Origin of the sequence: Bradyrhizobium sp. CCBAU 51765 (assembly GCF_015291725.1) — a bacterium.
GTDB lineage: Bacteria > Pseudomonadota > Alphaproteobacteria > Rhizobiales > Xanthobacteraceae > Bradyrhizobium > Bradyrhizobium liaoningense.
Map to the genome: position 1 here is coordinate 6,830,764 of NZ_CP030038.1, position 57,671 is coordinate 6,888,434.

General features: G+C 57.8%; 42 protein-coding genes (2 of these 42 only partly in view). 17 read left to right on the plus strand and 25 right to left on the minus strand.

Annotation, left to right across the window (positions count from 1 at the left end; all coding sequences use genetic code 11):
• On the plus strand, positions 1-168 hold the 3' portion of the coding sequence (locus XH96_RS32085; protein ID WP_092219336.1) for a peptide ligase PGM1-related protein. The gene continues 1,149 nt to the left of window position 1, outside the view; only the last 168 of its 1,317 coding nucleotides appear in the window; its start codon lies off the left edge, out of view; the stop codon is at positions 166-168.
• A gap of 753 nt (positions 169-921) precedes the next feature.
• Here XH96_RS32085 and XH96_RS32090 read toward each other — a convergent pair.
• From XH96_RS32090 to XH96_RS39360, 15 genes are all read right to left on the minus strand, one after another.
• On the minus strand, positions 922-1,599 hold the full coding sequence (locus tag XH96_RS32090) for a 2OG-Fe(II) oxygenase (RefSeq protein ID WP_194389503.1): 678 nt from the start codon (positions 1,597-1,599) through the stop codon (positions 922-924).
• Between the two features lie 6 nt (positions 1,600-1,605).
• The gene (locus tag XH96_RS32095) at positions 1,606-2,811 is read right to left on the minus strand and encodes a GFA family protein (protein WP_194389504.1); all 1,206 of its coding nucleotides are present in this window, start codon (positions 2,809-2,811) and stop codon (positions 1,606-1,608) included.
• A gap of 1,070 nt (positions 2,812-3,881) precedes the next feature.
• Positions 3,882-4,724 carry an electron transfer flavoprotein subunit beta/FixA family protein gene (locus tag XH96_RS32100; protein ID WP_092217786.1) on the minus strand — a complete coding sequence of 281 codons (843 nt, stop codon included), beginning with the start codon at positions 4,722-4,724 and terminating at the stop codon, positions 3,882-3,884.
• 563 nt (positions 4,725-5,287) lie between these two features.
• Positions 5,288-7,042 (minus strand): nif-specific transcriptional activator NifA, encoded by a 1,755-nt coding sequence (nifA, locus tag XH96_RS32105; RefSeq protein ID WP_246789822.1) that lies wholly within the window; start codon positions 7,040-7,042, stop codon positions 5,288-5,290.
• Positions 7,043-7,295: 253 nt separating this feature from the next.
• Positions 7,296-8,132 carry an SDR family NAD(P)-dependent oxidoreductase gene (locus XH96_RS32110; RefSeq protein ID WP_027562745.1) on the minus strand — a complete coding sequence of 279 codons (837 nt, stop codon included), beginning with the start codon at positions 8,130-8,132 and terminating at the stop codon, positions 7,296-7,298.
• Positions 8,133-8,865: 733 nt separating this feature from the next.
• Entirely contained in the window at positions 8,866-9,972 is a 1,107-nt protein-coding gene (locus XH96_RS32115) for a nodulation protein NodZ (protein ID WP_305853278.1), read from the minus strand.
• 172 nt (positions 9,973-10,144) lie between these two features.
• On the minus strand, positions 10,145-12,172 hold the full coding sequence (locus XH96_RS32120; RefSeq protein ID WP_194389508.1) for a carbamoyltransferase: 2,028 nt from the start codon (positions 12,170-12,172) through the stop codon (positions 10,145-10,147).
• Positions 12,173-12,491: 319 nt separating this feature from the next.
• Positions 12,492-13,280 carry an ABC transporter permease gene (locus tag XH96_RS32125; protein ID WP_092217717.1) on the minus strand — a complete coding sequence of 263 codons (789 nt, stop codon included), beginning with the start codon at positions 13,278-13,280 and terminating at the stop codon, positions 12,492-12,494.
• A 3-nt stretch (positions 13,281-13,283) separates the two neighbouring features.
• Positions 13,284-14,198: a nodulation factor ABC transporter ATP-binding protein NodI gene (nodI, locus tag XH96_RS32130; protein WP_167380988.1), complete on the minus strand. Its 915-nt coding sequence runs from the start codon at positions 14,196-14,198 to the stop codon at positions 13,284-13,286.
• Positions 14,199-14,206: 8 nt separating this feature from the next.
• Positions 14,207-15,916, minus strand: coding sequence for a nodulation protein NodU (gene nodU, locus XH96_RS32135; protein WP_194389509.1), 1,710 nt, complete (start codon positions 15,914-15,916; stop codon positions 14,207-14,209).
• Positions 15,917-15,929: 13 nt separating this feature from the next.
• A complete protein-coding gene (nodS, locus tag XH96_RS32140; protein WP_092217720.1) occupies positions 15,930-16,559 on the minus strand; it encodes a nodulation methyltransferase NodS in 630 nt (209 codons plus the stop codon).
• A gap of 11 nt (positions 16,560-16,570) precedes the next feature.
• Complete coding sequence (nodC, locus tag XH96_RS32145; protein WP_143130696.1) at positions 16,571-17,947, minus strand: chitooligosaccharide synthase NodC; 1,377 nt, start codon at positions 17,945-17,947, stop codon at positions 16,571-16,573.
• A 15-nt stretch (positions 17,948-17,962) separates the two neighbouring features.
• Positions 17,963-18,622, minus strand: coding sequence for a chitooligosaccharide deacetylase NodB (gene nodB, locus XH96_RS32150; protein WP_092217721.1), 660 nt, complete (start codon positions 18,620-18,622; stop codon positions 17,963-17,965).
• Positions 18,619-19,251 (minus strand): NodA family N-acyltransferase, encoded by a 633-nt coding sequence (locus XH96_RS32155; RefSeq protein ID WP_194389510.1) that lies wholly within the window; start codon positions 19,249-19,251, stop codon positions 18,619-18,621. The genes nodB and XH96_RS32155 overlap by 4 nt, the downstream gene beginning before the upstream one ends.
• Positions 19,252-19,292: 41 nt before the next feature.
• On the minus strand, positions 19,293-19,634 hold the full coding sequence (locus tag XH96_RS39360; protein WP_246789823.1) for a hypothetical protein: 342 nt from the start codon (positions 19,632-19,634) through the stop codon (positions 19,293-19,295).
• A 451-nt stretch (positions 19,635-20,085) separates the two neighbouring features.
• Between XH96_RS39360 and nodD1 the strand changes: the two genes are divergently transcribed.
• The 9 genes from nodD1 to XH96_RS32205 all read left to right on the plus strand — a co-directional run bounded on the left by nodD1 (position 20,086) and on the right by XH96_RS32205 (position 32,014).
• Positions 20,086-21,030 carry a transcriptional regulator NodD1 gene (gene nodD1, locus XH96_RS32165; protein ID WP_194389512.1) on the plus strand — a complete coding sequence of 315 codons (945 nt, stop codon included), beginning with the start codon at positions 20,086-20,088 and terminating at the stop codon, positions 21,028-21,030.
• Positions 21,031-21,655: 625 nt separating this feature from the next.
• Entirely contained in the window at positions 21,656-22,648 is a 993-nt protein-coding gene (locus XH96_RS32170) for a LysR family transcriptional regulator (protein ID WP_194389513.1), read from the plus strand.
• A 362-nt stretch (positions 22,649-23,010) separates the two neighbouring features.
• Positions 23,011-23,427 (plus strand): hypothetical protein, encoded by a 417-nt coding sequence (locus tag XH96_RS39365; protein ID WP_371739902.1) that lies wholly within the window; start codon positions 23,011-23,013, stop codon positions 23,425-23,427.
• 120 nt (positions 23,428-23,547) lie between these two features.
• Positions 23,548-24,261, plus strand: coding sequence for a MerR family transcriptional regulator (locus tag XH96_RS32180; RefSeq protein ID WP_194394345.1), 714 nt, complete (start codon positions 23,548-23,550; stop codon positions 24,259-24,261).
• 303 nt (positions 24,262-24,564) lie between these two features.
• Positions 24,565-25,674, plus strand: coding sequence for a branched-chain amino acid ABC transporter substrate-binding protein (locus tag XH96_RS32185; RefSeq protein WP_194389514.1), 1,110 nt, complete (start codon positions 24,565-24,567; stop codon positions 25,672-25,674).
• A 473-nt stretch (positions 25,675-26,147) separates the two neighbouring features.
• Entirely contained in the window at positions 26,148-27,179 is a 1,032-nt protein-coding gene (locus tag XH96_RS32190; RefSeq protein ID WP_194389515.1) for an LLM class flavin-dependent oxidoreductase, read from the plus strand.
• A 1,945-nt stretch (positions 27,180-29,124) separates the two neighbouring features.
• Positions 29,125-29,502: a NolY gene (locus XH96_RS32195; protein ID WP_092217728.1), complete on the plus strand. Its 378-nt coding sequence runs from the start codon at positions 29,125-29,127 to the stop codon at positions 29,500-29,502.
• 686 nt (positions 29,503-30,188) lie between these two features.
• Complete coding sequence (locus XH96_RS32200; protein WP_027562761.1) at positions 30,189-30,416, plus strand: hypothetical protein; 228 nt, start codon at positions 30,189-30,191, stop codon at positions 30,414-30,416.
• Between the two features lie 872 nt (positions 30,417-31,288).
• Entirely contained in the window at positions 31,289-32,014 is a 726-nt protein-coding gene (locus XH96_RS32205; RefSeq protein WP_194389516.1) for an outer membrane protein, read from the plus strand.
• A 342-nt stretch (positions 32,015-32,356) separates the two neighbouring features.
• Here the strand turns inward: XH96_RS32205 and XH96_RS32210 are convergent, their stop codons facing one another.
• Positions 32,357-33,088 carry a LuxR family transcriptional regulator gene (locus tag XH96_RS32210; RefSeq protein WP_194394346.1) on the minus strand — a complete coding sequence of 244 codons (732 nt, stop codon included), beginning with the start codon at positions 33,086-33,088 and terminating at the stop codon, positions 32,357-32,359.
• A gap of 1,346 nt (positions 33,089-34,434) precedes the next feature.
• Here XH96_RS32210 and XH96_RS32215 point away from each other — a divergent pair.
• Both XH96_RS32215 and hemN read left to right on the plus strand, forming a co-directional pair.
• Complete coding sequence (locus tag XH96_RS32215) at positions 34,435-35,151, plus strand: sulfite exporter TauE/SafE family protein (RefSeq protein ID WP_194389517.1); 717 nt, start codon at positions 34,435-34,437, stop codon at positions 35,149-35,151.
• 1,298 nt (positions 35,152-36,449) lie between these two features.
• On the plus strand, positions 36,450-37,787 hold the full coding sequence (gene hemN, locus XH96_RS32220) for an oxygen-independent coproporphyrinogen III oxidase (RefSeq protein ID WP_194389518.1): 1,338 nt from the start codon (positions 36,450-36,452) through the stop codon (positions 37,785-37,787).
• Between the two features lie 388 nt (positions 37,788-38,175).
• Here hemN and XH96_RS32225 read toward each other — a convergent pair whose 3' ends face one another.
• Entirely contained in the window at positions 38,176-38,682 is a 507-nt protein-coding gene (locus XH96_RS32225; protein ID WP_194389519.1) for a hypothetical protein, read from the minus strand.
• 652 nt (positions 38,683-39,334) lie between these two features.
• Positions 39,335-39,508 carry a hypothetical protein gene (locus XH96_RS32230; RefSeq protein WP_167380986.1) on the minus strand — a complete coding sequence of 58 codons (174 nt, stop codon included), beginning with the start codon at positions 39,506-39,508 and terminating at the stop codon, positions 39,335-39,337.
• Positions 39,509-39,994: 486 nt separating this feature from the next.
• Here XH96_RS32230 and XH96_RS32235 point away from each other — a divergent pair, with 486 nt between their 5' ends.
• Positions 39,995-41,398 carry a carbohydrate porin gene (locus XH96_RS32235; protein ID WP_244553847.1) on the plus strand — a complete coding sequence of 468 codons (1,404 nt, stop codon included), beginning with the start codon at positions 39,995-39,997 and terminating at the stop codon, positions 41,396-41,398.
• Positions 41,399-41,736: 338 nt separating this feature from the next.
• Positions 41,737-43,518 (plus strand): hypothetical protein, encoded by a 1,782-nt coding sequence (locus tag XH96_RS32240; RefSeq protein ID WP_194389520.1) that lies wholly within the window; start codon positions 41,737-41,739, stop codon positions 43,516-43,518.
• 594 nt (positions 43,519-44,112) lie between these two features.
• Here the strand turns inward: XH96_RS32240 and XH96_RS39370 are convergent.
• Complete coding sequence (locus XH96_RS39370) at positions 44,113-44,667, minus strand: hypothetical protein (RefSeq protein WP_305853279.1); 555 nt, start codon at positions 44,665-44,667, stop codon at positions 44,113-44,115.
• 645 nt (positions 44,668-45,312) lie between these two features.
• Here XH96_RS39370 and XH96_RS32250 point away from each other — a divergent pair.
• A complete protein-coding gene (locus XH96_RS32250) occupies positions 45,313-45,654 on the plus strand; it encodes a hypothetical protein (RefSeq protein WP_143130699.1) in 342 nt (113 codons plus the stop codon).
• A gap of 284 nt (positions 45,655-45,938) precedes the next feature.
• Here the strand turns inward: XH96_RS32250 and XH96_RS32255 are convergent, their stop codons facing one another.
• Entirely contained in the window at positions 45,939-47,558 is a 1,620-nt protein-coding gene (locus tag XH96_RS32255) for a methyl-accepting chemotaxis protein (protein WP_194389521.1), read from the minus strand.
• 143 nt (positions 47,559-47,701) lie between these two features.
• Complete coding sequence (locus tag XH96_RS32260; protein ID WP_143130700.1) at positions 47,702-48,037, minus strand: hypothetical protein; 336 nt, start codon at positions 48,035-48,037, stop codon at positions 47,702-47,704.
• A 2,048-nt stretch (positions 48,038-50,085) separates the two neighbouring features.
• Here XH96_RS32260 and XH96_RS32265 point away from each other — a divergent pair.
• Both XH96_RS32265 and XH96_RS32270 read left to right on the plus strand, forming a co-directional pair.
• The gene (locus XH96_RS32265) at positions 50,086-50,703 is read left to right on the plus strand and encodes a J domain-containing protein (protein WP_194389522.1); all 618 of its coding nucleotides are present in this window, start codon (positions 50,086-50,088) and stop codon (positions 50,701-50,703) included.
• A gap of 368 nt (positions 50,704-51,071) precedes the next feature.
• Positions 51,072-51,227 carry a hypothetical protein gene (locus XH96_RS32270; RefSeq protein WP_194389523.1) on the plus strand — a complete coding sequence of 52 codons (156 nt, stop codon included), beginning with the start codon at positions 51,072-51,074 and terminating at the stop codon, positions 51,225-51,227.
• A gap of 247 nt (positions 51,228-51,474) precedes the next feature.
• On the opposite strand, the gene XH96_RS32275 is transcribed toward XH96_RS32270, so the two are convergent.
• The 4 genes from XH96_RS32275 to XH96_RS32290 all read right to left on the minus strand — a co-directional run.
• On the minus strand, positions 51,475-52,509 hold the full coding sequence (locus XH96_RS32275; protein WP_246789825.1) for a pectinesterase family protein: 1,035 nt from the start codon (positions 52,507-52,509) through the stop codon (positions 51,475-51,477).
• A gap of 254 nt (positions 52,510-52,763) precedes the next feature.
• Positions 52,764-54,056 carry a glycoside hydrolase family 28 protein gene (locus XH96_RS32280; protein WP_194389525.1) on the minus strand — a complete coding sequence of 431 codons (1,293 nt, stop codon included), beginning with the start codon at positions 54,054-54,056 and terminating at the stop codon, positions 52,764-52,766.
• A gap of 1,442 nt (positions 54,057-55,498) precedes the next feature.
• Positions 55,499-55,798 carry a hypothetical protein gene (locus XH96_RS32285; RefSeq protein ID WP_194389526.1) on the minus strand — a complete coding sequence of 100 codons (300 nt, stop codon included), beginning with the start codon at positions 55,796-55,798 and terminating at the stop codon, positions 55,499-55,501.
• 743 nt (positions 55,799-56,541) lie between these two features.
• Positions 56,542-57,671, minus strand: partial view of a Wadjet anti-phage system protein JetD domain-containing protein gene (locus XH96_RS32290; protein ID WP_092217742.1) — the 3' portion only. It continues 40 nt past the right edge of the window; only the last 1,130 of its 1,170 coding nucleotides appear in the window; its start codon lies beyond the right edge, outside the window — the gene reads right to left on this strand; its stop codon occupies positions 56,542-56,544.

The window sequence follows — 57,671 nt, forward strand, 5'->3', positions numbered from 1 at the left end:
GCGCATGATCGTTTGGTCAAGGAAGGATTTCTGTTCGACCGCACACGCAAGGAGGGTGTGATCCCGCTTGCTGCCGACCCAGAGGCTGGCACTGTGGAGTGCCTTGTGATTGCGCGCGATAGGGCAGCGGCCCGCGATCTGCAGTATCACCTACTGCGAATGGTTTGATTGAGATCCCAGCGACCATATCTTCAACCGCTCATGAACTGAACTTGTCCCTGCTTTCGATCGCGCGAGATTCCTGACGATGGGATGTTTGCCTCGTCTAGCTCGAGCTCTGTCAGCCCCAATCGGGACCACCCTTAAGTCGCTACTGAAGTGCCGATCGGCGATGAGGTGCTCGAGGTGCAGCCGCTCATGGACTGGCCGCTCGCCCTGCGCTAATCGTCCAATCAGCGCTGGCGTCGCGTCTGCCACCTGGGTACCCTATCCAGGCCGTTCTGCTGCCGGGCCAGCGGGCCGGTTGCAGGCGGAAGCCGAGACGTGCTGCGAGCTGTTCTGCAAATGGTACTGTTGGCAGACTGGGCGGAGTCATAGTGACAGGCAACCGGGGCGGTAGGCACGCGCCTCAACCAACAGAAGCGACCAGTGGGCGCCGCCACCAGTAACGCCCGCATCGTTCACAGCACGAACAGGAAATTGGCGGTATCGTTACCATCCTGATCATTGACGACCTGCTGGAGGCTTGTACGCGGTCGCGGTGGCTCGGGATCAAGCGCGGCAGCTGGGCTTGCGCAGGTTGAACGAATCGCGTCCGGGCGGCGAGATCCGGTTCGCTCCAAACCAACTCGTCTTCCACATGCTCATCGCCCCGGCAGCTTTTGCCAGAACCAGTCTGAGCACAAGATGCCAAGCTACTACCCTCTCCTGAGAGCTCACCCCTTACCAAATTCATTCGAAAGCGATCTCAGCCACCCCACCTCATGTGCCAGCCGTAGAACTTTCGATGATCCGGCGGTTCGCGCCGCTGCGTTTTGAACAGAAGTAGACCAGCGATCGGCGCTCGCCGGACAGCACAGGCTTCACCTCATGCCGGAGCTTACATGTGGTAACAAGCACAGCGCCAAATGGCGGTCGGAATACCTGGTGTTCGTACCCGCTTAGATATACCACGAACTCCCCGCCCTCGAAGTCCCTCGCCAGCTGCACGATGACCGCGTACTCGAAATCCGGATCGCTCGCAGAATCCAGATGAATGCCAACAAACGAACCAGGAGGCATCCGATGCATTTGGCATCTGCGAATCACGTGATCCGACGTGGCCCCCAAGATCTTTCTTACCGCGAAGCTGCGGTCTTTCCTTTCAAGTAGTTCCATGATCTGCCGTGGAGCTGCACCGCTCACGTCGCTAGGAGGGCGGCCGGGCGGGTCTATCCTCACGCGCTTGACGAAAACATTGTGCGAGTCGCCGGCATCTCCCTGCCTCACTTCTTCTTCGGAAATTTCAGCCTGCAGCTGATCGATTTTGGACAAGTCATCTTGGGTGAACAATATCTGGGGGCCGATCACGACCGTCCCCTTTACCAGCAGTTCTATGCGGTATTTTGTCAAAGCTTCTTCTGAAAGAAGACGAGATTTATGATTCATTGCGCGTGCCATTCGAGTTCACTCCAGGGTTTTATGTTCGACGCAGGACTGAAGGTCCTGGTGCATCGAGCGGAAGGCTTGGTCCCAATGCTCGCCATCGAACTCGCTCACCGTTATGCGTTCGATGGTCCCTTTATCGAGGCATCGAATATTTACGCTGAATCCGTCGGGGTTTGAGCGCGGCCTATAGAATGGCTTTACGCCACAAACCCGGCAAAACGTGTGCCGAGCGATGTTCTTATTGAACTGATACGTCGTGAGGAATTCTTCGCCACACTTAATGCGAAGCTTGTTGCCGGGTACGAGCAAGTGCAGAAATCCAGACATTTCGCAGATTGAACAGTTGCATCGAACTGCAGAGAGCTCTCGCGGTGCTTTGACGTAGAACTTGACAGAACCACAATGACAACGGCCATGGTGCCCTACCTCCGAGTGATCATCTCCCTTCAGTGAGTCAATTCGGCGCAGATCGCAGCACCACTGTAGGCTGAGCCGATAGGCTCGATCGAACTCATCTAAAAAGCGGTTATTCCTATCAGCCGGGATAAGTTCGCCAATCAGCCGGCCTGTCATTTCTCCGTGGTACTTCTCCGCAGGATCTTCTCCGCCGACGTGGCTGCGGAAGTACTCAAGATCTTCAGGCCGCGCCTTAAACGTTTTGACCAGAGTGGTCCATAGCGACTCGATCATGTCCGCAGCATGTAGCTCAAAAGCGACCATGAAGGCGCAACGCACTAAGGGATCTTTCGATGACAATCCGGCATAGAGAGAATGCAGGTACCGCTTGGTCGTGGCGCTGTAGTTGGGCCGTATTGCTCTGCCGAGTAGTTGCAACGCATCCTTTCTAAGAAGGTTGGAGTGGAAGTTCTCAGTCACCAGAATGTCGGGTAGCGCCGCCTTGCCTCCCTGGAGAATTTGGCCATAACCGCCCGTCTCATCCCAACAGATGAAATTTCCAACCACGCTGGTCAGTTCAATGTCCCTCGCAATATCTCGATTGTGATTCATTGCATCGAAAATGAGATCCCGTTGCGACCCCGCCTGTAGGTACGGGAACGCCTGTGACATCGCCAGATAGTCGGGCAGCAGGCGAGCGACCTGGTCCTCGGACATCTCCGCAGCGAACGGGTGCGGGCCGAACAGGGCTCGTGCTTGCTCAGTCAAATACTTGCAGCATATCTGCGGAGACTGATCGGGTGTCAATCGAGACGCTTGAGATGTCATGTGACTCCTGGTGATGAGGAGAGAACGGTCTTTGACGGAGCACCGCGCCAGCTATGGGCCACCGCGAGTTCGTTGGTTTCGATGGGCTTGTCTCGCGTTCACCATCTAGGCAACATTTTTGGTTGCGCCTTCGCGGTAGCAGACAGCGCCATTCAGTGCTGCTCACCCGCATCGAACGGAGCACGTAGATCAACTGAGCGGCGGCGATCAAGACGGATTCCGGTCCACGAAACGTTCGATGCCGCGAATTTCCGGGCCGGCGATCATACGCTTTCAGCGTCATGGTGAGATATTACGCCGCGCAGGCCCTCGCTGTTGCTGCTCCTGCCAGTCGATCGAACCGCTGTGAGATTCGTACAGCTTTGCAAGGATTATCCGCATCTACCTGGCTCGCTGCTGGCTGCCACGAGATTCTCAAAGAGACCGACGCTATGTTTCACGTTCGCGAGTACCACCACGATGTCTTCTTGCACGCTTACAGCAATCACCGTGCCAAATCGTGCACTCGCTGCAAAGATTTTGAGTACATTGACAAAATCGCGGCCGACTCCTCGTCGCAAGTGTATTGAACCTGACAGCGCTTGCACCGCTGTCGGACACCAGACGGCGAAGAGCCACCCGCCACTCACAACGGGCCAATGAGTATAGGGATACTGAATCGCGGAGATTGGTTCAAAGTGCCACAAAAGTCGGCTTCGCGCCTTGAACAGCGCGACAAGCGCTTTGGAGAGCGGGCGCTGGCATGGTGATCCCGTTCGCTGACGTAATCCATCTTCGCTCGCGACAACTACGCGCTAAGCAGTTGCCTCAACGCCATCGAACACGACCATATAGTGGGATCTGGACGCATTCGCAGCCCTTTGTCGATGCGCCTGACAATCGCGGCCAACTCCGGGCATTGATCGAGGCCATAACGCGGTCTAGGGAACATGCGGTCCCCGATGCCCTTGGAAATCGAGGAACGCCATGGACCATAACGCGCAGGTCGCGAGCTGAAATACCTAGCTAGATCTTGCGCGCCCACGCGAGTGCCTCTGGTGTTGGTACATCTTTGACCGTTTCGCTCCAGATCAAGCGGCACGGGCAAGTGCAGCAAGATCGGCTTCGAGCTTCGGCTGACGCTTGAAAATCGCGTCTATCAACGCCTGCGCCGGTTGCTCGCCGGCCTCGACCAGCGCTGCCTTCTCAGCCCGCGCAGAGGGAGCGAACACTCGCTTGACGACAGTCGGCGATCCCTTGAGGCCGCATTTGGAGACGTCCTCGATACCGGCATCGTTTGCGCTCCATTTCACGATTTTGGCGCGCGCCGCGCGCAAGGCATCCGCCATCGCGCCTCGCCGAATCTGATTCGTTGCCTCCAGCATGGTGATGAGACAGGGCAGCCTCGTGTGCAGCACCTGGACACCACCTTCGGCGCGTCGTTCTGCTTCAATTGTATGGGCGGCGAGATCTAAGGATCTGACTTTCGCAACGTAGGTTAGCTGCAATACGCCCAGCCGCTTTGCGATGCCGGGCCCAACCTGCGCCGTATCGCCGTCGATTGTCTGCTTCCCCGTGAAGATGAGGTTTGTCGGGCCATATTCCTTACCAATTTTTCGGATGGCAGTTGCAAGTGCATACGTCGTGGCCAGGGTGTCGGAGCCCGCAAAGCAGCGATCGGTGAGCAGGACGGCGCGATCGGCCCCGTAAGTCAGCGCCTTTCGCAAAGAGTCTTCCGCCGATGGCGGTCCCATTGTAAGCACCGTAATTTCGCCGCCGAACCGATCGCGCAGCTCCAGCGCGGCCTCGAGGGCGAAGAGGTCATATGGGTTAATGATGGTCGGCACTCCCTGACGCATGATTGTATTGGTCACGGGGTGCACGCGGATCTGCGCCGAGTCCGGAACCTGTTTGATGCAGACGACGTTGTGCACGGTGTTGCTCCCAAAAGCTGCGACAGCTGCGGAGAGCACAGCAAGTGTCGTACCATCGCCCGCCCTTTCGGATCGGCTTGCCATCACAGAGGCTTAGTCCCGGTAATGCGCGCCTCTAGGCCGCTCCCCGACGAACGAATCCTAACACTGTCAGAACTGCGACAGCGCTTTTCAGCAGGCCGCGCCAGCTGAGTGATGCTAGGACGGCTTGCGACAGATTACCCCGCCAATCACCGGCGACCGGCTGACCGGGTGACGTTCAATGAGCATTGGCGCTCACTAGTCCGGAGCTTGATCGACGGATAGGCATGACGCTCGTTACATGATCCGCAACCGACTGTTCGCGATTGCATGGCCCGCAATGACGCTAAGTATGTCATAGTGAGCAAGTCCCTTTGTCATCGAACCAGGTGAGCCCGCCCTTCGACAGCAGTCCCGCAAGCGCGCGCGATGCTCGGGGCCAAGTTGCCCCCGTGGGCAGACCCATTTCCTTCAGAGAATGCCTATCGGAGATCGTTCTCGTGTAGCTATTTGGCAGTAGCAGCTCCGACCGATGTCGTCGTTCAGAACCGCTTTATCTCTATTCCATATTTCCTCAGCGCGTAGCCAATTTGACGCGGCGTTAGCCCGAGCAGGCGCGCTGCTTTTGCCTGCACCCATCCAGATCTTTCCATGGCCGCAATGACCCGTTCGCGATCGGCCATCTTGGCGCCACTAACGAGAACTGTGCCGGGAGGCCCCAGTGAGGCCAGTTCGCCGCCGACAGACTGGACCGGCTGGGTCGCTTCAGCTAGCGGAATGGTGGATTTTGCAGGCACCGACGGCGTGGGTGCGGGCTGGTCCAGTCTCTCGTCGGAGGTGCCTTTCCACAGCATCGCAGAAAGACACTGGCCGTGGCAGCATGCAAAGTCACTTCTCACAATCGATGATCCGGCGCACAGCGTCGCTGTCCGCTCGATGCAATTTTCGAGTTCGCGGACATTTCCCGGAAAGCCGCAGTTCATCAGTACATCGATCCCGCTCGCCTCCAAAGTCAGAGTACGACCGTTCTCGTTATTAAAATTTCTGAGGAACTCCCTGGCGAGAAGCGGAATATCACTGCGTCTTTCGCGCAAGGGTGGCAACAGCAAGGGAACTACACTAATGCGATAGTAAAGGTCCGCGCGGAACTCGCTCCTTGCGACAGCCTCTTCAAGGTTCTTGTTGGTCGCAGCTATCACTCGAACATCGACCTTAACAGTCTGGTTGCTGCCGACGCGCTCGAACTCCTGCTCTTGGAGAACGCGCAGCAACTTCGCCTGGAACGGAGCTGAGATCTCGCCAATCTCGTCAAGAAACAGCGTTCCTTTGTCAGCAAGTTCGAAGCGTCCCTTGCGCGAGCTGAACGCACCCGTAAAGGCGCCTTTCTCATGTCCAAACAATTCTGATTCCAGGACGGTCTCAGGAAGCGCCGCGCAATTCAGCTTAACAAACGGGCGCCTGGCGCGGGACGATGATTCGTGAATGGCCTTGGCTACGAGTTCTTTTCCGGTACCGGATTCGCCACGCAGCAGAACCGTGCTATTAGATCTGGCTACAATCGCGATCTTCTCCAGCAGCCCGCGCAGGGCCGGACTATCGCCAATGATTCCATGGGCGTGTAGCTTCTTGCGCTCCCGAGGGGGTTGCCTGAGGTCGAGTACTTGCTTTTGTAGCCGGTCTTTCTCCGCCATCAATCGTTCGCGATCGCAGGCGAACAAGCGATGTAACTTCACTGTTTGTCCCACCAGGTTGGCGATCATGGCGAGCAGTCGCGCATCGTACTCGATCCCGAGACTCGACCTATCGTCCCGGATACGATCAACCGTCAGCGTACCCACGACCTTCGGCTCAATGCGAATCGGAACCCCGATGAACGAAACTGGCGTATCATCAGAGGCGCCGAGCACTTCCCGGTCGGCAGCGCTGAATACCGGCTCGGCGGCCACGTTCTCGACGACAACAGGCCTGTCCGTCGCGATGATCTGGTCGATTACTTTCCGCGGCAGCCGCATCCGGTAACGTTCGTCGCTGCCTTCGCTCCAGCCCGCCCCCACTGTAATGTCCGGCATGCCGTCGTCATCGAACAGTGAAACGATGCCGTGGCGCATCTGCACAAACGACTGCAGAAGATCAAGAACGTTGGCTAACGTGACCTCGAGCCGACAAGGAGCGGTGAGTATTTTCGATATCTCGAAGATGCCGGTCAGCGCGCTCTCACGCAACGGCTCGCTCGAGAGCTTACGTTCGGGCTCCGGTTGCGGTGCGGGTCGTTCGCATGAGGAAGGTATATCCAGCATGAGGCGGCCTCCGTTCTCTCGATCATCCTCCCTGGTACTTTGTCCGGGTTGGCGAGCTTCGTTTTGCATGTCACTCTCGATCTGACGCCAAGTGTTCACGAGATGACATAGAACCGTAACACCTTTTCATGGCACGACGGTAAACTTACGGTGTGCTTTCATTCCATTTTGCAGATTGCGCACGCGTCGTCAGCGGAGAACATAACTACCGCTGCTGCAGCTCAAGTCAGCGGTGTCCCCAAGGCCGGCTGATTCACAGATGCTGCCCACCATTGACCGGCACCTCGGCCCCCGCGACATAGCTCGCCGCATCCGAGCACAGGAAGAAGATGACCTTGGCCACTTCGTCCGGGGTTCCCACTCTGCGAAGCGGGATACTTGGCACGAGACGCGCTTCTGTGTCGGGCGATAACATGTCCGTCCTGATCTCGCCGGGCGCGATCGCATTCACGCGAATTCCATGCGGTGCATAATCGTGGGCCATTTCGCGTGTCAGGCTCGCGAGCGCAGCTTTCGACGTCGCATAGGCACTGCCCGCAAACGGGTGCACCTGCGAGCCCGCAATCGAAGTCACATTCACGATCGATCCTGACGCGGCTCTTAGCTCGTCAAACAGCCCCTGCGCCAGCAGGATCGGGGCCACCAGGTTGAGATGGAACACCCTCATCCAGGTCTCGATCGACGTCGTCAACGACGTCATCCGATCGCCAGCGGGCGTTTTCGGCGAGACGCCGGCATTGTTCACCAGTGCGTGCAAAGGTGCACCGGCCAAGCGCTTTTTGACCTCAGTGATCGCGCGCGGCAGCATTCGATGATTGCTGAGGTCGATCTGCACGTGATCTTCGTTCCCTGCCTCCCAGGGGCATCGCTGGCCGTCGAACGGCTGACGCGCGCAAGAAATGATGCGCCAGCCCGCCTCAGAGAACAGCTTGGCAGTGGCGTGACCAATTCCGCGCGATGCTCCGGTGAGCAACATCACTTTCTGTTCTCTGCCATGAACACGGGCTTTATCGGTCTGAAAAGGGCAAGCTAAATTTGTGTCGGGCACCTGGCCTTCGATCAGATCGTTCTTTGGCAGATCGAGATCCACGCCCGCCTCCTCTCCTGCTGCGTGCGGCATGCGTAGCAGGATTTGGGCCACTGCGATGCATGTAAATCCGCTTCCGTTTTGCGTCCTAGTGTCGCGCACGCGAAATGCTCGGTTCGTTCAAGACATAGTGCGTGTGCTTTGCGACAGCGATGGTGCATCAGCTACGTAAACTAGCGAGCACACTCGCCGTCGTAAAGACAAGGCTGCGAGCAGCGCCCCAAACTCGAAAGCTGACGTTACCAGAGTCGTACGTTAGATTCGTCGGCAACTGATGCCGACTTCATCGTGGCCTACTCGGACGTATCCAGCACTGGCACATCGCCGGGCGGATTGATTCCGGACCGCGACCTGGCGTACTGAATGTTTCTTCAAAATAGTGGATTTCGAGAGCGCCCGTTCACACCAGCGAGTAGCGGCCGCCAAGACGGAGCTCACCGGATGAACGGAGAGCCCTTCGATATATTCATCCGCGATCGACGACCGATTAGCGTCGACTTGCGCCCCCGAAGCGAGGACGTGTTACACCTGTTTACCGTGGCGGCAGCCACGCTAAGGTCATTGTTGTCGACGTCGAGCTTCAGCGGAAGACATTCGGCCCCCGCGTCGCTCTGTTCTCCGGTGGAAGTTCGCGACAGAGCATCACTTCGGCCAGACAATTCCCGCCCCGAAAAGATCTGCCAATACTGCTGGATGCAAAAAGCGGCAATCAGATCAATCACGCGGGCAACGGCTCTCATGAAACCACGAGCGCTTCTGAGGATTCTTCAATCAGGATCAATCGGCTCGGATCGTTCAAATCGAATTCTATAACGCGTGGGGCAAAGAGACGCGCATAGCGCGTAAAGGCGCTCGTCGGGGGAAAACGAATCACAGTGTCGCAGCGCGCAAGGAGGTACATATCGATGAGGGCGGAAAAGCCGCCCTCGGCTCCGAGCGTGGCGTTGTGCAATGGGCCGGCCTGAGGGGCCTGGAACTGTTTTGGAATCGTGAAAACATCAGGAAATATAGTCGAAACCTTCTCAAGGACGATCGCGCTGTCCGTGCACAGGAAAGCCTTCACGGGTTTTGCGTGGGGTAACTCCCTAGCCTTATCAATGGCATTACAGACCTGTCGCAAGGCGCGCTCAGGGTCAGCCCAGTAGGGAGCATGCCCCATAATGTCCTCGCCGTTGCCATGCCGGACATGAACGCCGATTACGCTGTACGATTCAAAGTGCTCGCGGTAGATTGCATTAATCCGAGACTGAATTTCAGGTCGTGGCTTGATGCTCCGGAAGATTTCTCGTTCGGCCTCCTGATCGCAGCGCCACATCAGGCAGGCGTCACACACAACCGTGTTAGCGTCACTATCTTTCCGACTTTGGAACAGTTGATCGAGTTCGTCGCGTTCTCGGAAAATCTGTTCGTCCGGACGGTAGATGCAATCGATGGATGGCTTGTTCCACCATGCCGGGAAGAATGGTCCCGGAAACGAATAATGATTGATCTCGTCGTCGCAAATCACCCGCACGCCAGCAATGCCTTGAACCGGTTCGAAGAAGACTGGAAAGGCGTTCGTGGATGGCTCATCGAGATAACAAGATCCCCGCCAATCAATGGCTAGCGTCCGTCCTGTCTGCTTTGCAAAACGCCAAGCTGCCGCCAGTGACCACAGGCAGTCGCCGAACCCCGTGCGTCGCCGGGAAACTACGAACCTACCATTCTTCGAACCGCTCTGCATTGCCTCTTCCCGGGCTCCTGGTTGGACAAGAGACGTCATTGCGGACGTCTCACGTATCATCTTGTCCGACGTCACGGTCTGAAACCGCGGTGCCGGCGAGCTGCGTCGGTAGAACTTCATAGCAGTGCTATCCGTGACGGGCCGCGTCCTCGCAACACCTTCCGTTTTTTCTTGATCGGTGTTGCGTCGACGTGCCCGATTTCAGTCGGATGCCCGATGACCCCCGTGCGTCAGGTGGTCTGGCCTCCTCACATGCTGCAGGCATAGGCATGGCCATGCTCATGAGTTCCGGCTATGTTTCGCTTTGCACTTTATTGCAGCCGCAAGCCGCGCGCGGCGGATGAAGCCGAACGCCACGCAGCTCCCACACGAGCCGCAGCTCCCTCACGAGATCTTCACGCTTGGCCTGGTCCTGCATGGTTGCGTCGAGAAGCCAGCCGAGCGACGCCTCGCCCTCGATCCGCATCAAGATCTCGAAAAGCTCATGTGAGATACGCATACCATCGCGGGCGGAATGTCCTGTGCGGATCTCGCAGACCGTTTCCTGACGATCTGGCGCTGTGTGGGAGCGAACACGATGAAGGGATGCATACGGCGGCAATGAAACGCCCAGTGCACTCCAATCCTGCAGTGATGCTGGCCGCTTTCTGACGAGGAACGGCCCAACAACAAGTCCGTCCAGGTCAGTCGTTAAGAACGTGGTGATCGCATCTGCCACGGACTCCACGATCGGCTCGGCATTGTTGTTAAATGAGGTATTCAGAAGAACTGGGATTCCCGTTCGCCTCTTGAACGCATTAATTACATCCCAGTAGGTGGGGTTTGCCTTGCGCGATACTGTCTGCAGCCGAGCGGTCCCATCAACGTGTGTGATCGCACCGAGCACGGTACGCTTGGTTTCACGCACACGAACCACGAAGTTCATGAAGGGGAGCTGCCGCGTGCCGTCCGGGAGCTCAAAGAACTCGCTCGCATCCTCCTCCAGTACAGATGGCGCAAAGGGGCGATAGCCCTCGCGCTTCTTGACCATCGCGTTGATGCGGTCCTTGTTTTCCGCAGGCCGCGGGTCCGCAAGAATGCTGCGGTTACCAAGCGCACGTGGGCCGAACTCAGAGCGGCCCTGAACCCAGCCGATTACATCGCCATTCGCCATCCAGTCTGCCGCACTGGATGCTATGTCTTCACTTCGTTGAATGTCGAGGTGGCCTGACCATGCGTTGAGCTCATGCTCAAGGGCTTGCTCGTTGCCGAGATCGGGCCCCCAATAAACGTCCGGCAGTCGCTCCCGCGGCGCCGGCCTGCCCAGCTCGTTTGACAGCATCAACGCAGCGCCGAGCGCGCAACCGGCGTCGTGCGCCGCGGGTTGAACAAAGATGTCGTCAAATAGCCCGGAATAAAGCAGCTTACCATTCAGCGTGCAATTATGGGCTACCCCCCCAGCCAAGCACAAGCGTGTAATGCCCGTCGCTTCACGATGGTGCCGTAGGATGTGAAACACGATCCGCTCCAACGCCTCCTGCAGCGAAGCGCTGACATCTCGATGCTGTTGGGTGAATGGCATTCCTTTTCGCCGAACCTCGATGTTGCGGACCAGGGCTGGACCGATCCGGTCCCTGTGAACGCGATACCCACCGTTCTCCAACAACTCGTAGAACTGCGCGAAGAGCTCGCGATAGGGAGCGGGATCACCATACGGGGCAAGCCCCATCACTTTGTACTCGTCGAACAACCCGTAGCCGAGATATCGGATCGTCTCGAGATAGAACAGCCCGAGGGAGTTATATTCCGGGAAGCCTGCAAGTTGCGCAATTTCGGTGCCAGACCCCACCGCCAATAAGCCGGAGAGAAAATCGCCACCGCCGTCGACGGCAAAAACGAGACTTTGCTCGAAGCCGGACATGGCAAACGCGCTCACGGCATGCGCTTCGTGGTGATTCACGAAGGAAAGCCGCGACGGATCGATCTCAGCGCCGAACTCCCGTGCTAGCAGCTGGCGCAGCAACAGTCTGGCGTCCAACGGAACGGGCTGAGAAACAGAAAGGCGCTCGAGCATGGTGTTGCAGTAGGCTTCAGTCGCGTAGAACGCGATACGGTCAATCTCGCCGAGCTCAACTCCTGCGGTAGAAAGGCAGTATCGGATCGAATTGCTCGGGAACTTGTTAGAGTGCTTGACGCGGTTGAGGCGCTCCTCTTCGACAGCAGCGATCACGCGGCCATCCTGCACAAGAACCGCAGCGCCATCGTGAAGAAATGTATTCGGCAGCTCCGGCGTGCTTTCATAGATTCTGTCAAGTCCGCCACTCACTCCCAGGCACAACATCCCGTTCTCCATATGATCCTGCCGGGACCGCTTACTGCGTCCCACCTATCTAATCTGGACAGTCACGCTCCGTCGGGTGCGCGGGCCAGACAGCACAACACAATTTTGCAAAGTCCGTCTCGGCGCCTAGCGAAAGGCGCCCAGAAAGTAACGGTGCTGGCGTCCGCACCGATCCACCGAACAGGCGGCCGTAGACCTTGCTCGATCGCGGCCTCTTAAGGCCATGCAGCTGCTGTGACAGACCAGGTCATCCCGAGCTACCGCAGAAAGATCGTGACAGTGCATCGATGTGTCTTTCTCCATTTTCGCTGAACTCACGTCAACGCAGCAGGCGGCGCCGAAATAGTGCTGTCGACGCGAAAAAGGGCAGGACCGCGTAAACGCAGAGCGCACCTACGTGCAGGGCAGCGCTGTCAGCGCCGCGCTCAAGCATCGCTGGGCGAATAAGGTCGACCGAATGTGCGAGAGGCAACAAGCCGGCGAAATGCTGAAATGAGCCGGGCAGTTGGCTCGTCGGAAAGACCGCGCCACACAAAAACACCATAGGAGTGAGGACAAGTGTCTGGTAAAACACGAAGTAATCGTAACTTGGCGCAAGAGATATGACGACCATCGCCAGGCTGGCGAAGACAAGGCCAGTAAGGGCGATTGCTGGCATCGCATACAGAATGGATGGCCATGACGCATAACCCAGCGTGGCAGCGACGATCCAAATCGCTGTTCCGGCCAGAACGGACTTACTGGCCGCCCACACCAGTTCACCCAGAACGATGTCGCCAAGCGTGAGCTGAGTGGAGAGGATTGCTTCCCAGGTGCGCTTGGCGTCCATGCGTGCGAAGGCTGCATACATGGCTTCAAAGGTCGCGGACGTCATGGCGCTGGTCGCGACCATGCCTGCCGCCAGGAACGCGATGTACGACGTCCCCTCAACGCGTCCCACGATCAGTCCAAGGCCAAAGCCGAGGCCAAACAGATTGGTTATAGGATCTGCGAGGTTGCCGAGAATCGATGCAAGTGCGACTTTCTTCCATGCTAGGAAGTTCCGACGCCATACCGCAATCCAATTGTACGCGTTAGCGGGCATCACCGCCGCATAACTTTCACCCATCGCTCACTTCTCCATCTCGCGCCCGGTCAGCCGCAAAAACACGTCCTCGAGATTCGGGGGACGCTGCAGAATACGAAGGCCCGCTCGCCCGCGCAGTTTCACGCGTACCTGGTCCGGATATGGCGCATAACAAAAGAGCGTCTCTCCACTCACTTCAAGGTGCCGTGCATGCGGCCTGATCAGCTCGCAGAGCTGATGTGGATCACCGCCATAGATTTCGACCACGTTGCAGCCAATATGCTCATCTATGAGGCCGTCCGGCTTGCCTTCGGCGATCTTGCGTCCACCCTCGAGGACACACAGCCGATCGCACAGGCGTTCGGCCTCTTCCATGAAGTGAGTTGTCAAGAGAATCGTCTTGCCCCGCGCAAGCAGAACTCGCAGACGTTCCCAAATCAGGTGGCGGGCGTGCGGATCCAAACCAGTCGTCGGCTCGTCCATCACGAGCAGATGCGGGTCATTGATTAGCGCACGCGCCAGCGTCAGCCGCCGTTTCATGCCACCGGACAACTCGGACACGCGCACGTCCGCCTTGCTTTCGAGGCGCGCAAACTCGAGCAGCGATGGCGCGACCGCCTCGATCTTGCGAGCGCTCATGCCGAAATAGCGACCAAACACGAGCAGGTTCTCTCGAACGGTGAACTCGAGTTCAAGGTTATCGAACTGCGGCACCACGCCGATGCGCACGCGCGCCACACGAGCGCGGGAAGGCACAGGCTCATCGAGGACCGTAATCTTGCCTGCGTCCGGCGAAATCATGCCGAGGAGCATACGCGCAATCGTGCTCTTGCCAGCTCCATTTGGACCAAGCAGGCCGAAGCATTCTCCGCGCGCAACCGAGAACGATAGTTCATTGACGATGACCTTGTCGCCAAATGACTTTTTCACGCCGGCAAGCTCGATTGCTACGGTGGACATGGTCACTCTTAGGCTGACAGAAGTCGCTCGGCCGACAATGGCTTCCTTACCACCGTTTTGGTCCAGAGCTGGCCGTCGCACCACACATGCTCGACACGCTCCCATTGGCAGGCCGCGGCAGCATCCGGGAAGAATCCCCGCCCGTGGAGGTTGGCGCTCGTGTTGCAGAGCAGCGGTAACCCCGTGAGTTGCTCAAATTCGACGAGAAGCGCGGCGATTTTGTGCGGAGAGTTGCGGGAGATGGTCTGCAGCCGAGCGGAGCCGTCAAGATGGACCACAGCGGGGACCTTGTCGCGCCATTCCGCTCGCGTCTGGTGATCGAACAGCATGTAAGGATCTGGCGTACCTGGGCTGAAAATTTCTGGCGCACGGTCCTCCAGACAGATCGGCGCCACCGGCCGGAAGTGCTCGCGACGCTTAATGTCGTTGAGATGATCCTTCATTGCCGGGGAGGTCGGCGCTGCAAGAATGCTTCTGCCGCCCAACGCCCGCGGCCCAAGCTCGGCGCGCCCCGAAAGGAAGATGACCGGCTTGTTGTCGGCCAGAATCACCGCAAGTTCACGCAGACTGCATGGCGCCGCCTCCCAATCCGGCGGAAGCTCGCTGTCCTGCAGGGCCGGACCACTGTAGACTGACCATTCCAATGGCCCGAACCCATTTTGCGCCGCCATCGCGCCGCAAGCAGCGCCGATTGCCGAGCCGCTGTCATTCGGAAACGGCGGCACCCAAACATCATCGAACAATCCCGCCGCACGAAGCGCGCTGTTCCACTTGATATTGAGACCGCAACCTCCGGCGATACATAGATTTCGCGCTCCTGGAAGCGACGAGTATCGCAGCAAAACGACCGCCATTTCCTTGACAAGAAGACGTTCCACGAACACATGAAACGACGCGAGGACGTCCTCCGCTCGCTTGGCCGTCAGGCGCAATGCGCTTGCCTCGAAGAAGTCGTGCACAGCTGCAAGCGACGATTCTGCATTGTTGATGTCTGCGCGGTAGCGACGAGCCTGCTCCGTGTCAGCGGCGAAGCGCTTTTCATAGAGCTCCTGAAACACTGCCACAATGCTTTCGTCGACAGAACCAAGCGCGATGTAAGCCATCAGCTTGCCGGCGATGCCTAAATCCCAACTGGAGCGGTTCGGCTGCCTGTACGGGCCGAAGTGAAGGCCCGCGGCAGCATAGGCATGGCCGATCATCGGAAACAGGGATGCGATGAACCGTGCCCCCCGGGATTCCACATAGTAAAGACGCGGAAAGATGCAGCCATCCCATACCAGACAGAACGCGGGTTTTCCCGCGCTGGCAAAGGGACTGGTGCTATATGCTGACGCGACGTGGCCCGTAACGTGCGGGTAGCTCTTATATGGAAACACCTTGCCTCCGAGGATCAGGCCAAAGCCGTCGACGGAATCAAGAAGGCCCTCAGCATGGCGCTCGACATACGGCGCCCCTTTCAGCGCGATCGGCACAGCGCCACTTAGGACCTGGAACTGCGACTCAATCTCCCCATCCCAGCCGTCGATGACGAACTGATCGATATCCCGCGGATCCAGGCCATGCTCCGCCAAGGCGAGCACGACTGCATCGAGATTCTCGACGGATTGATAGCGTGGACTGTTGCCGCGCTTCTCTTGCTCGGTGCAAAAGACAAGCCGCCCGTCCTCGACGACAGCAATTGCCCCGTCATGTGTTAACTTGATGCCGCAGATGCGCATACGATCCCCTGGTCTAGTGGCCGACGTTTGATTGTTCTGACGAATGACCCGGCTTCCGGAACCGCACGATCAAGCAGTCTTCGTTGACCGACTCGGTGTGGCAATGCAGACGCTCGACCTCCGATAGGCTCTCGTTGAAGAGAGCGATCACCGTTTCGGCACCAGCAGCATGGCCCCATCGTTGACATGTGGCATCACGTGCGGACCCGAAAATCAGAGCTCCATTTGGCGCAAGCATACTCACTAGGTTGCGGATAGCCGCATGCATCTCAACAATGTCCTTGAGGTAGTAAAGAACTTCGGCCACGACAATCAAATCGAACCGCTCGGTGGTCGAGAACCGCTGGATGTCGGAGGTCACCCACGTGATATGCGACCACTTCCTGGTCCGTCGTCGCGCTCGCTCGATGGCCTGCGGCATGACATCGACCACAGTGAGCCGTTCGCATAGTGGCGCCAGCATGCCGGTGAATGCACCGGCTGCACATCCCACTTCGAGGGCACACGCAACGCCTCCATTGCAACGCGACATCCGGAGCATTTGCGCGTATCGCTCCTGCTCGAAGGAACTGCTGTCGAGGCGCCATGGATCGTCGGCAGACAACTCCCGCTCTAATAGCTGATGGTTTGCGTCCGGCATCATGAGCCTATCACCTACTTGCAAGCGGTCGAACGATCACAACCGCAAACGCTCTTCGTTGCCGTCAGGCTCGATTCAGGGCTCGAAAGCCCCGCCTTATGAATTATTCCCGACATTCCCCATTTACTTGCAGCACTCGGTCCAGCGTTCGGGTGCAGGATGACAGACTGCTTTTCCCCTTCGGCCGGCACATTGGCGACCTTGCGCGATAGCCAATCGCTGTTGCTCAAGGTACAAAGCGCATAGGCCTTCAAAGGAAGTAAGAGAAAGATATTGATCGGTGTGTGGAGTGCGAAGCCGAGAAACCGCAGTTCGCGAGCACGAAGGGCTGCCACACTGCAGCGGACCATTGTCATTGCTGCAAGCGTCAACCCCGTCCACCAGGGTACTGAGCCGGCGATTAGGAGCTGTGCGAGCGCAGCCAGTGATGACAGGGCGAGAAGCAACGGGCCGACATTTTGCCCGACAACGTCTAGCGTCAGATAGCCATCGAGTTCTGGCAGCAGGCGTAATGCAAGGAACGTGTCCCGGAAGGTACTGCGCGCCCAGCGGAGTTGCTGGCGTAGATATGGCCCAAGGCTGTCCGGGACGACTGTTGCTGCGATCGCGTCCGAGACGTATTCCGTTCGAAATCCCGCCTTGAGCATGAGGATCGTTAGATGGCGATCCTCGCCGAAATCGCTCGGCTTCCCACGAAAGAATTGGGCTTCGTATTGATCGAGAAGCAAGGCGAGCGCGGAGCGACGATACATGGCACATGGGCCGCAGCAGCACATGACGGCACCGAAACGCGCCTGCGCCGCGCGCTCCTCGTTGCATGCCAACCAGTATTCCATATCGATCAACCTGGTCAGCCAGGTTTGGCTGCGGTTGCTCGCTATCAACTGACCCATGGCCGCACCGACTTCCGGGTCGTGCATCTTCAATACAAGCTTCGTGACAACGTCAGCGGCAAGTATCGTATCCGAGTCGACATTGAGGACCAAGTCACCGGATGAGCTGCGTATTGCGGCGATCTGCGCCTTGCGCTTTCCAACGTTGTTTGCCAGCAAGATGACGCTGAACCTCGGATCGTTCGCATAGATTTTGTGTACAGGCGCGACAACGTCGCGATTTGCCGATCCGTCGTCGACCACATACACCTGTAACTTTCCGGTGTAGTCTTGACTCGCAAGCGACTCCAGACATTGGGCGAGCGTGATTGGATCCTCGTTGAAGCACGGTACGATGACGTCTACACTGGGAAGGACCGGCTCCGATCGTCCCGGGGTGTCCTGCAGCGATGGGTTCGTCGCCGGTCGGGCATAAAGCGCTTGCGCGCTCTTGTAGATCGTCGAGAGCAGCGCATAAGACGAAACAGCGACAGCGCTTGTTGTAGCGAGCAGGTCCATAGGGTGTCAGTTTTTTCAATGAAGTTGAGGGAGTGGACGGATTACAAACCCGCGCCGTTGTAGCGCCGGGATCAGATGTGACAGCGCGATGGCGGTCTGATCGCGCAGCGTGGCATCAGTGCACGGTCGCTCCTCATCAGGAGGATATCCGTCGTGCAGGAGCACAATTGCACCCGGGCGAACGCTCGCCAGTACTGAATTCACAATTCTAGCAACCCCGGGGCGGGACCAATCTCTCGGATCGACCGACCAGTGCACAGCTGTGAGACCAACGCTCGCTGACACATCGAGCACCTCTTGTGTCCACATGCCGTAAGGTGCTCGCATGTGCCTGGGTGAGGCCTGCGGGCACGCCGAACGGATCGCCTCGCTCGCCGCCAAAACTTCATCGCGTATCTTCGCTGGTCCGCATCTGGATAGATCCGGATGCGTCATCGTGTGGTTCGCGACCTCGTGCCCTTCCGCGATCATTCGTCGAATGAGCTCAGGTTGTTCGGCCGCGTACGTGCCGATCACGAAGAACGTCGCCGGAGTCCGATGTTGCGCCAGCACATCGAGCACCTCTGGCGTGCAAAATGGATTTGGCCCATCATCAAAGGTCAAATACACAGGGCGACTTCCACTCACGTCAGCGTAGTCACAACGGACAGCAGATAGGGGGAAAAGCTCTTTCATAACTCGGGCCCGTTCCGATCGATGATCGTCCCGGCCGGCCACTCGCTTATCGAGCGTCCAACCGGAAAAACCACCACGATCACGTCTTCGATGCGGATCGGCGACAAATTGGGATAGACATCCGGATGCGTGGAGCGGACGCGAATGCCAGATATGAGGGTGGCGAGCCCCTGCCTTTCGACCAGCCGGGTCATATGTTTCTCAAGCGCAGGCCGAACCGTGCCAAAGCCGAATGGAATCCCAAGCTGCTGCAGCATGGGATACATCACGCGCATTGCCTGGCTAATTCCCAGGCCTTCAAGATCCGGGCGCACCGCATATAACCCCAGTTCGCCCACGAGAAGATCGACCCCTCCAACATTAATAAAACGGCGTAGTAGCCCGACGTGAGCAGCTATCCCGTGCGCGTCGTAACCGATTACGCGGACCTCAGGTCTTGCACCGGCCCAACTTCGGTTGCCCTCAAATGGCTGCGCATTGAACGCACCGGTCGGCCCGTAACTTTTGCGGAAGAACTCGGCGAGCTCGGCATGATCAGAGAGCCGCAGTTCGCTTTCCCAGCGGAGGCTCCACTGCACTTGAGCGCGCGCAGTAGGGGCTCCCGCAGTCCGGGATGCGGCAATGTTCATGGCGGGCTTCCTTGCGCCAGTGGAATTATGAGCGGAGATGGTCACGCGAATTCGCTAGTCGCCGAACCGCTGATCAATACTGAAATGCGCTGCCATGCCCCTCGGAGCGCGGCACTCCTCGCCTGCACCGCGCCAGGCGCCTTCGCTCGCGACGAAGCGATCTCATGGCTCGCGCTCGTCATCCGGCCAATGCCCTGCGCCAGATAGGCCGGAAGATGCCGGTGAGGCAATTGGACTAGCCAGATCCTGTCTGCACCACGCAGCATTTCGGCCTCGTCTAACATCTCTGTCGACGTTTTGGCGTCTGCGGGCAGGCCTTCGATGCGCGGCGCCTCATCGATGGCGCAGCCGAGTGGCATCAGATCACACTGGTTCTTATACATCTTCGACACGCCCTTAATGCGGTGGACAGGCGAGCCATTTGGAGAGCTGCCTGAATGACTGGGCATCCGCAATCTGCGCCTGCCGCTATTTCCCGACACTAGAACGCGGCTGAACGCGCTCTCAAGTGTACGCGGGTAAACCTGCAATATGGAAACGGATGAAACACGCATACCAAGGTTTACGGAGATCTGCCTGGCGTCTCGATCGAGCGACTTTCGCATCGAGACGAAGCGACGCGGCTCGCACGGGGCGCCCATGGCCGCCCCCGAAGCGGATGCGCCGGCTGCTCGCACGTCCAGGAGCTTTTCTCTGAGCCAGCGTGAGCGAGCCGCAGCCATCGTGGTATGCCTGATTACTTTTGCAAACTGATGTTTGCTATCCAACGTCCAGCAATTTGGTAAAATCGATTGTTCCGATGGAACACATCCACACGATGGATAGACTTACAACATGCGGTTCAAGGGACTTGATCTAAACCTTCTCGTTGCGCTCGATGCTCTGATGACGGAGCGCAACCTCACAGCGGCGGCGCGCAAAATTCACCTGAGCCAGCCCGCTATGAGCGCTGCGATCGCGCGGCTGCGCACCTATTTCCGCGATGAACTGTTCACCATGAGAGGTCGCGAGCTCGTCCTGACACCTGGCGCGGAGGCGCTTGCAGGTCCGGTGCGCGAGGCCCTGCTGCATATCCAACTCTCGATCATATCGCGGGACGCGTTCGACCCTACTCAGTCGAGCCGACGCTTCAGGTTCATCCTCTCCGATTTCATGACGATCGTCTTTCTTCGCAAAATTGTGGACCGTATTGCGCAGGAAGCTCCCGCGGTGCGCTTCGAATTGCTGCCATTTTCCGATGAACCCGATGAGCTGCTCCGCCGGGGCGAGGTGGACTTTCTCATTCTGCCGGAGCTGTTCATGTCGAGCGCGCATCCTAAGGCGATGCTGTTTGACGAGACCCTCGTATGCGTCGGATGCCGCGAGAACAAGCAGCTATCGCGGCAGCTGACATTCGAGAAATACATTTCGATGGGGCACGTTACGGCGAAGTTCGGACGGGCGCTCAGACCAAACATCGAAGAGTGGTTCTTGCTTGAGCACGGCGTCAAGAGACGCATTGAGATCGTTGTGCAGGGCTTTAGCCTGATTCCGCCCATATTGTTAGACACAGGCCGTATCGGCACAATGCCCTTACGACTCGCCAAACACTTCGAAAAGCGGATGCCACTGCGGATCGTCGAACCGCCGCTCGCCCTGCCCACATTCACCGAGGCTGTGCAGTGGCCTGCGTTCCACAATACCGATCCGGCGAGCATTTGGATGCGGCGGATATTGCTGGAGGAAGCATCCAACATGGCATCTGAGCATCAGGAGCCTCCAACTCGCAGGCGCTGCTAGGCTCACCGTAAGCCACTCTCGGCACGTTCCAAATACGCTAACAATCCTTCGACCTACTCGGCCGCTTTCGTCACTTCAACGTCTCTGAGGCCAAGCTGCCGGCGACGGGCGATCGGCTGCGAAGACTTGCCGTGTCGTGAGCGTGGTGACCTCGCAGATGAGGCGCTTGCACCGCAAACAGGCGACGCCCGGCACTATCGCGGCACCTCCTCCAGTACAATAATGTTTGGCTTGCCGCAGAAAATCGCTTGAACCACACACTGCGTCAGGTTGTAGGTTGGCCGTCGTGATGAAAGCTGCGCTAGGCGGCTCTCGACTGGACGCTTTGGCGAACTCACGGCACTGGCCGGACGTTGGGTTGATCTGCCATTAACCAACCGGCCGGGTCCTGTCGCGTGGGTCGCCGGAACCGGGACACCGATCATCTTTGGGACTCTGACGGCTTCCGGCCGCTGCTGGCCGGACTACCGCCTTGCCTCTCCATTGTTGCGGTCATTGCACGAGCGTCTTTTTCGCGGTCGTAGGATGGAAACGATGTCCATTCGTGCGAGCCAAGGACCTCTCCAGACGCAGCCGTCATCGCTTGGTGTATGCGCCCAATTACGTTCGTGCCGGATAAGAAGACATGCGTTTCAAAGGTCTGGATCTAAATCTTCTCGTCGCGCTGGATGCTCTAATGACTGAGCGCAACCTCAGCGCAGCGGCCCGCAAGATTAATCTTAGTCAGCCGGCCATGAGCGCAGCCGTTGCCCGGCTGCGATCCTACTTCCGTGACGAGCTGTTTGGGATGAGGGGGCGGGAACTTGTCCCGACCTCGCGCGCGGAAGGACTCGCAGCCCCTGTACGCGAGGCTCTAACGCACATCGATCTTTCAATTATCGCGCGGGACGTATTCGATCCAGCTCGATCGAACCGGCGATTCAGGATCGGCCTTTCTGATTTTATGACAGTCGTATTCTTCCGAAATGTCGTGGAGCGTGTCGCGCGAGAAGCACCGGCCGTCAGCTTCGAACTGGTCGCGCTCACCGATGAGCACGATGAGCTTCTCCGCCGCGGCGAAGTCGATTTTATTATCTTGCCGGAATTATTCATGTCCGGCGCGCACCCCAGGGCAACCCTATTCGAGGAGAGACTCGTCTGCGTAGGTTGCTCCACGAACAGCCAACTACTACGGGGGCTTACATTTGATCGGTATATGTCGATGGGCCACGTTGCGGTTAAGGTCAAAGGCGCGCGCAAGACGCGGGTCGAAGAATCCCTTTTACTCGATTTAGGTCTCAATCGGCGTATCGACATTCTCGTGCAGAGCTTCAGCATGATCCCGCCCCTGCTGGTGGGCACCAACCGCATAGGGACGATGCCATTAAGGCTCGTAAAGCATTTCCAAAGAACAATGCCCCTTCGCATTGCGGAGCTCCCGCAGCCATTTCCCGCCTTCACTGAGGCGGTTCAATGGCCCATGCTTCACAATAGCGACCCGGAAAGCCTGTGGATGCGAGAGATATTGTTGCAGGAAGCTATCCGCATGGCAACTGGGCAAGAGGCCTCCATCATCTGCACTTCGGAACGGGCTGATTCTCCCGGAGATTTCGCACGATCTGCCTCGCCGTTGTCGTAAGGACATTCGTAAGATCTGCGAGCCTCATATCCCAACGAATGTCTCAACGCATACAGTTTTGGCTCGCCGCGCTCGAATTCTTGTTCGCTCTATAAAGATCATCGCAACAGACGGCTATCATGACGATGTTGCGTACGTCTTCCGCACATTGGCAATAGGCTCGACGTGCGAGCGGCGGGTCAGACTCTTGGCCTGGTTTTAGAGACAGGGACGTACGTTGCACCGCCCGCCGGGCGCACCTGCTGTCGATACAGCAGAAGCGGCGCTGGGCTGCCCTCGTCAACTCTCCGAATCAGCAGTGGCTCTCGAAGAGCGGAGACGCTTGTGCTTCTTCGGAAGCCGTACCATCGCGCACCGTGCGCGTGATGGTCATCGATCATGCAGATGACCACGGTCTCTTGCGCCGTCGAGGCAAGCATCGCGCACGCATGTTGCCCTGTCGCATCACATGGGAGCACATCGCATCTCCGTCGCTCCGCGCCGCGGGTCTGACTTCTTTTGGCCCTATCGCAGCCAAACGTCTTGACGACGTGCGCTGCCATGACGCAATGACAAACAAGGAGCTGAACTTGGAGAAATGCAGCGGCGTATTCGATCCGGAAGAGCTTTCCGTCCTGGGACGCCTTTATGATAGTGCGATCACCGCGCTACCCCCATCGATGCGAAGTCCGGAAAATCGCACAGCAATCGCCAAACTCATCCTGGAGCGTACAGCGGCTAGCGAGGCTCAACTGGCATGCCTGACGAACTTCTTGATCACCATTTCCCCTCAGGGTTGATCCCACGCCATTCTGAGGATAGTCACCAGTCTCGCGCTGGAATGGAAGACGATCCAGCTAGAGCTTTGAAATAGCTTGAATCACACGTGACGTCAGGTTGTAGGCTTTGAAATGAACAACATGAGCAAAGCTACACCACGAAGGCGTCGATGGCGCATTGGCGAACTTGCAGAGGCGACCGGAGTAACGGTACGCACGCTGCATCATTATGAACACACCGGGCTCCTAGCAGCTTCAGAGCGTACTGACGGCGGCCACCGGATGTACGACCGCGAAAGTGTGCAACGGGTTCACCAAATTCGAGCGCTACGTGAGCTTGGCTTCTCCCTTGTCGAGATCCGTAAAGCTATGGAGGGCACGACCTCACTTACCGATCTTCTGCGCAAACATTTAGAACGGATCGAACTTCAAGTCGCTCGAGCAACTCTGCTGCGAGATCGCTTGCGCAACATGACCATCGACAGTGATATCCAGGTAAGTGTGGATGAGCTGCCTGCCACCCTCAATGCCATGTCGCGGGTCGAGACGCATAATCAGACGTCCCGATGCACCTGTAAGTTAGCTGCAGATCGCGAGGAGCGGTGGCGGCGGATCCGCGACGACCTGCGTGATTGCATGGATCGAGGCGAGCATCCTTGCGGCGAGCGGGCAAAGGCTGTCGCAGTTGCAGCACGCTTGCTGATCGGCGAAATCGCTGGCGCCGATTCACGCGTTTCGATGATCCTGAAGGTACTTGCACGATTAAGCGCCCCCCGTAGTCTGGCTGGTTGGGACCCCTGCCTCATGCAATATCTTGATCTGGCCCTTGGCGGGTTGGAGGATCAGCCGTACTGACGTCCTCCTGGCCGGCTCCGCACGGCATTGCCGATAGGCGCTCGTCGGCTCTGATGCGGGCCAACAGTTTTATGGACTAAACCGGACAGTCGTCGTGACCCCGTCAATCCGCGCTCCCTGATGCACCGTCGAGGCTCCTTCAAAACGGTCTTGAAACGCACCTAACGTCAAATTGTAAGTTCTACCGTGGTCGCAATCTGGCGACCAACGCAAGCTTCGCTTTGACAGACAATCTCACCGTGTATACACGCCTGATCACAGCTGCCGGCGGATACACCTCAGGTGAACATTGGGAGCTCTACAATGTTAAATCGTTGTGCGCCTGCTGCGAGTGTCGCGCTTCTCTTCTGCGCCCTCGCCTCTGTTGCGCGCGGCTCCGACGTCAATATTGCCGTGGCTGGCCCAATGAGCGGAAGCAGCGCTGCGTTCGGCGCACAAATGCGCGATGGTGCAGCTGCGGCAGTCGAGGCGTTGAACGCTTCTGGCCTACTTCTCGATACCAAGGTGATATTGACTGTCGCCGACGACGCGTGCGACCCGAAGCAAGCTGTCGCAGTCGCGAATAAGCTCACAACAGAGCGGGTCCGGTTGGTGGTTGGCCATTTTTGCTCTTCTGCGTCGATCCCGGCCTCCGAGATCTACGCCGAAGCAGGCATCATTCAGGTGTCACCAGGCTCGTCAAATCCTCAGCTAACAGAACGGGGCCTTGACACCGTCTTTCGGATCTGCGGCCGCGACGACCAACAGGGCATCGTTGCCGCAGAGTATATTCACCGGACCTTCCCTAACGACAAGATCGCAGTGCTCGACGACAAGAGCACCGCAGGCAAGGGTATCGCCGACGTCGTTGAAGCACAGCTTCGGAGATTCGGTGAACAAGTCATTCGGCAAAGCTATGTAGCCGGTGAAAAGGATTACAGGGCGCTGGTCTCAAGGATGAAGAAGGAACGGGTGCGTGTCGCCTATATCGGCGGGTATCATACCGAAATCGGATTGTTTGTACGCCAGGCGTCAGAAGCAAGAGCGGAACTTATGGTCATGGCGAACGATCCTTTGATGACCTCTGAATTCTGGGCCATTACAGGCAGCGCCGGAAATGGCACGTTGTTTACCTTCATGCCGGACCCCGCCAGGAATGCCAATGCGGCCGGCGTGGTGGCCGCACTCAAAGCTTCCAACCTGTCCGCTGAAGGCTACACGCTTTACGCCTATGCGGCCGTGCAAGCATGGGCAGAGGCGGTGAACCGGACCGGTTCTTTCAATGCTGTGCGCGTAGCTAGCGCACTTCGTTCACGGCCGACCGATACCGTGATTGGCCCAGTCCGGTTCGATAGAAAGGGAGACAATGCGGCTCCTGGCTTTCTGGTTTACCGTTGGCGAGAGGGCCGTGTTGAAACTGTCGAGCAGAACTGATTGGCGTCATCGCCATCTCCCCGAAGCCAAAGCGACACGGATAATGAGACGCGCTCAGATCGGAGAAGCGATACTCGCAAGCTCTCTCATACTTGCAGCCTTCGGAGCGTTTTTCGCGTTCGTTGCAGCGCTTGCAGAGCTACCCGACGTCGCCCTGACGGAGACGCTACGTCCGATGATAGACAAATAGTAGCCGTGCCGGGCTGATCTGGCTCGCGAGGCACAGGACCTCTGAAGCGAGTAACGATGCTTCTGGTCGAGCATAACTCGCCGTTGGAGGCGTTCGCGGACGTCTATCGACGGCGCGGCGACGGCATTTCGCATTCTCGTCACCCGCTCACGTGGTGCAAGCCCAGATCCACGCACTCAAAGAAAAACGGCCTGACCGGTCAAATGACGAACGAGACCTCTTTGAGCGCAAAGGCACGAAGCAACCAGGACCCGCCATCTGACCGTAATCGGAGATTGATCGAGTGAAGAGTGGCCTTTCTTCAAGACTAAGGTGCGGCATTTTCGACCATTTGGATGACGACGGCCAAGATGCCGCACGACAATATGAAGATCGTCTCAAGCTGATCGAGGTCTGCGACTCGCTCGGATTCTACGCTTATCACCTGGCCGAACATCACTGCACACCTCATGGCAGAGGGCCCTCGCCGCACCTGTTCCTATCAAGTGTCGCGCAGCGCACCCGGCGATTACGGCTCGGTCCACTCGTACTGTTGCTCAACCTTTATCATCCATTGCGCGCATTCGAAGAGATCTGCATGCTTGATCAATTGAGCGGCGGCAGGCTCGAGGTCGGGATAGGCCGCGGTTCCCAGCCGATTGAATGGGGCTATTTCGGCATCAGTGCAGACGCTGCACCAAGTCGTTATGCGGAAGCCAGTGAAATCTTGAATATTGCGCTGAAGGGACACACGCTATCTTATCAGGGAGACCACTTCGAGTTGAGTGACGTACCCTTAGCGTTGAGGCCCCATCAACGTCCATCTCCGCCCATCTGGATCGCAAGCAATCGGGCGGAGTCGGCGCAGTGGGCCGCGGCAAATGGCGCCAATCTGGCGTGCATAGGCCCCGCCTGCGCTGTCCGGAACGTTACGGACGCCTACCGTTCCCATCGACCCCACAACACAGCCGCACACGGCCGCGAGCCACTTCTCGGGCTGGCCCGCATGGTCGTGATTGCGAAGTCTGATCAGGACGCTCATGCGGCGGCCGAAACTGCGTATCGCCGATGGCTGGAAAGCTTTAAGTTTCTTTACGAGCTTAACGCCATTCCGACACCGCCCGCCCTTCCGCTGACCTTCGATGCAGCACTTGAGAGCGAATTGTGCGTCGTTGGAACGCCGGCTTCCGTCCGACAGGTCCTTCTCCAGCAGATGGAAGTGGCGGGTGCCAACTACTTGCTTTGCCAGCTTGCATTCGGAAACCTACCGCTGGAGATTTCCCTGTACACCGCAACTGCAATTAAAGCTGAAATTCTCGGTAGCTTCGGCGGATAATGTCTGCGTTGGGGGATCGTATGCGTGGCAAGTATACCGACGCACTGAGGTTATCCGAGGCTGGTTGCCATATTGGTTGTCGTTGCGCCGGGCGCAAAGGCGACCGTCAGCCTCAATGGCGGCGATATCTGACCGCCTCGCGCTCCTATTTTGGGGACGGCTTTGGCTAAGTTGTCTGCGAACCGCTTTATCAGCTTATCCGCGGCCGAACGCTCTTCGTCCGCTTTGGTCACGCGGACCTTTTCAATGAAGACCTGCGATTGCTCTGAGCTCATCCTGCATCTGCGGGAGGCCTGAGCTGGTCGGACAGTCCGGGCGAGACTCTATGACCCTCCCTTCGGCTTATGGGGATCGAGGAGTTTCTTTGACCTTCGTGAGATCTGGAGTCCAATTTAGAGGTATTCGCCTGCGCTCGCTGCTGTGACCTTTCTAGGCCGCCAGTCACCAACGAATCAGCAAGCTCGTCTAAGAGGCCATAAGCTCACTGCACCAAGCCGGCAGGAAGCAACTAACTGACCCGCTTTCGATGTAAGAGGTGAGATTACGCCCGTCCGCGATCCACGAACTGGATGCATCCCATCGACACTTTCGATTTTACCAATTTCAGCCAAATACCCATAAGTCGATCGCCGGTTTCCGGAAGGCACATTCCACGGATGTCGTTTGAGAAATGAACCCATTTTACTTTCAGCATAGTCGCAGCGCGCTTCAAGGTTCTCGTGGCTGCTTCGCCAACGACAGCCATCAATCTTTGGAATCGACGCACGAGCGGCGTAAATGCGGTCAGATCGCTAATCGCAACGTCTGGCGCGTAATCTGTCGCGCTGGCGCCTCCTCCTTTGCAATCATACTAAGGCCCTCCAGGAAGATCGACTCTCACGCACACTGCTTGGCCGAGGCAAATGCGTGCGCTGCATAGAATTGGGGCAGGCGAACCGTCCGCTAAACCGGTGCAGACTGCACTTTTTTCCCTGACCAGGCGGGCAGCGCCGACGATCCGACGCTGTTGCGGCCTCCAAACAAAGCAGTGCAGTTGGCTATCTGACCACGCTATTCTCCGGCCAGGACGAGGCACTGATGTCGATCGGTGTGATGCGACAAGCCTCGCGATCTTACTGCCCACCCCTACACGTGGTGTGATCGTGGATTCTCACTCTGCTCGCGTCCTCAGTCTACGTCGACGGGCGGCTCCCGCACCCATTTTCTACAGACTGACGCTACCCTATCTCATTCTATGCGCCGGCCCTCTTCGACCATATCCCGGCGCGGTTATCCCTTCTCTGCAATCCTTACTTCGCCACCGGAACGACGGGTGGACGCGATCTGCCGGTCTTGTCTCTTATCGCGCCCCGCTTCCAGGAGTCGATCCGCCCCCTCGCCGGGCCAGGCATCGCCTGTCAACGAATGCAGAGAGAAACCGCAGACATGTGAAGCGGATGTTAATTCTGGGTTGCCTGGCATGAGCTGGGCCATAAACGTCTGGCATGATGACGAGACCGGTCTGGAGCAGCTGACGGCGCGCCTTCAGCAACAGCTTCGCCCAGCGCCAAACGCTCTTTGTGGCACTCTGCCTGGCAAGGCCTCCGGTTACGTCTGGATTGCTATGTCAGGCGACAAGCAATCGTGCAGCAGTTTGAGCCGCAATTCTCGACTTGCCGTCATCGCGGCGTCGCCGCCGGCTGGAGTTACTGCGACTGTCGAGGCGCTGGATCGGCTCAATGGTCGAATCACATGACAGTTCACAGCGTTCTCTGGCCGTTTCCGCCTTTGCGCTCTCTTCGCGGCACATGCCTGCAACCCTCTCCCTTCGGCGACCGCGCGTGCGCACCTTGGCTTGTGCAGCAGCCATTCGTTCATTCGCCGCGTCTGCGGTCTCGCGGCTGGGAAAGCACGACACAACCTTACTCAGCCTGCTTCCTGCATTTAACTAACCGGAGCAAACACCGTGGAACTTGACCCTTCCAATTCACGCTCAGAGGACCTCGAGGATCGCATCGACCTGCAACTCGACCTCGTGGCCGCCCTCGTACGCGAAGAAGGCAGCGAGCTCGAAGCGGTCCGACTGCTAAACGCCCTGACAAACCAAATGATCATGGCGGAACTGGAGCTCGGGCAGCTCGGGGACGCCAAAACCGGGGACCCCGCCCGCGACCAGCAAACGACGCGGCTCTCGCGAGACCGTGGCGTTTACTACCCAGAAGACCTTCAGATTTTGGGACGCCTTTTCGATCAGGCCGTGGCGGCATTACCCGAAGTGCTCCGAACTCCCGCTAATCAAATGAAGATCGCGAAACTAATTCTGTCACGTGCAACAGTAGACTGAGATATCATTTGGTTCTCTGTGGTTATGCCGCTTTTATTGAACGTTTATCGCTGGGCTGACTGCGACGGTCGTACGCGCCAGGGATCGGCGACTCGGAATTTATGGGCTACCGTCCCGTAAGCGAGCCGGTTCCGCTGGCTTTCCCGAATCACAACCGTTCGCCACCACGCTCAAAAGCGGGAGCCCGCACCCAGAGCAGGAGGCGCGAAGGGTCGAGCAAAGAACGAGGCCCCGCGGACACATGTCAGAAAGCAAACCAGCAGTGGCCGGAAAACGCCACACGCTTCGGTGAACGCGTCTTAGCTAGAGACTGGGAAAGGAGGAGAACGATCCATTTTCGTCGATGTTCGGCTGTACTCGTGATTGGCATGGCGCGATCTTCCGTTTGCAGGAAGAAGAGCCTCAATTGTCGACCGATACCGAGCAACAAGAGCACTTCGGCAACAAAGCCGCGCGAACAGCGCGAGCTCGTTTCAGCCGCTTCAGAATTATTCGAATGCGCCTGGCAATCCGACACGCCGGGTCATCGGAACTTCAACAAACATCTGTAAATTCATTGAACATCGAGAACAGCTCGATGTCCGAGCGTACTGCGGCTCTGATGCCTCTAGCTGGGACAAGCCACAGACGCTCGGTTTGCTTTTGCGAAGGTACTTCCTGGTATCAGGACGGCGTGGAGTGTTGAGATGGATCAGCAGATGCAAGATGCTATCGTGAGCGTCGCATTTGATAAAGCCTGGCGCTTTGTTGAGAAGGATCCGTTGCTGGCGCATAATCGCAAGACGGTCCTACATAGCCGGTTGTGCACTTTCCTTGAGTCTTCGATAAAGAAGGGCGAACGGAATACGTTGAATCTGGCTAACGAGGCGATACGCAACTTGCGGGCTGAGCTGGCGCGGTCGACCGAGCAATAGGCGCCTGAACCCGTACTACCACATAAGCTTGGCTTGTTGAGGGTCTTGGGAACCTTATGCGGCGGAAAACACCGGGGCAGAGCGTGGTGGAGCTACCCCTCCAGTCATGTTCAGCCCGTTGAAGAGGAGCACGTTCGCGACGACTATCGCCTAATGCAGCTCTTATGGTGACCCCAGACCAGCCACCTAGACTTTAGTGCAAGTCGGCGACGAGGCGGGACAGCCGCCCTAATATTCGCTGGCGCCAGGAAGACCCATACCGTTTCCTCTCCTGACTTTTGGCACGGCACGAGGTCCCGCAAGTTCAAGCAAGAGCCTCGTCAAGCCCAGCCGCATCGGCTCCTTGACACCCGTCGATCGAGGACGAGGTTGAGGAACATCGTGCTAAACTTGCGATAGGTCCTGAGCCAGAGCGGTCCAAGCCTGCGATCGATCATCGCCGTATCACTCAGATTGCAAGCGGCAGCACGATCGTCCTGCCGGAGAAGTGAGCCTGGTCGCAGGAGACGCGTTCTGGATCAGCGGTCTTCATTTGCCGAACTCTCTGAACGAGCACGCCCGGGACGTGTTGGCGCAGCCTGGCTTTGTCGCTAGTCGCGAAAGAGAGAGCCAAACAGCTCGTAGCACTGCGTCCCGTCACAGGCCATCATGAACGGATCGTATTCAAAGATTCATCTGCGCGAAGCGACCAGTGTCCCGTCCCCAGCATTTCGGTCGAGGCAGTGCATGGCAAGTTGCGCGCTCCACAATCTAACGCGGCGTACGATTGGACTCGTTTCTTTCGAAGACATGTTGTGCGGAAGTTACAGCAATTCGCGTTCATATTGTTAAACGCACGGCACCGGGGGGCACCGAAAGGAAACGACACTCGAATGAAAAAGATTCTCATTCTGACTGCAAGCATCGGCGCACTCGGTGCCGCCGCTCCCTCATTCGGCACCGACTTGGCGGAGCAACCTGCAAAGGTCAAGGCGGTACCGCTGCCAGCCGCAGCCCCGATCATCGATTGGTCCGGTTACTATATCGGCGTCAATGGTGGCTGGGGAACGAGCCGCAACTGCTGGGATTTCAATGGTGTTACCCCCGAGGGCTGCCATAATTCGACTGGTGGGACCATTGGCGGCCAGATTGGTTATCGTTGGCAAATCTTCAACATGGTCTACGGCATCGAAGGTCAGGGCAACTGGGCCGACTTCAATGGTTCCAATGTCAGCACCGCGTTCCCGGCAGACACCGTTGGCACCACGACAGATGCATTCGGTCTGCTCACGGGCCATATCGGATACGCGTTCAATGCTGTGCTCCTTTATGGCAAGGGCGGCGCTGCAGTGACGAGCAACATCTATCACGTCAGCTCGGTGGCTACTGGCGCCGAGATTGGCAAAAACGATGATGTGCGTTGGGGTGGCGTGCTGGGCGCCGGTGCCGAAGTCAGCCTCACGCCAAACTGGTCGGCTGGCGTCGAGTATAACCACTTGTTCATGCAACGCAGTAACATAAGCTTCCCAGCGGCTCTTGGCGCGGATCGCGTGCACCAGGATGTCGATCTCATCACGGCGCGACTCAATTATAAGTTCGGCTCGCCCTTTGCCAAATAGAGACCTCCACGCGGTCGCATGAATCGGAACCCCGACCCCCGGTCGGGGTTCTTTCCTCAGCTGCTCCTCACCCTGCCGGCCCCAATCAGTTCCGAAGCACCAGGTGCGCGCTCGTCTGAGTAATGGAATCCAGAGGCCCGGTGGAGTGTGGCCGAGAACCCGCCAACACACTGGAGGAACAGGCCAGGTCGATTCGAGAATTCATCGCTCTCGTGAAAGTCCCACAACCTCACGCAGCGTGAGATAACGGACTTGCTCCAAGGCCTGTTGCGAGCTCGCCGAAGGTGCCATGCACTATGTCAGAAGCTGGAATCCCACGATTTGACTGCTAGTGTCCCGTTCTCAAATTGAAAGAACATTTAGGCGAACCGCCACAACCACCGCTTGAATCCGGCTGGCTGCCCCCAGCTTTCGCATTGCGTTCTTGACATGAAAGTTGACTGTATTAACACTGATTCCCAGGATCTTCCCAATTTCCCATGACGACTTCCCCTCTGCCACCCACCGCATGCAACTAGTCTCCCGCGGCGACAGTGCAACTTTTCTGTCGCAACCATTATCGCAGGGACGAGCGATGTCGCCATAGGCGGTGTGAAACTGCCAGGCCAGCGCGTTGAGATGCCCGATGCGATCCTGAGGATCAGCATCATCGAACGCAGATGCAAACGACACCACAGATATCCGACCCAACGGGCCAAACAACGGGACGCTCATGCCATGCTTCAGCCCGGCCTCTCTCGCCTCGTCAAGTACGCGTCTTTCGTCCGGTTGAAGCTGATAGGCGTCGGCGAGTTGATCCCACAAGAACGGCCGCGAAAGCATCGGCGTACGCCGGACCACCGGATCGATAGTATGGTACTTGCGCTTGAAGTATCGGTCGCACCAGTCTGGCGGCCACTTCACAGCCACAGTCGGGGGTGGATACTCCGCCAGCCGAAGTGGCTCAACGAAGTTGAGAGCGCCGTATGCAACTTCACCGAAGCCTTCCCTCGTGGCACAGCCTACAAGAAGCTCGAATAGTGCTCTGAGTGAATGAGTCTGGTTAGCGCATTCGGTGAAGCTAAAGAGGTCCATGCTGGGCGCTTCAGTACGACGATCAAGCTCCCCTTCATCGTGTTCGATTGCGCTTGCTTCAGGCCGAGCCAAATTCCAGTCCATGAGCTGAACTCGAGGGTTAGTTTAATCGTCCAGTCTGAGCGCTCGCGCTATGCTGGACGCCATTGGACGAATTCGTTGCGCCCCGGCCGAATGCGCCGGCATGATCCCATCAAACGCCACCAGATATAGCGCCATCATCCCTGTCTCCGAGGCTGAGCTGAAGTGATCGGTCCAGCTTGCCGATAACGCACTGGCCAAATCGGAAATCATCGCCCCTGATCCGTGTTGAAGGATGATGCCATCGATACCAAACCAACGGTGTCCCGTTTGATCATGGCGGCCCCTATGGTCCGCGGGTCCCGGACTGAGCTTCCAAACAGCTCCGCCGCCTAGAGGTTTGGCTCTGTTGAGCTTGCATGGCGAGAGAACGCAGCCGAACGACGCTTTGGTTTATCTCGAGGCCGAGCACGACGAGATCCTGGGCTCTGATCTGCGCGATACGGCTAAGCTCGAGGGGCTTGGCGGCGCGGGACGCGAGGAGCGTCCTGTGAGCATCCATTCTTTGCTTAGGGACGAACAATACGAGATTCATATCTTTTCCCAATCTTGCGAATTGCCATCGCTAACCGTTCGCCGATTCTTCTCCGTGCGACGGCGCCGGAGACGGGATCGATGAGCAACACGGAACAGTCGAGGCAGAAGCCATACTCCCCGCATCATTGTGCGCCGTCTCATCGAATCCGTCCGGCAGGCCTGGCGCAAACGTACCGAACGTGCAGAAAGGGGCCACCTTAACGGCGCAACGATAGATACTCGTAACTGCGAGATCTGCTTGATGCGGAGGACATTTTGCATGCGCTTCTCCAGCAGGAGACGACCCGCGCCAGACTAGCAAGTGTCATACCAACTGCTGATTTCACAAAAACAGACCAGAAAGAGCTTCGAACGCGCATGGTTGGCGCGACGTAGGTCCGTCGAAGCATTCATGACATGCGGAAAGCCGACAGCACGTCGCGAGACGCGACACGAGGTAAGTTACAGCAAGAAATGCAGCTCACCTCGGCGGCCCGTCGAGTGCTGCTTCCTCAGGGCGCAACACAGTCCTATTCCCGCCAGTCAAGTACCAAGTACGGCAATTGATTGGAGGGTCCCAACATGGCACTCGCTAAAGGAACTTGAACAGACTGGACCTTTGCCCAGCTATTCCGGCGAAGCGGGTAGATCCGTCCCCAAGCAGAAAAACGGTCAGACCGCACCTGATTGCGCGACTCATGATGGGCTCGGTGGAAAAAGGCGAAGATCGTCGCCAAGATCGGTGAAGCATGGCTTGTCTGCTCATCGCGATCATCTCACTGCTCTATGCGAGCGTTGGCCAGGCTGGTGGCACTGCATTCCTCTCGCTAATGGCATTTTTTGGTATGTCATCGACAGAGATGCGCCCGACGGCACTTGGTCTCAACATTGTCGTTGCGGCTTATTCTACGTGGCTCTTCAACCGCAACAAGGTCGTTGACCGGGCCATCCTGCGCCCGCTTCTCTTTTCGTCCGTGCCAGCGTCGCTTGCCGGCGGTTTGATTGCGCTCGATGACCACATGTATAAGACGCTGACCGGGCTCGTTCTTCTTCTGGCGAGCGCCGTGATGATCATGCAGCGGGGACGCGCGGCTGATCGTGTTTGTGAAACTCCGCTCACGGCAATCGTGAGCATTGGCGCGGCCCTTGGCCTGGTTTCCGGCCTGACCGGCGTGGGTGGTGGAGTGTTCCTCGCGCCGACGCTCATCACACTGAATTGGGCATCACCGAAGCAGACCGTCGCGTTATCACCCCCCTTTATTCTGGCCAATTCCACAGTCGGATTCGTCGGAGCTCTTTTCAGCGGCCAATTTCCCTCTCCGGATTTGGTTCTTTACGCTATCTTCGCGCTGGCGGGTGCGGTCGCTGGAACGATAGTCAGCCTGAACTGCCTGAACCCAGCGGGCATCAGATTTATCCTCGTTGCCGTTATGCTCGTTGCCGGCATCCAATTGGTTCTCGCTTGAAAGTCTCAACTCCCATCTTTCGTGGTTCGGCAGGTGATCCAGCACGGTCAGATCGGGGTGCAACATGATGGAGGCGGCAGCTTATGACTGTCCGCGCGCCTTGACTAACTCTGAAGGCCGCCAACGCGAACACGAAAAGCTGTCGGGTCCAGCGGCGATGGGGCGGATCACCCCGTGCATCCCAGCTGATCGTCATGAGCCGAGCGGTCCGTTCCTAATCACCTCCCGTTCGCGCTTTCTAGTTGCCGGGAGGGTCAATGTCGGCGCGGCGCGCGAGGGGTATGAAGCGTAGTCGGCTCCTGCATGGCAGCTCCAGTTCGCAGCATCAGAACATAGTGACAACCTGACCAGGCGGTCTATGTGAAGCTGAGAGCTGCAGGTGCATCGCATCGATACGACGCAAATGGAGGCTAACGGAATAGATATGCGCGATCTGGCAGGGATCGATAGCTCCAAAGCCGATGTAAAAAGAAAACAACCCAGTTTGAAGCCGAATAGAAACTAATGCAGATAGTGTCCGTCCGATTGCATCTGGCCGGGATTCGCTTGCCATCAGCAGACGTCCAAAGTCGTTGTGAGTTGGTGAGCTGCATTGGACAGGGACGACACGCCGCCGAACCAAGGCGCCCCGACGCACTTCGCCGGGGGGCTGAAAGTGCGCTGGGGTCGCCCCAACACCATCAGTACATCCGTGATGATGCTTGTGGCAATGAGACAACCAGCGTGGCGGAATTGAGGCTTATGCGTTCGATACTAGAGATTAAGAAAGGCTATCGTCGGCGGCGCTAAAGGACTTTGAATCGCGCGTTGCGTCAGATTTTGTGCTATTGCGCTCCTCGCGCTCTCATCTAGCAAGCAACTTATCTTTTGTGTCACGCCGGCCTTTGACGAAGGCATCCGTCGAACTCTGTGAGCAAACCAATCGGCTTTGCTTTAAAAAACCGGTCTGAAGATCGAAAAGCCGAGCTGCTCTTGGTGAGACCTACAAGTCCCTGTGTTGGTCGCAAAAATGACGGGCCGTCAACGGATGCGAACCGGCGTGCCCTCGGATGAGCGATTGATCGCTCGCGCCGGCTCTCTAGCCGTTTCAACCGTGCTCGGACGAGAAAATTCATACCTAAACGTCCAAATAATCGCCAACGAGCGGCTCTCACTCCTTGCTCTGCCCCCTAAGCCGCGTTGGCAGTAACATCGAAAAACGAGACCAGATCTCAGAAACCACTACGTTTGACATAACGCAAAGACACAATTGACGACATCGGTCAGCTTCATGCTGTTGAGCATGGGAAAGTTAAATCTTGCAGACCTCCCTTCTAAACAAGTATTGCGATGCTCGCCTGCCTTGGTACACCATCTATCCAACCGTACCGGATTTCTCCGCGATGGTCGGTGCCAAGACTTGTGAGACATGGCTGAGGCGGCTGCCTCCCGACGAGCCCGTATCGCTCTACATCCACGTTCCGTTCTGTCGCTCTATCTGTTGGTATTGCGGTTTTCCTACAAGCCTCACGCGCGGCGAGCGACCAGTCCGCAATTACTTGGCAGCAGTGCGGGACGAGATACGCTTGGTCGCAGAGCAAGTGCCACGCGCTCTGCCGGTGCACGACGTGCATTTCGGCGGCGGGACGCCGACCACCATTGCACCGGGCGATTTTCTCGCCTTGATGGAACTCCTGCGCCGCTGCTTTGCGTTCAGTAAATCAGCTACCATCGCCATAGAAGTCGATCCGCGTGGGGTCACGGCCGAGATGGTCGAAATGTTACAAGCGGCGGGGATCAACCGCGCGAGCATAGGCGTGCAAAGCTTCGACCCCGTGGTTCAAAGGGCGGTCAACCGAGTCCAGAGCGAGGTACAGACGGCTTCTGTCGTCGAAAGGCTTCGCCAGCATGGGATAGGGCGCATCAATTTCGACCTTCTCTTCGGACTGCCGCATCAGACGGTGCGGTCCTGCGTTGACTCCGCGCGAACGGCTCTAGCCATGCGGCCAGACCGGCTTGCGGTTTTCGGCTATGCACACGTCCCCTCCTATATGAAACGTCAGCGCCAGATCGATGAGACGGCGCTGCCGGATAATGTCGCCCGCGCTGAGCAAGCCGCGGCTATTGCAGATACGCTGGTCTCGGCCGGCTACCGCCAGATCGGGCTCGACCATTTCGCCCTGCCCAATGACGAGCTCGCGCTGGCCCAGAAGGCTGGTCGGCTGCGCCGCAACTCTCTGGGCTATTCGGCTGATACCTGCAAAACCGTAATCGGCTTCGGTCCGTCAGCCATCGGCCGTCTGCGCGACGGTTACGTCCAGAACGAGATCGCAACCGCTTCCTATCACCAACACATTCAGGTTGGCCGCCTGGCAACCTCAAAAGGCTACTGTCTCACCGCCGAAGATCGCCTCCGCGCCGCAATCATCGAGCGTCTGATGTGCGATTTGCAGGCCGACGTACCAGCGATCTGTGCTGCTCACCGATTTGATCCGATTCCTCTTCTCGGTTCGGCCGACCGCCTGGGAATGCTTGCAGAAGATGGGGTAGTAGACATTGAAGAGGGATTTATTCGGGTCAAGCAGGAGCACCGGTTTGTCGTTCGCGCTGTTGCTGCCGCGTTCGACACTTATCTCGACCGCATCCCTATTAACTAAGCCACGCATGTGAGCAGATCCCAAACGTCTAAGCTGTTCGCGGGGGCGATCCGAAGAATCCATCGGGCAGGCACGCCAGATTGGTGTGATGACACGACCTTTCAGATATGATCTCAACACTGACGAGGGCTGATTGGAAGAGAGCTGATTTAAAGGAAATGCGCAGCATCGCGCCGTTCATGGCCCCGGCAAGATCATGCGGAAAGTGCGTCTGCACCACCTGCCCTGGAGTGCTCTCGATGATAGTGACAGCCTCACTACATGCCGCTGGAGACGACGGCGCCCGCACAAGCTCCGGGTTATTACGGCCGGAGGCCGCTTTGCGACCCTACGGGCCACTTCATCGAGCACAGTTGAAGACTCGACCACGCCTGCCGCGTCTCAGACCTCAAGGCTCGGCTGTCTTCGGTGCGGCGATCACTGGCGCGCCTCCGACGGAAACGGGTCCCTGTGGTTTGGACCGCCCGAAGCGTTTCCTGGCGACGCTCGAAGCAGGCCGGGCTGGCGACAAAGGAGGCTCGGAAGCAGCAGAAGGAACAGGTGTTAATCTCTGCAGCGAATCGATCCGCGAAACCAGAATGGTGATCTGATCCAGGATCCCTTTGAGGTCATCCCGCTGAGCGTTGATCCGGCTGTTGAGTACTGCGATCTCATCTCCGGTTTTCTGCTGTGCCCACTTTATCTCAAACAAGGAGGCCCTGTCCTCCAGTGACAGGCTCATCGTTGTAGCTTCCGGCGTCTCGACAAAGGCTTCAAGGTTAGCCCAAAGCCAGGCGCCAGCAGCACACGAGCCAACGAGGACCAGCGGGAGCACCAAAACCGGGAGGATCCGTCTTGACGGCCCGCGCAAAAGCGGCCGCAAGTCTGAAGCGGCCGCTTGATCCATCAAGTCCATTGTCCCTCGCTCAAGATCCCATTCCAGCAGGCTTGCTTCGTCGACGCGATAGGCTGCGATGCTCGCGCGCTCCAGGAGCTGCGAGCGCCGACAATAAATCACTCTTGCCGAGCTTCCCGATCGGCCACCCTGCTCCTATGAAACGCTGCTTCTTGAGGAACGCAACGCGCCAATTTGCGCGCGTCCTCCATGATAGCGTCACCAGCGAGCAGCGGTGCTCATCTTCGCCGGCGATGGCGCAGCCGTTTCTCGTCATTCAGGAGAACCTTGGCGATTTTCTTACCCGCGGCACGAATGCAAACCGTCCACTCATTCCTGCAGAGTGTTCGATGGAGCCACCTCTTGCCGGACCAGCAACCTCATCCGGGGCGGCAACGGCTGATCAGCCAAGCGGCAATGGCCGATTGGAACGGCAAGCACTGTACCTGGTCAACTACCAATTTCGGCAGATTGTTCGAGATGACGGGCTCGTGGCAAGGGTGACCAACGAACGCCGCGTACGTCAAGGATTCGGATGCAGGACGGGTTGTGCCGCGCTCACCGCAGCCAGCAACGGTTCGCCGATACTCGCCAAAGCTGCTCGATAGCTGATTCCTCCGGTCTCCTGGGCCATCACTATGGGTGTTGTGGTGAGGTTGGCGCGCGAGCAAGTTCAAGCCCGGCTATTGTCTTGTGTTTCGCTGAGAACGATACCGCTCAAGCGCTTCGTGAATCCAAGCTTCTTGCACGGAGAGCCTTGCTTGCCGGTCGCTGCCGCTTCGTCGAGAAAGTCGCCTTCGATGCAGACGCGCGACACCGCCAGACTCACAGTGAGCAGGGCGGACATTCACAATGTTTTATTGGCCAGGACAGCAAGCCCCCGCGCGCTCGTCGTGAGCATTTGCCGAGCCAGCGCCCTGCTCTGGCCCTCGGCGCACCGGCCTTATGCACCAGAAAAGTTTCGAACCAGATCATCGTCGTGCCACGGGGTGAGAGGTTCAGGAAACCTGAGTGGTCCTCTTCGGATAGATCGTGTTCTGGATCGTCCCCCTCGCCCTCGGACGCGCAAACGCCGGGAGCTCACTCTGGCCAATCAGGCCGCAGTTCAATCTATTCATCTCCGGCAGACATTGACCCGAAGTACGCCACGCGTGATTGCCTACTTGCGACGAGCTCGCCTCGGACACACTCGGCTACGGTAGCACTTTCGTTCAATTTGAAATACAGGGGAAAGCAATTTTGGCTTGTTATCGCGCTTTCGCTAGGGGCTTGTCTCGTCGGCAATTCCGTACGGGCACAAACCGCTAGTAGGTTTGATCCGAGTAGCTACTCCGTGGATCAGGCCGGCAAAAGAGGAAAGACCCCCGATCGGGCCGCAAGGCTCCCGACCGACCTGATCCGTCAGGAAATCCGCGCTTCTGCCTCGGCTCCAGCAGCAGGTCTCGGATTGCCTTTCGAGAAGCGCGGCAACGCGGGCAGGGGTGCTCAGACGAGACCGCAACAGACGATCGATCCCTTCGAAAGGTACGACAAGCTGCGTGAAAAAGGGTTGTGGTTCAACATACCTGGCCCTGCGGACACGATTGATCAGGACAAGGACGGCGTTAGATCGGCTCTGGCAGATGTCGGCATCGGCTACATCGGCTGGACACACAACAGCATTGCAAACAACCAGCTGCCGAATGCGGCCAGAAGCACTATCGCAAACCAGCTCTATATGGGCCAGAATCCGACCTTCGCGTCGGTAAACCTCATGATCGTCACCTACGATCTCAGCCGGTTTGGCATTGCCGACGGACAGATTGTCGTAGGAGCCGAGCAGCAATACTGGACGTGGGATCGCCCGGGACCAGATCGAGTAGGAATCAATACGCTCGCCTACTACCAGACTTTCTTCGACAGGACGCTAGAACTCAAGCTTGGCTACCTCAGAAACCAAAATGAGTTCACCGGCACATTGTTCGGAGGGATTACAGGATCGAACATGTCTGCCTTGTTCCAGGCAGGGATGAGCACCAATGCTACGCCGACGCCGGCGGTCAACTTGAAGTACAATTTTGACGATCGCTTGTACAACAAGGTTTCCGTCCAGCGCTCAATCAGTCCAGATGGTGCCTATTCCCACATAACCGAGAATCCCACCGGCCTGAACTGGAGCACGGCCAATGCAGGCCCCCTTCTCGTTGACGAAGCCGGCTACAAGAGCAAGTCGGCTCCCGGCGTACCCGAGACGTGGCTGCGGGCGGGCGTTGGTTTGAACAATAGCCGCTACACGAATTTGGCGGACCCCAAGCATCAAAGGGAGACTGGGAATCATTTTCACTACATCGCTGCAGACAGGCAGCTCTGGCAGAGCGACGCCCTTGGGTTGCCGTCTCGCGGCATCTATGGCGGCTTCTCTATCATGGGAGCTCCGCCTGACCTCAACAGGATCAGCCAATATTACGAGCTTCGTCTTTATGCTAAAGGACCTTTTGATAGCCGGCCCAGTGATCTGATTGCGATCGTTGCTAGCAAGACGAACTGGAGCAAATTTGCGGTGGATGCTGCTCTCGCTAAAGGCCAGCTTGCGCATCGTGATACCACGGCAATCACCGGAACATATACCGCCCGTCTTGCTCCGGGAATATATGCAGGCGTGGGATTATCATACATTCATAACCCCACAAGCATCACGCACACGCCCCAAACCGAACACGCGCTCAATCTGTTGGTATCTACGTTGATATTCTTCTGATCATCGCAAGTGCCATTTTGGTTCCACCTTCTCGAGCCGCATGGGACTTGAGCTTCGCGATCTTGTTGGAGGGACCGGCGCCAGACGAGCCCGTTGGGATCTAACGGTGCGCTGTAAGAGCATATGGACACAAGATGTCGTGGGATCCCAGGGAGAGTGAGGCGGATTGTTCAGGAGAGCCTGGTCCATCATTTCCGAGGTTGACCCACCCCGAATAACTCTTCGCCGCGGAACCATAGCCAAGTCAGGTTCTCGAAAGCTTGCCGAACTAGGCAGACCTGTTCAGGTGATCCTGGAGTGAGCTTAGCGTGGACCCCCCAAATTTTGACCCTTCTAACGTGCCAGCCTGGTCGCAGGTGCAGCACGACGTCTCGCAAGAGCCGCAGACGAGCCAGGCCGGACAAGATGGCTTTGAGCAGCACTTGGCTGAAGCAGGGCAGGCCGAACCCGCGCCCGTCGGCGGACGAGGCTCCTATCCCCATCTATCTACAGAAGACCGGGGCCTTATCAACAAGGCGATTGCTCAATATGTGGATCAGAAGAACCCACAACCGAATACGGTCAAGCTTTATACTCAGGCACTTCGCCGACTGGCGAATGATCTCCGCGCCCGTGGCAAAACGATTGATCTAAGGGACCACCAGTCGCTGGTTAATCACCTAGATACTTACTTTCCGAACGATGCCCTCATGAAGACAGGTGTAAGCGTCCTTCGTGCGTCTCATGATTCAAATTATTTGTTTTCTCGCGGGCGACCGCGCACGCTCCCCTCGGCGAAAGAGGCCTCTAACGATGGCCAGCGCTCCCAGAATGATGCGATAGATCCACCTGCCCAGAGCAATCTCCCGGCAAGCGAGGAGGTCCCCATCAATCATGAACATGACACGGCTCAATCGAGACCAGCGAAGAGACAGAGGACGCTGAACGATCTGGAAGAGGTTCTGGTATATCGGAAACCGATCGCAAGCGCCGCTTCAGGAGGAAGTGGCGGAGCAATGCCGGTCGCCTCAACGGGCGTCATAATCCGGGGGCAGTGGGACAGGCGGCCTCTTTATCCGGAGGATGCTGCCGATATCTTCAGGCTTGAGGAGGCGCTTATTGAGGGCGGGACGGCCGCCGTTACGGCGAAGCAGCATGCAGGTTCTCTTATTGGCTATAGCCGTTGGCTCTTCGCAAAAAACAAACCAAGCATTGTTGCTCGGCTAGACGGCAAATCGCTGAGCGATGGCAGTGACGTGCGCGAGTTCAGCGGTGCCTCTAAAAGCAACAGACTCGTTAAAGCGTTAGAGCATCTGCGGACCTTTCGGTCGACGGGGGGCGTCGTGCCCATCGTGCGTCCAGGTCGCACTCGCGCTAAACTCAATCCTGCCCCTCAGAACGTGGCGCTCATCAATCCCGAAGCTGCTTTACTGACAGACTCGACACGCATCGACAGCCCCGCTCCGCAGCACGGCGCGTCCTACGGAGCTAGTCGGCAAGAGGAGCATCAGGAAGGACACAACAATCAACCTGTCCCGTCGGCTCTCCTCGAAGGACAGGTTGCGATCGATCCAGAGCAACTTCCTCAGGAGCAGGTTCGGCGCCTGCGCGACCATCTTGATGACCAAGCTATCCCCTCGCCATCAGAGGAGCTTCAGCAGCTGGAAAAGGAGTCGCGTAACGCGCTTCACCAGCAATCGGAGGATCCCCCCGATCCCTTGTTTCCCTTTGATCCAGAAGAGTTTATCATTGATCTAGACCAGTTCTCTCCAGCGGAGGTTTGGCGACTGCTCGAGGATGAAGACGCACAGGAGCTTACTGGGGGGCGAGATGATCAACCCGCCACCTCGGCTTTCATCCAGGAGCAAGTCGCATCCGATTCGGAGCAGCTCCCTCAGGCAGACCTCCGGCGAGTACTGGATCATCTCGATGATCAACCCAGCGACTCGTCGGTCTCCGTCCCTCCAGAGGAGCTGCGGCAACTGGAAAAGGACTTGCACGACGCGCTTCACGGACTCCGGGATGATCACTTCGCTCCTCCTGTTTCCATTGATCCAGAAGAATGTACTTTCGAGCCAGAGCCGTTTTCTCCAGGCGAGCTTCGGCGACTGCTCGATGATGAACAACCAGAGGAGCTTTAGGAAGGGCGAGACGTCCGCGTTCGTGCAAGGGCACATCGCCTTTCGGCGCGGAGCAGAGTTCTCATGACCGACCGTCGGGAATACCGCGATGTAATTGCCCTGCCGAGCCATCGTTGAGGCGAACCGTTGGTTGACGCCCCATTTCTTAGCGAGGATCGATCCCCCACATGGCATCGGGGTTGTTGTACCGAGTAGAGGCGGGTTCTCTCATTGGCAGGCCCTTCTGCGATGGGTGATCGATTAGCGGCTGTGGTGCGAGATAGCCGTGGACGAAGCTAGTCTTCGTGGCTTTTACGGACCGATGTCGCCTCAAACTCTGGCGATCATGGGCAGCCTGTCCCGGCCATCAAGACTCAGAACGGCAACCCGAACAGCCTCCCTCCTCATTGTGGCCGCCTGCTCTCGTGATCTGGTTCTGTCGGGATTCGTGTTTTGCCGCTGATTCCGGACTTAGCGCCTCCAGATCTGGCTGTTCGCAGTGACAATGGGCGAACTCTGGAAACAAGCGTGCTCGTTCCTCCCTATGCCGTATCAGTAAACGTGATGGTACCAAGAGGCCGTCGTCATGCAATTTGACAGCTGCCGGATGTTGTCTCACATGCGGATCTTGCAGGGCACGTACCCGGTCGTATGATTCAATCGGGTTGCCAATTGATTGCCGCTGACATTGAGTTCAATGAGCCGCGAGGGGAGGAACTCCGGGAGATTGGTCAGCTGATTGCCACTGACCGCAAGCAAGGTAAGCCCGCTCGGCAGAGCGTCCGGCAGGCTGGTTAGCCGGTTGTCGTTTGCGTTCAGGATCTCGAGCCCGGCCGGAAGGTTTGCTGGCAGACTGGTCAAGCTGTTGTCAGCGACCTCCAGCTGAGAGAGGGTCGCCGGAAGATCGTCCGGCAAACTCGTCAAGCGATTATGGCTAATGAGAAGACGCTGGAGCCCGGGTGGCAACATAGCGGGCAGATTGCTTAGCTCGTTGTGCCTGGCGCGCAGCTCCTGCAACCTTGGCGGCAGGGCGGCGGGCAGAGCGGTCAGCGAGAGCGAGGACAAATCCAGAGAGGGCGAGCCTGTGTCATCCGAATTCCTGATTCGTCTGCGCCCCTGTCGCCGATTCTCCGCTTCGCCCTGCCCCTCTTCGGCAACCCAATTGTCCAAGATCTGCGCGCGCGGAGGCTGGGGCCCGATAGCCTGTCAAGGTTTCGACCAAATTCGCGACGGCACGATTGAATCCGCCGAGGTAGCTTTCCTGCTCCACCTCTTCAAATGCGTCCCGGAAGGAAGCCGCGCTCCGCTGTGCGTGTCCTGTGTCCATCAATCTCTCCATCGTCAGAACTAACGAGTACACCTCCGCTTCCCAAAGCCGCGAAGCAGCTAGGTTCGCAGAGCAAATGATCATTCGAAGGCCTGTGCGCGTGGGCCGCGACTGCCGTCCAGCGCCTCTTCGACACAGGCCGATATGAGGCCAACCTGCACAACAGATCGATACTGCTGCCCGCAGTCTGCCATCTCGCTCGCCAGATAAGTCCGGAGATCCGTCAACGGTGGCAGCCTCCGCCCTTAGCAGGACCACCTGTCGATCAGCTGACGTGGGTCGGGGCAAAGGCACCCAGATGGGCTGGGCTCGCCACCAACGGCAAATACCAACACGGCATTGTCTTGGCACGAGAAAGGACCAACGCGGACGTTGGAGAGCGTGCGCTCTTGCTTCGCAGGCAGTCGGACAGAGGCACCGCCGCCACTCAAACCGGTTGACGAGCCTGCCTGCGGTCCTACCTGCTGAGCTCGAGATTCTCGACCTCAGTGTTGCAGGAACTGCCGGAGGTGCTCCGTGCTTCGCTGCAGTTTCTCCGCGCCAGCCACAATCAGTTGACGAATCTACCGGAGACCGCACGCCTCTTCGCAGACGTCGAGAACGGCGCCTATAATATTCGGATGTATGAGTTCATTCGTGATCCGGTGGCGACGGATGCGACAGCGCGCACACGGCTTGTTGGAATTCCGGAGAGGCATCGCGCCGACAGTCTGCTTGCTGAGATCAAAGGGCGCCGAGTTGATGGCGGCCTGAACGCATTCCGGCAGGTTCGATTTCTTTCGCTCGAAGCCGCTGGAGCCATCAGACGTACAGTAACAGATGTCGCCTGACCAAGTTCGGAGCTGCCGCGAACGTGTTCCACCGCGGCATCTAGCTTTGACTTCGACCTGACGAAAAGCGGCAATCATCCCATTCATAGGTGCACTCATTCAACGCAAAGTGGCGCTTTGCACGAGATGGAGTACCTATTGTCGGCAGCTGCTGCCCTCAAGCCCTATTGGGGCTCTTGTCCGTCGGTCGCGCCCCCGAGAGGTCGGCGTGGAAAATACATCCGACCAAGATAAAGGAACATTGCGCACTGGAGCAGCGCTTCTTCAGAAGCGTCAAAGATTTGCTAAGCTTCCGCTACCCTGGCCAGGAAACTCTGCACTTCCAGCTTCAGACGATTGCTATCCTCAGCTAGAGACCTGGCAGCGGAAAGCACCTGCGTTGACGCGGTGCCCGTCTGATCCGCACCTCGATCGACTTCGGCGATATTTGTGGCGACCTGGGTCGTACCAATTGCCGCCTGCTGCACATTCCGGGCAATCTCTTGGTTTGCAGCGCCTTGTTGTTCCACAGCAGATGCGATGGCAGAGCAACTTTCTGAGATTCGGCCAATAACGCTAGTGACTTCTTTGATGCTTGCCACCGATTCCTTGGTGGATGACTGAATTCCACAAATCTGATCACTTATCTCCTTAGTCGCCTTCGCGGTCTGGTCCGCTAACATTTTGACTTCTGATGCAACGACCGCGAACCCTCGCCCAGCGTCTCCGGCGCGGGCTGCCTCGATTGTCGCGTTCAAGGCCAGAAGATTTGTTTGAGATGCAATTGTGTTGATGAATTGGATGACGTCACCGACCTTGCCGGCGGCCTCGGAGAGAGACAGAACGCGCTTGTCAGCGCTCGCGGCTGTTCGAACGGCTTCACTGGCAATACGAGCTGATTCCTGGACTTGCCGACCAATCTCATTTACGGAAATCGACACTTCTTCTGTGGCCGATGCAACGGACTGAACGTTCGCGGACGCCTGTTCGGAGACCGACGCTACAGCGGTCGAGAGTCGCTGTGTCGATTCGGCAGTCTTTGCCAGTGAGCGAGCCGACGCTTCCAGTTCTGTGGACGCCGAGGAAACGGTTTCGACAATTTCCCCGATGGCCGCGTCGAACGCATCTGCAAGCCCGCGCATGTCGGACTTTCGTTGCTCAGCAGCGATACGATCATGAGCAAGTTTGGCTTGGGTTTCCGCCTCCGTCTTCTCGGCCGACCTCACCTTGAACCTTTCGACCGCATTCGCGATCTCCCCAATTTCGTCCTTGCGACCAAGACCTTTGAGTACAACATCGAAATTGCCCTCGGCCAGCTCGAGCATCGATGCTGTCAGATTCCGGATCGGGCTGCTAATGCTGCGCGAGGTAAACACCGCGAGGAGGAAACCCAGCAGCAAACTGAGAGCGCCAAGGATCAAGGCTATCATCACGCCCAATCCAAGGTCATCTTCCGCCCTTAACGCAGTGGCTCTCGAAGCCTTCTCGTAATCAATCGCGAGCGGCTCTGAGAGTTCGTCAACCCGACCACCGGCGGCGAGTGCGGAACTTACGGCGGATTTCGCCGCGGGCGTATCTAGCGCGCTATTTCTTCCTCTAAATTCCTTCAGTCCGAGCGCCTTCGTTTCATCGTCCTCGATGGCTCTTTTGAGATCCAGCACTCGCACCCGGCGTCCTAAGTCCTTGGTGTCGGCAGCGAGATCCTCAAGCCGCGCAAATGTTCGCCTATAGGTGTCTGCGGCCTTCTCCCAATGCGACGGATCATCGGTTGCCAAGGCCATCCATACATGCATCCGAGCTTCAAATACTTGCTTTTCGATGCGCTCATCTTCGGCTACGTGGTCTTTTTGGCGAACCACAGTCGCCAACAATCCGTTCGCGCTCCGGGAGGTATGGATCGAGTAACCGACAATTGCGACGGACATCAGAAGAAGCGATCCAAACCCAGCTATCAATCGACCGGTGATTTTGATGTTTGCGAACACTTGTTGTGGCTCTCTGCTAAAGGGTGGTCGTCTTACCTCAAATGTACTTCAGCGATCCCATCGTAAAACGAGGAACGTCAGCTCTAAAGGCTGGCAGATTTCCGTTTGGCGAGAGCAAGCTCTCGCTCGATTAGATCGAGATCCGCTTCCAGCCTGGCCCCAGCTGACGAATCGGCCATCTTATGTATAAGCGCTCGTATCTGACGATGGTTCTCCTCCAGCGTGGCAATCGCATGCGCGATCGTGAGCTTGGCGTTGGCGCGGGCGGCTTTGAGCCGCTGATTTGCACCTCGACCGGAGTCACATGCTATTGCGAACGGCGCTAATGGCGCATCACGCTTAGCAATCGCCATCGTTTGCATTGACTCAGTGCGCCGCATGGGCGCACCAGGTTGACGAAACTTCACGACATTGAGCATTTTGAACCTCGACCAAAGTGACTCAAAAATACGAGCGTCGCAGTCATGCGAATGGTTCTGCGGATAACTCGACTACATGCGCAGCGGCTGCGTGTTCGCTCCGGTTGTAAGTCGGCCAAAGTTAACAAATTTCTTTAAATGCAGGTCGTCCGCTTTGCGCGCATCAACGATTGACCGCATACTTCGTTTTAAATTGCAGGGTCCACTGGCAACACGAACGTTGAATTACCGCGCCCGCCACCTGAGCTGCGCAGAAAATCTTCGTGGCTTGCGACAAATCGCAGTCAAAACGCATTAGAGTATCTCCGAGCATGTACCACGTGGGTTCGAGCGGTTAATCCAGCCACCGACGACCCCGCAAAAAATTATTGCATTGCCGACAGGCAGTCGACGAAGGGGCATTGAGTTGACCGAAATCCAACGGCCCGGCTGCCCCTCATGGTCGGCGCCCGCGCCGCATACCGCGCGGCATCCAACCCTATGTTTCTCGATATGACTTCTTACTGCGGGGAAGCTGGGCGTTTCGGCATCCGATGATGAGACGGTACAAGCAGACGTGTAGGCAATGGGGCACTTGTACATGACAGACGGAAAGGTCCCCGGGGATCGCTCTTTCCGGATGCAAACCAGTTGTTTTGACGGGTTGCTGGCCGAAAGCGCCTCGCAGGCCGATAGCTGCGCCATCCTCTATTGGATTCCTACTCTGGACCGCCGGATCACCGCAGATACTGATCTGCAAATAGAATGCGGGCGGACGGCGCGACAGGCGAACGCGACGCCCTCGGATCATGGTGACCTTCTATTGGGCAGGGCTAGCGGCGGCAACGATGATTGTCGCCGTCAAGCCGCAGAGGAGGTGCGCAGGCTGGAGGAGAGTTGGAACCGATCATGGGCTTCGACCCAATGACGGATTCGCCCGATTGCAATTTCTCGTCCTGAGCGCGGTCGCTCTCTAGAATGGTAGAGCTGTTTCTTACAAAAGCATGGTCCAGGCTCTGCAACTTTTCGGGCAAATACAGTTGCGCTGCCGAAAGCCATCGCTGCCACTGCGGGCCGGCAGCGCCGAATGCGCATAGGGTGCAACTCCGACAACAGGCGGGTTTTACTCATGCACGATGTCTGAAATGCTCTTCTGCCCGATCATTCAGGACGGATATCGCCGACTGATCGACACGATTATTTCATCTCGCTTGTTTGGCTCATGCATTCCAGTACCCGACGACGGCATAATCGAGATCCAATTTCTTATTCACGGTGCATGTCCCGTCGTCGCATAGCCGCCAAAAGCGCCAGGGCTCGAAAACCGTTGTCCAAAGGCGACATCGCCGCGCTGGGTGACGCTTCGGCACACGATGCTTTGAGGCAATTGGCGATAAATTGGTGTTTTATAGGATCCGGCTGCACCGACCCGCGCCGCAAACGAATTGCCTCGACATAGCCATTTAGAGCTGCATCCGGGACGTGGACCAGCGTTTTGCCACGCACCTCCTACAATCCCGGCTGCCGTGCCAGTGCCAGCATCCACCTGCCCTAACAGTGCGAATCGTTCGAGACTTTGCTGGGTCGGCTGGTGAGCAGGGGGGCTTTGTCAGCGGCGGGCGGGTACTGTGAGTTGCATTGACCCGCGAACGAGCGGGGGCCGAATTCCCTTCAGATCGCGACATTGCGCTTTCTGTTTCGCTACGAAGACGGAAGACTTTTCGAGCTTCTAAACAAAATTAAGAAGACGCCGCTCGCGTTCCTCGCTGCGCAGATTACCGCCGAGCATTGCCCTTCGCTGGATCTTTGAGAGTATTCGCACCGGTCCTATTAAAGACGTCCGTGTGCAGAACCCGACAGCAAATTGCGATTGAGCTAATCTGAAATCGCAAAGAGATGATGGTCTGAACCAAGCTCGCGCGTCCTGGCATGTCCATTGCTAGGAAGTGCCTGTTACATCATGCGACTGACTGGACGCAAAGGCCGAGTCAGACCCGGCCTGCCGTCCAAACCAAGTCTCTAGCATAGAAGCGGCGCTGTAACTGCCGCTGCGCCAACGGAGCCAGGTCATGTTGATCGACACGTCCGAAATCTTCGACTCCATTCGCATCAATAAGCAGGAAGCGCAGGAGCGACAGCCCGCGGCGCTATGCGAATGGCCTGGCTGCCAGAACAAGGCTACCCATCCCGCGCCCAAGGGCCGCGACAATGCGCGCGCCTATTGGCACTTCTGCATCGAGCATGTTCGCAAATACAATCAGTCCTACAATTTCTTCTCGGGGATGGACGCCGAAGCGGTCGCGCGCTACCAGAAGGACGCGCTGATCGGCCATCGTCCGACCTGGAAGATGGGCGAGAACATCAGCGCACACAAAATGACCGGCAGCACTGTTAATTTCGAGGACGACTGGCATACACTCTGCACGCTCGCCGAGCTGAACGGACGCGGCGGTGCCCGCCACCGCCCGAAGGCCAAGGCTGAGGCGCGTAAGATTTTCAATGGCGAGGGCAAAGCATTGCAGGTGATGGGTCTGAATGCCAATGCGACGCTCGGCGAGATCAAGGCGAAGTACAAGGCGTTGGTCAAGCAGCACCATCCCGATGCCAATGGCGGCGACCGCTCCACGGAGGATCGCCTGGTCGAGATCATCAAGGCCTACCAGTACCTGAAGACCGTGGTGCGCTAGAGCTCGCCCGTACATCTCAGCGGGCCTCAACGGCGCATCGGAAGTGGAGGACAGAACCATCCAGAGCTTTGCTCTGGCTACGCGGGCAGTTTGACTTCCCTGGCTAACGCTTTCCGGTGGCCATGGCGGACAATCGACGCGATGACCTGTTCGTTTTGCTCCGCGCAGCGGTCAGGAAGAAGGGCCGGAACAAGGGATGCGGCAAGATCCTGCGCACGTGGCGGCTGCATCGGCCCAGCGGTGAGCTCGTGGAAATGCCAAACGGCTCCTTCCACTCCTGACGGCTAGGTCGCTATTACCGCCGGTTCCACCTGAGAAGCTCAACAGGAGTTGCGCACGATCGATCCCTCCGTTGTTCGAGAGACAACATGAAAGAACAGACCTTTCCGGGGTTACTCGGCGGCTTCATGGAAAGGGTTTCGGCGCAGAAGCGAGCCGTCCAGGCCTATTCGCTCGCTGCCGCCGGATTAATGATCGGTCAAGAGGCCGATGGATCGCGGCGTTTACGGCCATTTCTGACATAGCCAGGGGCTGTAGCGCCCCTCGCCACCGACCTATCTCAAGGGCTCTGCCGATCGCCGCGAGGCAAGGCATGAACTTGATCGCGCTCCACACGTGCATCGCATTCGTCAAGCACTGGGCTATCGCACGCAGTTGCGCGTTTTCCTGTTCGTGAGTAACCGTCTGGTGAGGTTTTCGATTGTCCACAAATATGGTGCCCAGCGCGATGTCGGTGACAGCTTACGCCGCCGTCATATCCGCGCTCCCCCGTCATTCATCCGACGATCGCCGGCGTCTCGTCACCGTTGCTTTGTCTTCGATCGATATGGTTCCCTTTGGCAGCCAATCTGTGGCGCCTCCGAAGAACACGCTCAGCGACCATCTCGCAGCTTCGTTATCTGTCAGTTGATGGGAGTGAGACTCGCGGGCTGAGGGGTTGGCCCCGACGCCGAAGGATCTGTATTCAGCATAGTAGCTTGTCCTCAAGGTATCGGTCTTGCCGGGCGTCCATTCGCGCCACCCTTCCGCGATCACGGGGGCATCTATCTTCGCTGACAAGAAGACCACTGTGGCGTAGGGACGCCAAGGGCGGCCAAGTGCGATATAGCCCGCAGCAGGGGCGGCAGTTAACCTGCAATGATCAAAAACATAGCCACTGTCCTCATCCGGCGCTGCCTTGCTCTGAGCGGTATAGATGACCGCTTGATTAGCGATGCCGTGCAACTCACATTGCCGGAACCAGGCCTTGGCGTTACCAAAGATGAAATCGACATGCCCTTCGATGTAGCAGTTCGAGAAGTATTGTCGTGACATTCTGCCGTTTGGTCCCTTGCCGGCAAATAGCGTGTCCTGGGCACCGAGCAGGCGGACGCGCGTAACGACGTCCCTGTCTCCGGTAACGGACAGCGCTACCGCCTGCGAGGGGGGATTGGCCGGATTGAGGGCGTAGTCGTTCTGGATGGTCAGATTCTCGAGCCGCAAGTCATCGCCAGCGGCATCCAGCGTCGCCGAACGGGCGGTTCCTCCTACATTGATCGCGCCGTCGCCATACACAATGATCGTATCCTCCCGCTTCCTGCCAGTCCCTTCGAGATGAATGCCGGATTTGGAGATTTTGACCTTCTCGCGATAGACGCCCGGCGCGATCCGGACATTTCCGCCTTCCGCCGGCAATGCGTCGATGGCTTGCTGCACAGAGTGATAGTCTGCATTTCCAGCATGCGACACGAATAGTGGCTCAGCATACGCTGCCGGGATGCAGAAACATCCGGCCAGAAGCGCAGCGAAAGGCACGAAAATTCGCATGTGATCTCATTCTTCGTTGAGTTCGCGACACGCTCGACGCAGTCGATATGAGATACCGCCGCGGGATAGTCGCCGTGCATGGTCAAATACATTTTTTGCACAGAATCACAACCTGCACGTCACCTTCGTATTCCCGGCCCTGCAAACGTCGGACAAGTGCAACCAACTCGGGGCATGAGGCTGACCTTCGTCACACCGGTCATCTTGCCCCAGATGCGGAACTCAGCAGCGAGTTTGACACCGGGTCTAGTGCTTTACCAACCGCCGTCGCGGAATGCGCTGGAACATACCTCCGATCCGCGCCGCAGCGGCTTTGCAACTCGTCCGGGCAGCGGCGGTGATACGTCAGATGCGGTAACGTTCGCATGTTCAACTTGCCAAGTCGCGGAACTGGCAAATCGGACATCTTCGAGTGTCACGTCAAGTGCATGCCCCTCGTCTAGGCCGCGCATCAGCAACACACCGGTGTCGCCATGCACATGACGGAGAACGATTTGCCGATAGACCGGAATCCTCGTGCCTCGTGCGCGCGGATCATATTTTGTATCGAAAACCACCGGCCACCTGTTGCCCCTCAGGCACACGTACTCATAAGTCACGCTCTCTACCAGACCGCCTCGGCTAACATCGCTCTTGATGCGCAGGCCAGACGTCGTACCATCCAGCGTCAGATTACGCACCAATATGTCTCTGGCCCCGGAATTCACCTCACTGCCGATAGACATGCCATGCCCCCAGCCGAAATAATTATCAATGATCGAGATATGGCTGCTCGAGCCATTATCGCCGGCTTTGATTGCGACGTTGTCGTCACCCGTACGGATCAAGCTGTGGGTGATGGTCACATCCTGACCCGCGCCAAGATCGATGCCGTCGGTGTTGCGGGCATCCGCCGGCGAATCAATCGTGAGGCCCCAGAACGTGGCACCTTCGACCCTGCTCATCGCGACATGAAAATTGGGAGCGTTGCGCAAGGTGACACCAGAGAACGTGATGTCCTGCGCATGATCGATCTGGATCAAGCGCGGGGCGTTCTGTTTGCCGCCCTGAGCTTGGGCGCGACGCGCTAGCTGCCACCAGCTTTCCGCGCCGCCGCCAATAATTGCTCCACCCTGACCGTCGATGATGCCCTCTCCGTAGATGCCGCCGCCACGCGTTTTTGAAAAGCTGATGAATGGCCGGCAGCCGTCGCCCTTTTCCGCGATGCGGCCACATTGTCCGAGGCCCTTGTCGTAAGCAGCAGGTTCGGGAATGGCGATCAGCGTCGCACCGCGTCCGATCCATAAGGTCACGCCCGATTTCATATCGAGTGGACCTGAGTGAAACTCGCCGCGCCCGAGATAAACTGCAGCCCCAGCGGGGCAATGTTCAATGGCGTCTTGTAGGCTAACTGTATCGTTCTTGCCGGAAGGCACAGGGCGGTCGCAGACCGTATGAGGTGCAACAGGTTCGGCGATAGTCCGGCGGTCTTGCGCCTTTGCGGCAGGGCAGACAACCATGGAGGTGAGTATGGACAATAGGATCCAGTTGCGAAAACGCTTTATCATTGACCTGCTCGTGCTTTGTCGCACGCATCCTTGCCGCGTGCCTTTTCTGGTATTTGAGCGCTGGCTCGATCGAGCCGTCGCGCGCGTCACTGGCCCGCGCAAGATGACATTTATAAGACGCAGCGGAGGCTTCGACTTTGCGATCGCGCCGTAGCACCTTGCCTATGCGCGAAGAAGACGAAGCGTTGTGCGATAGTCCAAAATCCAAACAGCTTCTCGGCGTTCTCACAGTGTTTAAGCGCCTGAAGCGGCATCTCAAGTGCGGGTGAATCCGCACTCCGCCGCGTCGGCGTTCGATCAAAGACCCGCCTACAAGAAGTGTCAGGAGCGCCCACGGTCACTTGACACCGTACAGCCAGGAAGGCGCACCGCAAGATTAGTAGCGACACGTCCCGGACGAACGCGGGGGATCAGCTTTCATGGCGGCGAGATCGAGGTCGAGTGCCGCAGGGTTAGGGACAAGAACTGTTCACCGCCTCTGGCGCTAAACTTTATCCAAGGCGATCCGCTGCGCTTCGATTGAGCCCCGGCTACTTGGCCGCTGCCAGATCGGCAAGGGGTCTAAACATCCAGCACTCCAATCACAGTCGAAAATGCGGCGCGATATTTCGCGCTAGCTGGCGCTCGCTCAGCAAGGGATGGACGCGAAGCCGGTTCGCCGTAAGCCTGCCGCATCTAATTGCTGCTCAAAGGCGTCTGCTCCCGCCTGGTTCGGTTGATCGTCTGGAACGGCGTGCTGTACCGATGGCGGAGGTGCGGCATTGGATATGGCGCAATCGTGCGAGTCCATGCCAGCCTCCCCGTCAAGGATCACTGGGTTAGTCCCTATACGGAGAAGCTTTCGAGAAGCTGACGAGGCTGCGGCCCGCCTCAGATCGCATTCTCACCGAGAACCCTGTTCCTGGCGTCTCACGAATTTAGGTGACCGCCGTTACCTGCCGTCTTTCGGTGAATTGTGATCGTATGCGGACATAGTCAGCCGGTTCTCATCATCCTCCATGCGATGGCCGTGAGGCATGGTCGGCTTCCGCGGTCAGCACCGTCCGTCACTCGCATGCCTTGCCCCACGGTGATAGCCGACCATCGCGTCATTGAACGCGCCCCTCGCGCCCCGTCCAGAGACGTCTACCGGTAATTTGAACACCTTAAGACGGACAAAACGACCGTATTGGCCGGCTCAAGCTGGAGAGCTTTGATATTCGATTTAGAACATCTGCTGAACAGCCCCGAAGCAGGAGGCTCTAGCCAAAGACGCGGCGATACGTCCCGTGTGTGGTGCTACTCTGCGCACATTCCCTTGCCAACACACCGCGGTCAACCAAACGCGCCTATCGACAGGGCCCTGTCCAATTCGCCCGCCGGGCGCGCAACCCCATCGCGTCACAAGATCTTCACCAATTCCGCGACAAAACCGTTCGCTGCCAACGTGCGCAGCAGCACTTTCAGCGGTCCCATGTTCGACTCGAAAACGTCAAATCAGCATTCTGATCAACAGGATCATCGAAGCTTCGGGATTTGCGCGGTCGCGCGTTACGTATTGAATTGTTCGCCGCAGGGTTGCGCTGGCGTTTATCGATCGATGATGAAACCGCTCGACGCTCAAGTCTCCTCTCGAGATCCGCCAATCCTTCCTTACATTCCTCGACAACCGAGTGGGCTCGAAGCAGCTTGACCTTGAGCTCGTCCTGTTGCCTGACTATTTTCTCGAGATCCCAATCGTCCTGCATCAGCTTATTGACCATCTGCAAAGCGCCGATTGAACGCCGCCGCTTAGCTTTACAAACCCAGACTCGGCATCTCGCAGATGCCCGCGCTTGAGCCCCAGCGAAAAGTGACGCAACCAATGGTCCTTGAGGTATAATGCTTTTACGTTGGCCTGCACCATCTTGTTGAGGACCGCCATTCCCCGCGAGCCCTTTACAAGACAATCGGATTCTGCCCGGCAAACTGGAGCGCGATCCGAAGATGTCAGAGTTCGCGGCGCAGCCGCATGGTTTGGAAAGCGCATCAGGAGACCTCTGCCACCAACCAACCGTGCAAGTTTCATCTGAATACCTCGACCGAATGCTGAACGAGCATCATAGTCAGAAGTGGTTGGTCACATGTTCAAGCAACCGGCATGCCAATGCCGGTTGAGCGTTTTATGAAGAACCGATGTCGGTTTTCCCGTAGCACGTAGTTGCAGGCGGTGCTGTTGTCGCGTTTGAACAAACCACGTCTTGAACGAGACATCCGAAGCCGCAACCACGACGTCCACAGCAGCGCTCACCATGGCGGCGCTCAATAGAAAAGATTTTGCGTGCGGCGGCCAGAATGCTCCCACCATTTTTGATTGGTGCGTTGTGTCGAAGCACGGCAAGGAGCCGCCCCGCCCTACTCATGGCGTTCGCGCTGCGGAACGCAGGTGTTGTTCACAAAGGCCGACGGAGGTCGTCGGCCGAGCAAGCTCATCGGGATCGGCACCGCGTTGATCCGCGCGCATTTTCTAATGAAGCTCCGGCAGGACTGGATCGAGTTCTTCCTGCTCGAGCGTCTTGGCTCCATCTTCCGCCAGATACGCTGCCAGAGCCGCGATCCCGGAGTTCGGTGGACATCGAGCGGGTGCCGATTTTTTGAAGGGCACTTGTCCCAAGCGCTCGGCGACTTCGACGCTCATGAGGTGGGGACGGATCGGTCGATCGACGGCGCGCTCGATGGTGTGGAAGATCCAGGTGCCGTCCGGATCGATGTCCGACCAATGAAAGATCGGCGTCTGTTCGAATACCAATCCTGCGATGGTCCGCAGCGCCTGCTGGGTGGCAAGCGAGGGGTACCCGCCGACATACATGGTCGTACCTAATCGGCCGGGGTCCGCTTCGGCGATGTGCCGGTTGAAGCTTGCGAAATTTTCGATCGTCAGAACGTAGGCCGGCGGCTCCCGGAAGCGGACGCGATCTGCTTCCTTGGGACTGATCCCGAGATAATGCGGAGAGATACCGGACAGGTCGGCTCCATCAAGGTCGATCTTGCCTGCGATCAGAAGCGGCGGGGCAAAACGCTCCAGTCCGATCGCTCGCAGTGCCTCGCGGGGGCGGGCACCAGGCGGAAAGTCCATTACGCCGCTCAAAAGCCGGACCACGGCACCCTCGATGCGCTCGAGTATCTTGCTGTGCCCCACCGTACGTCGCGAGAAAGTTTTGTAGTCGACGTCCAGATGCTTGTTATCGAGGATCGCCTGGGCGAGAACGAATGCATGGCGCAGCGTGTCGACCTCGGACGAACCGAATCCGTGCCACGTCTTACCCCGCGCCCACACCTCCGCGATTTGAGAGCCGCTGTTCTTCAGGGACTCGTTCAGCGCCACTCCGGCTACAAGCCGCGCGGCGGCGTCCTCCGCGATGCGTGACGCCGGCGTGCGGTCGAGATATCGGTATGAGATCTCCGCTGAGGCCAACCGCACGTGCGCCACTTGGTCCCGCTTCGCGCCGCGCCCCCAGCCGATGGACACCGCGCCGGCACTTTCGGCTTTCCTGATCTGGTTCAGAAACGCGTCCGCCGCGACTACTGACGAGAAAGCGGCATAGTCGGGGTGGGCGATTGGACTTGCGGCCCCGGCCTCGAAGCGATCGAGCAGGT

Coding starts and splice junctions, on each gene's coding strand:
- XH96_RS32155 (WP_194389510.1), bottom strand. CDS start 19,251: ATGAACATTGCCGCATCCCGGACTGCGGGAGCCCCTACTGCGCGCGCT.
- XH96_RS32170 (WP_194389513.1), top strand. CDS start 21,656: ATGCGTTTCAAAGGTCTGGATCTAAATCTTCTCGTCGCGCTGGATGCT.
- XH96_RS32180 (WP_194394345.1), top strand. CDS start 23,548: ATGAGCAAAGCTACACCACGAAGGCGTCGATGGCGCATTGGCGAACTT.
- XH96_RS32255 (WP_194389521.1), bottom strand. CDS start 47,558: ATGTCCGTCGCAATTGTCGGTTACTCGATCCATACCTCCCGGAGCGCG.
- XH96_RS32185 (WP_194389514.1), top strand. CDS start 24,565: ATGTTAAATCGTTGTGCGCCTGCTGCGAGTGTCGCGCTTCTCTTCTGC.
- XH96_RS39360 (WP_246789823.1), bottom strand. CDS start 19,634: ATGTATAAGAACCAGTGTGATCTGATGCCACTCGGCTGCGCCATCGAT.
- XH96_RS32280 (WP_194389525.1), bottom strand. CDS start 54,056: ATGATAAAGCGTTTTCGCAACTGGATCCTATTGTCCATACTCACCTCC.
- nodS (WP_092217720.1), bottom strand. CDS start 16,559: ATGATGCCGGACGCAAACCATCAGCTATTAGAGCGGGAGTTGTCTGCC.
- XH96_RS32265 (WP_194389522.1), top strand. CDS start 50,086: ATGTTGATCGACACGTCCGAAATCTTCGACTCCATTCGCATCAATAAG.
- nodI (WP_167380988.1), bottom strand. CDS start 14,198: ATGTCCACCGTAGCAATCGAGCTTGCCGGCGTGAAAAAGTCATTTGGC.
- XH96_RS32215 (WP_194389517.1), top strand. CDS start 34,435: ATGGCTTGTCTGCTCATCGCGATCATCTCACTGCTCTATGCGAGCGTT.
- XH96_RS32225 (WP_194389519.1), bottom strand. CDS start 38,682: ATGGACTTGATGGATCAAGCGGCCGCTTCAGACTTGCGGCCGCTTTTG.
- XH96_RS32260 (WP_143130700.1), bottom strand. CDS start 48,037: ATGCTCAATGTCGTGAAGTTTCGTCAACCTGGTGCGCCCATGCGGCGC.
- XH96_RS32120 (WP_194389508.1), bottom strand. CDS start 12,172: ATGTTGTGCCTGGGAGTGAGTGGCGGACTTGACAGAATCTATGAAAGC.
- XH96_RS32285 (WP_194389526.1), bottom strand. CDS start 55,798: ATGGTCAATAAGCTGATGCAGGACGATTGGGATCTCGAGAAAATAGTC.
- nodC (WP_143130696.1), bottom strand. CDS start 17,947: ATGGACCTGCTCGCTACAACAAGCGCTGTCGCTGTTTCGTCTTATGCG.
- nodB (WP_092217721.1), bottom strand. CDS start 18,622: ATGAAAGAGCTTTTCCCCCTATCTGCTGTCCGTTGTGACTACGCTGAC.
- XH96_RS32090 (WP_194389503.1), bottom strand. CDS start 1,599: ATGGCACGCGCAATGAATCATAAATCTCGTCTTCTTTCAGAAGAAGCT.
- nodU (WP_194389509.1), bottom strand. CDS start 15,916: ATGCGCATCTGCGGCATCAAGTTAACACATGACGGGGCAATTGCTGTC.
- XH96_RS32205 (WP_194389516.1), top strand. CDS start 31,289: ATGAAAAAGATTCTCATTCTGACTGCAAGCATCGGCGCACTCGGTGCC.
- XH96_RS32270 (WP_194389523.1), top strand. CDS start 51,072: ATGAAAGAACAGACCTTTCCGGGGTTACTCGGCGGCTTCATGGAAAGG.
- XH96_RS32115 (WP_305853278.1), bottom strand. CDS start 9,972: ATGAAGTTCTACCGACGCAGCTCGCCGGCACCGCGGTTTCAGACCGTG.
- XH96_RS32095 (WP_194389504.1), bottom strand. CDS start 2,811: ATGACATCTCAAGCGTCTCGATTGACACCCGATCAGTCTCCGCAGATA.
- nifA (WP_246789822.1), bottom strand. CDS start 7,042: ATGCTGGATATACCTTCCTCATGCGAACGACCCGCACCGCAACCGGAG.
- nodD1 (WP_194389512.1), top strand. CDS start 20,086: ATGCGGTTCAAGGGACTTGATCTAAACCTTCTCGTTGCGCTCGATGCT.
- XH96_RS32200 (WP_027562761.1), top strand. CDS start 30,189: ATGGATCAGCAGATGCAAGATGCTATCGTGAGCGTCGCATTTGATAAA.
- XH96_RS32125 (WP_092217717.1), bottom strand. CDS start 13,280: ATGGGTGAAAGTTATGCGGCGGTGATGCCCGCTAACGCGTACAATTGG.
- XH96_RS32275 (WP_246789825.1), bottom strand. CDS start 52,509: ATGCGAATTTTCGTGCCTTTCGCTGCGCTTCTGGCCGGATGTTTCTGC.
- XH96_RS32230 (WP_167380986.1), bottom strand. CDS start 39,508: ATGTCCGCCCTGCTCACTGTGAGTCTGGCGGTGTCGCGCGTCTGCATC.
- XH96_RS32210 (WP_194394346.1), bottom strand. CDS start 33,088: ATGGACCTCTTTAGCTTCACCGAATGCGCTAACCAGACTCATTCACTC.